This window comes from Acidilobus sp. 7A (assembly GCF_003431325.1).
In the GTDB taxonomy this organism is placed as follows: domain Archaea; phylum Thermoproteota; class Thermoprotei_A; order Sulfolobales; family Acidilobaceae; genus Acidilobus.
Map to the genome: position 1 here is coordinate 1,208,690 of NZ_CP010515.1, position 56,604 is coordinate 1,265,293.

Annotated in this window: 57 protein-coding genes, 3 tRNA genes and 2 pseudogenes (2 of these 62 only partly in view); 38 read left to right on the forward strand and 24 right to left on the reverse strand. The window is 56.0% G+C overall.

Translation table 11 applies throughout. The annotated features are described in order from the left end of the window. Positions 1–1,632, reverse strand: the 5' portion of a protein-coding gene (locus SE86_RS06065; protein WP_174221344.1) for a cytosine permease. Its footprint begins 9 nt before the window's first position; the window shows 1,632 of its 1,641 coding nt (coding positions 1–1,632); it begins with the start codon at positions 1,630–1,632; the stop codon falls past the left edge of the window. A 1,188-nt stretch (positions 1,633–2,820) separates the two neighbouring features. Here SE86_RS06065 and SE86_RS06070 point away from each other — a divergent pair. The 15 genes from SE86_RS06070 (at position 2,821) to rpsB (ending at position 13,192) form a co-directional block, all read left to right on the forward strand. After that, entirely contained in the window at positions 2,821–3,201 is a 381-nt protein-coding gene (locus SE86_RS06070) for a cupin domain-containing protein (protein WP_117354715.1), read from the forward strand. A gap of 153 nt (positions 3,202–3,354) precedes the next feature. Next, positions 3,355–4,950 (forward strand): glucose ABC transporter substrate-binding protein GlcS, encoded by a 1,596-nt coding sequence (glcS, locus tag SE86_RS06075; protein WP_148666792.1) that lies wholly within the window; start codon positions 3,355–3,357, stop codon positions 4,948–4,950. A 189-nt stretch (positions 4,951–5,139) separates the two neighbouring features. Next, a complete protein-coding gene (gene glcT, locus SE86_RS06080; RefSeq protein ID WP_117355162.1) occupies positions 5,140–5,991 on the forward strand; it encodes a glucose ABC transporter permease GlcT in 852 nt (283 codons plus the stop codon). A gap of 5 nt (positions 5,992–5,996) precedes the next feature. Continuing rightward, positions 5,997–6,848, forward strand: coding sequence for a glucose ABC transporter permease GlcU (gene glcU, locus SE86_RS06085; RefSeq protein WP_117354717.1), 852 nt, complete (start codon positions 5,997–5,999; stop codon positions 6,846–6,848). Positions 6,849–6,850: 2 nt separating this feature from the next. Continuing rightward, on the forward strand, positions 6,851–7,954 hold the full coding sequence (gene glcV / locus SE86_RS06090) for a glucose ABC transporter ATP-binding protein GlcV (RefSeq protein ID WP_117354718.1): 1,104 nt from the start codon (positions 6,851–6,853) through the stop codon (positions 7,952–7,954). A gap of 204 nt (positions 7,955–8,158) precedes the next feature. Then, the gene (gene rpl7ae / locus SE86_RS06095; protein WP_117354719.1) at positions 8,159–8,542 is read left to right on the forward strand and encodes a 50S ribosomal protein L7Ae; all 384 of its coding nucleotides are present in this window, start codon (positions 8,159–8,161) and stop codon (positions 8,540–8,542) included. A 12-nt stretch (positions 8,543–8,554) separates the two neighbouring features. Then, positions 8,555–9,076, forward strand: coding sequence for a 30S ribosomal protein S13 (locus SE86_RS06100; protein ID WP_117354720.1), 522 nt, complete (start codon positions 8,555–8,557; stop codon positions 9,074–9,076). Further along, complete coding sequence (locus SE86_RS08225) at positions 9,054–9,587, forward strand: 30S ribosomal protein S4 (RefSeq protein WP_117354721.1); 534 nt, start codon at positions 9,054–9,056, stop codon at positions 9,585–9,587. The genes SE86_RS06100 and SE86_RS08225 overlap by 23 nt, the downstream gene beginning before the upstream one ends. Next, positions 9,568–9,963 (forward strand): 30S ribosomal protein S11, encoded by a 396-nt coding sequence (locus SE86_RS06110; RefSeq protein WP_174221345.1) that lies wholly within the window; start codon positions 9,568–9,570, stop codon positions 9,961–9,963. The genes SE86_RS08225 and SE86_RS06110 overlap by 20 nt, the downstream gene beginning before the upstream one ends. Before the next feature lie 128 nt (positions 9,964–10,091). Beyond that, the gene (locus SE86_RS06115; RefSeq protein WP_117354723.1) at positions 10,092–10,952 is read left to right on the forward strand and encodes a DNA-directed RNA polymerase subunit D; all 861 of its coding nucleotides are present in this window, start codon (positions 10,092–10,094) and stop codon (positions 10,950–10,952) included. Then, positions 10,949–11,305 carry a 50S ribosomal protein L18e gene (locus SE86_RS06120; RefSeq protein ID WP_117354724.1) on the forward strand — a complete coding sequence of 119 codons (357 nt, stop codon included), beginning with the start codon at positions 10,949–10,951 and terminating at the stop codon, positions 11,303–11,305. Before SE86_RS06115 ends, SE86_RS06120 begins: the two co-directional genes overlap by 4 nt. A gap of 12 nt (positions 11,306–11,317) precedes the next feature. Continuing rightward, a complete protein-coding gene (rplM, locus tag SE86_RS06125) occupies positions 11,318–11,773 on the forward strand; it encodes a 50S ribosomal protein L13 (protein WP_117354725.1) in 456 nt (151 codons plus the stop codon). Between the two features lie 5 nt (positions 11,774–11,778). Beyond that, entirely contained in the window at positions 11,779–12,270 is a 492-nt protein-coding gene (locus tag SE86_RS06130; RefSeq protein ID WP_117355163.1) for a 30S ribosomal protein S9, read from the forward strand. Positions 12,271–12,275: 5 nt separating this feature from the next. Further along, positions 12,276–12,515, forward strand: a complete 240-nt coding sequence (locus SE86_RS06135) for a DNA-directed RNA polymerase subunit N (RefSeq protein WP_117354726.1) — start codon at positions 12,276–12,278, stop codon at positions 12,513–12,515. A 50-nt stretch (positions 12,516–12,565) separates the two neighbouring features. Then, complete coding sequence (gene rpsB / locus SE86_RS06140; RefSeq protein WP_117355164.1) at positions 12,566–13,192, forward strand: 30S ribosomal protein S2; 627 nt, start codon at positions 12,566–12,568, stop codon at positions 13,190–13,192. Positions 13,193–13,301: 109 nt separating this feature from the next. Here the strand turns inward: rpsB and SE86_RS06145 are convergent, their stop codons facing one another. Next, on the reverse strand, positions 13,302–13,493 hold the full coding sequence (locus SE86_RS06145; protein WP_117354727.1) for a hypothetical protein: 192 nt from the start codon (positions 13,491–13,493) through the stop codon (positions 13,302–13,304). A 405-nt stretch (positions 13,494–13,898) separates the two neighbouring features. On the opposite strand from SE86_RS06145, the gene speD (SE86_RS06150) reads away from it, so the two are divergent. Further along, complete coding sequence (speD, locus tag SE86_RS06150) at positions 13,899–14,285, forward strand: adenosylmethionine decarboxylase (protein WP_117355165.1); 387 nt, start codon at positions 13,899–13,901, stop codon at positions 14,283–14,285. Between the two features lie 310 nt (positions 14,286–14,595). Here the strand turns inward: speD (SE86_RS06150) and SE86_RS06155 are convergent, their stop codons facing one another. From SE86_RS06155 to SE86_RS06170, 3 genes are all read right to left on the reverse strand, one after another. Beyond that, positions 14,596–14,970, reverse strand: a complete 375-nt coding sequence (locus SE86_RS06155) for a NifB/NifX family molybdenum-iron cluster-binding protein (RefSeq protein WP_117354728.1) — start codon at positions 14,968–14,970, stop codon at positions 14,596–14,598. Positions 14,971–15,588: 618 nt separating this feature from the next. Next, positions 15,589–16,089, reverse strand: coding sequence for a single- stranded DNA-binding family protein (locus tag SE86_RS06165; RefSeq protein WP_211096532.1), 501 nt, complete (start codon positions 16,087–16,089; stop codon positions 15,589–15,591). 44 nt (positions 16,090–16,133) lie between these two features. Then, entirely contained in the window at positions 16,134–17,264 is a 1,131-nt protein-coding gene (locus SE86_RS06170; RefSeq protein WP_117354730.1) for a pyridoxal-phosphate dependent enzyme, read from the reverse strand. 127 nt (positions 17,265–17,391) lie between these two features. Between SE86_RS06170 and SE86_RS06175 the strand changes: the two genes are divergently transcribed. Further along, positions 17,392–19,374 carry an acetate--CoA ligase gene (locus SE86_RS06175; protein WP_117354731.1) on the forward strand — a complete coding sequence of 661 codons (1,983 nt, stop codon included), beginning with the start codon at positions 17,392–17,394 and terminating at the stop codon, positions 19,372–19,374. Positions 19,375–19,410: 36 nt separating this feature from the next. On the opposite strand, the gene SE86_RS06180 is transcribed toward SE86_RS06175, so the two are convergent. From SE86_RS06180 to SE86_RS06190, 3 genes are read right to left on the reverse strand one after another with little or no spacing between them, the layout of a single operon-like run. After that, the gene (locus tag SE86_RS06180; protein ID WP_117354732.1) at positions 19,411–20,502 is read right to left on the reverse strand and encodes a hypothetical protein; all 1,092 of its coding nucleotides are present in this window, start codon (positions 20,500–20,502) and stop codon (positions 19,411–19,413) included. Positions 20,503–20,516: 14 nt separating this feature from the next. Next, complete coding sequence (locus SE86_RS06185) at positions 20,517–21,236, reverse strand: MBL fold metallo-hydrolase (RefSeq protein WP_117354733.1); 720 nt, start codon at positions 21,234–21,236, stop codon at positions 20,517–20,519. 42 nt (positions 21,237–21,278) lie between these two features. Continuing rightward, entirely contained in the window at positions 21,279–21,770 is a 492-nt protein-coding gene (locus SE86_RS06190; protein ID WP_117354734.1) for a molybdenum cofactor biosynthesis protein B, read from the reverse strand. 77 nt (positions 21,771–21,847) lie between these two features. Between SE86_RS06190 and SE86_RS06195 the strand changes: the two genes are divergently transcribed. Genes SE86_RS06195 through pth2 form a run of 3 tightly spaced genes read left to right on the forward strand, consistent with a single transcriptional unit; the run spans position 21,848 to position 23,878 of the window. After that, the gene (locus tag SE86_RS06195; protein WP_117355166.1) at positions 21,848–22,669 is read left to right on the forward strand and encodes an S-methyl-5'-thioadenosine phosphorylase; all 822 of its coding nucleotides are present in this window, start codon (positions 21,848–21,850) and stop codon (positions 22,667–22,669) included. Then, positions 22,656–23,507, forward strand: coding sequence for a hypothetical protein (locus tag SE86_RS06200; RefSeq protein WP_117354735.1), 852 nt, complete (start codon positions 22,656–22,658; stop codon positions 23,505–23,507). The genes SE86_RS06195 and SE86_RS06200 overlap by 14 nt, the downstream gene beginning before the upstream one ends. Beyond that, positions 23,507–23,878: a peptidyl-tRNA hydrolase Pth2 gene (gene pth2, locus SE86_RS06205; protein ID WP_236747368.1), complete on the forward strand. Its 372-nt coding sequence runs from the start codon at positions 23,507–23,509 to the stop codon at positions 23,876–23,878. The genes SE86_RS06200 and pth2 overlap by 1 nt, the downstream gene beginning before the upstream one ends. Before the next feature lie 449 nt (positions 23,879–24,327). Here the strand turns inward: pth2 and speD (SE86_RS06210) are convergent, their stop codons facing one another. Beyond that, a complete protein-coding gene (speD, locus tag SE86_RS06210) occupies positions 24,328–24,801 on the reverse strand; it encodes an adenosylmethionine decarboxylase (protein WP_117354737.1) in 474 nt (157 codons plus the stop codon). 213 nt (positions 24,802–25,014) lie between these two features. On the opposite strand from speD (SE86_RS06210), the gene trxA reads away from it, so the two are divergent. After that, on the forward strand, positions 25,015–25,443 hold the full coding sequence (gene trxA / locus SE86_RS06215; protein WP_117355167.1) for a thioredoxin: 429 nt from the start codon (positions 25,015–25,017) through the stop codon (positions 25,441–25,443). Beyond that, positions 25,422–26,054 carry a hypothetical protein gene (locus tag SE86_RS06220; protein WP_148666793.1) on the forward strand — a complete coding sequence of 211 codons (633 nt, stop codon included), beginning with the start codon at positions 25,422–25,424 and terminating at the stop codon, positions 26,052–26,054. The genes trxA and SE86_RS06220 overlap by 22 nt, the downstream gene beginning before the upstream one ends. A 50-nt stretch (positions 26,055–26,104) precedes the next feature. Here the strand turns inward: SE86_RS06220 and SE86_RS06225 are convergent, their stop codons facing one another. Continuing rightward, on the reverse strand, positions 26,105–29,569 hold the full coding sequence (locus tag SE86_RS06225; protein ID WP_117354739.1) for a protease pro-enzyme activation domain-containing protein: 3,465 nt from the start codon (positions 29,567–29,569) through the stop codon (positions 26,105–26,107). Between the two features lie 230 nt (positions 29,570–29,799). Here SE86_RS06225 and SE86_RS06230 point away from each other — a divergent pair, with 230 nt between their 5' ends. Then, positions 29,800–30,225, forward strand: a complete 426-nt coding sequence (locus tag SE86_RS06230) for an ASCH domain-containing protein (RefSeq protein ID WP_117354740.1) — start codon at positions 29,800–29,802, stop codon at positions 30,223–30,225. A gap of 103 nt (positions 30,226–30,328) precedes the next feature. Next, entirely contained in the window at positions 30,329–31,162 is an 834-nt protein-coding gene (locus SE86_RS06235; protein ID WP_117355168.1) for a KaiC domain-containing protein, read from the forward strand. A 133-nt stretch (positions 31,163–31,295) separates the two neighbouring features. Here SE86_RS06235 and SE86_RS06240 read toward each other — a convergent pair whose 3' ends face one another. Then, positions 31,296–33,503, reverse strand: coding sequence for a sodium-translocating pyrophosphatase (locus SE86_RS06240; RefSeq protein ID WP_117355169.1), 2,208 nt, complete (start codon positions 33,501–33,503; stop codon positions 31,296–31,298). 393 nt (positions 33,504–33,896) lie between these two features. Between SE86_RS06240 and SE86_RS06245 the strand changes: the two genes are divergently transcribed. Further along, a complete protein-coding gene (locus tag SE86_RS06245) occupies positions 33,897–34,706 on the forward strand; it encodes a hypothetical protein (RefSeq protein WP_117354741.1) in 810 nt (269 codons plus the stop codon). Between the two features lie 101 nt (positions 34,707–34,807). Further along, a pseudogene (locus SE86_RS06250) lies at positions 34,808–35,647 on the forward strand (aldo/keto reductase); the annotation flags it as partial. Between the two features lie 139 nt (positions 35,648–35,786). On the opposite strand, the gene SE86_RS06255 reads toward SE86_RS06250, so the two are convergent. From SE86_RS06255 to SE86_RS06270, 4 genes are all read right to left on the reverse strand, one after another. Next, positions 35,787–35,862: transfer RNA gene (locus SE86_RS06255), tRNA-Ala, on the reverse strand. Positions 35,863–35,945: 83 nt separating this feature from the next. Beyond that, complete coding sequence (locus SE86_RS06260) at positions 35,946–36,410, reverse strand: hypothetical protein (RefSeq protein ID WP_148666794.1); 465 nt, start codon at positions 36,408–36,410, stop codon at positions 35,946–35,948. 4 nt (positions 36,411–36,414) lie between these two features. Continuing rightward, complete coding sequence (locus SE86_RS06265; RefSeq protein WP_117354743.1) at positions 36,415–36,828, reverse strand: hypothetical protein; 414 nt, start codon at positions 36,826–36,828, stop codon at positions 36,415–36,417. Beyond that, positions 36,829–37,143 (reverse strand): hypothetical protein, encoded by a 315-nt coding sequence (locus tag SE86_RS06270; RefSeq protein WP_117354744.1) that lies wholly within the window; start codon positions 37,141–37,143, stop codon positions 36,829–36,831. A gap of 158 nt (positions 37,144–37,301) precedes the next feature. Here SE86_RS06270 and cyoE point away from each other — a divergent pair, with 158 nt between their 5' ends. Beyond that, positions 37,302–38,204: a heme o synthase gene (gene cyoE / locus SE86_RS06275; protein ID WP_117354745.1), complete on the forward strand. Its 903-nt coding sequence runs from the start codon at positions 37,302–37,304 to the stop codon at positions 38,202–38,204. A 75-nt stretch (positions 38,205–38,279) separates the two neighbouring features. Here cyoE and moaA read toward each other — a convergent pair. Beyond that, positions 38,280–39,317: pseudogene (moaA, locus tag SE86_RS06280) on the reverse strand (GTP 3',8-cyclase MoaA); the annotation flags it as partial. Between the two features lie 155 nt (positions 39,318–39,472). On the opposite strand from moaA, the gene SE86_RS06285 reads away from it, so the two are divergent. From SE86_RS06285 to SE86_RS06305, 5 genes are read left to right on the forward strand one after another with little or no spacing between them, the layout of a single operon-like run. Continuing rightward, on the forward strand, positions 39,473–40,393 hold the full coding sequence (locus SE86_RS06285) for a hypothetical protein (RefSeq protein ID WP_117354747.1): 921 nt from the start codon (positions 39,473–39,475) through the stop codon (positions 40,391–40,393). Between the two features lie 6 nt (positions 40,394–40,399). After that, positions 40,400–41,740 carry a glycerate kinase gene (locus tag SE86_RS06290; RefSeq protein ID WP_117354748.1) on the forward strand — a complete coding sequence of 447 codons (1,341 nt, stop codon included), beginning with the start codon at positions 40,400–40,402 and terminating at the stop codon, positions 41,738–41,740. Next, positions 41,712–42,863 carry a PUA domain-containing protein gene (locus tag SE86_RS06295; RefSeq protein ID WP_117354749.1) on the forward strand — a complete coding sequence of 384 codons (1,152 nt, stop codon included), beginning with the start codon at positions 41,712–41,714 and terminating at the stop codon, positions 42,861–42,863. Before SE86_RS06290 ends, SE86_RS06295 begins: the two co-directional genes overlap by 29 nt. Further along, a complete protein-coding gene (locus SE86_RS06300) occupies positions 42,856–43,665 on the forward strand; it encodes a 50S ribosomal protein L11 methyltransferase (RefSeq protein WP_117354750.1) in 810 nt (269 codons plus the stop codon). The genes SE86_RS06295 and SE86_RS06300 overlap by 8 nt, the downstream gene beginning before the upstream one ends. Continuing rightward, positions 43,643–44,290: a hypothetical protein gene (locus tag SE86_RS06305; protein WP_117354751.1), complete on the forward strand. Its 648-nt coding sequence runs from the start codon at positions 43,643–43,645 to the stop codon at positions 44,288–44,290. The genes SE86_RS06300 and SE86_RS06305 overlap by 23 nt, the downstream gene beginning before the upstream one ends. Here the strand turns inward: SE86_RS06305 and SE86_RS06310 are convergent. Then, positions 44,178–45,212 (reverse strand): hypothetical protein, encoded by a 1,035-nt coding sequence (locus SE86_RS06310; RefSeq protein ID WP_211096535.1) that lies wholly within the window; start codon positions 45,210–45,212, stop codon positions 44,178–44,180. The two genes, SE86_RS06305 and SE86_RS06310, sit on opposite strands and share 113 nt — an antisense overlap. A 61-nt stretch (positions 45,213–45,273) precedes the next feature. On the opposite strand from SE86_RS06310, the gene SE86_RS06315 reads away from it, so the two are divergent. Beyond that, positions 45,274–46,671, forward strand: coding sequence for an MmgE/PrpD family protein (locus SE86_RS06315; RefSeq protein ID WP_236747324.1), 1,398 nt, complete (start codon positions 45,274–45,276; stop codon positions 46,669–46,671). A gap of 95 nt (positions 46,672–46,766) precedes the next feature. Here the strand turns inward: SE86_RS06315 and SE86_RS06320 are convergent, their stop codons facing one another. Continuing rightward, a complete protein-coding gene (locus SE86_RS06320; RefSeq protein ID WP_148666796.1) occupies positions 46,767–47,999 on the reverse strand; it encodes a hypothetical protein in 1,233 nt (410 codons plus the stop codon). A 101-nt stretch (positions 48,000–48,100) separates the two neighbouring features. Between SE86_RS06320 and SE86_RS06325 the strand changes: the two genes are divergently transcribed. Further along, a complete protein-coding gene (locus tag SE86_RS06325) occupies positions 48,101–48,499 on the forward strand; it encodes a DUF120 domain-containing protein (RefSeq protein WP_211096536.1) in 399 nt (132 codons plus the stop codon). A 14-nt stretch (positions 48,500–48,513) separates the two neighbouring features. On the opposite strand, the gene SE86_RS06330 is transcribed toward SE86_RS06325, so the two are convergent. Together SE86_RS06330 and SE86_RS06335 are read right to left on the reverse strand one after the other, a co-directional pair. Continuing rightward, a complete protein-coding gene (locus SE86_RS06330) occupies positions 48,514–49,890 on the reverse strand; it encodes an FAD-dependent oxidoreductase (RefSeq protein ID WP_117354756.1) in 1,377 nt (458 codons plus the stop codon). Positions 49,891–50,023: 133 nt separating this feature from the next. Then, positions 50,024–50,344, reverse strand: coding sequence for a hypothetical protein (locus tag SE86_RS06335; RefSeq protein ID WP_117354757.1), 321 nt, complete (start codon positions 50,342–50,344; stop codon positions 50,024–50,026). A 102-nt stretch (positions 50,345–50,446) separates the two neighbouring features. Here SE86_RS06335 and SE86_RS06340 point away from each other — a divergent pair, with 102 nt between their 5' ends. Then, positions 50,447–51,271, forward strand: coding sequence for a D-aminoacyl-tRNA deacylase (locus tag SE86_RS06340; RefSeq protein ID WP_117354758.1), 825 nt, complete (start codon positions 50,447–50,449; stop codon positions 51,269–51,271). Positions 51,272–51,274: 3 nt separating this feature from the next. Here the strand turns inward: SE86_RS06340 and SE86_RS06345 are convergent. Both SE86_RS06345 and SE86_RS06350 read right to left on the reverse strand, forming a co-directional pair. After that, positions 51,275–51,367 (reverse strand) — tRNA-Gln (locus tag SE86_RS06345). Between the two features lie 89 nt (positions 51,368–51,456). Continuing rightward, the gene (locus SE86_RS06350) at positions 51,457–53,475 is read right to left on the reverse strand and encodes a 3-hydroxyacyl-CoA dehydrogenase/enoyl-CoA hydratase family protein (protein ID WP_117354759.1); all 2,019 of its coding nucleotides are present in this window, start codon (positions 53,473–53,475) and stop codon (positions 51,457–51,459) included. A gap of 111 nt (positions 53,476–53,586) precedes the next feature. Here SE86_RS06350 and SE86_RS06355 point away from each other — a divergent pair, with 111 nt between their 5' ends. Further along, on the forward strand, positions 53,587–53,853 hold the full coding sequence (locus tag SE86_RS06355) for a hypothetical protein (protein ID WP_117355170.1): 267 nt from the start codon (positions 53,587–53,589) through the stop codon (positions 53,851–53,853). 40 nt (positions 53,854–53,893) lie between these two features. On the opposite strand, the gene SE86_RS06360 is transcribed toward SE86_RS06355, so the two are convergent. Both SE86_RS06360 and SE86_RS06365 read right to left on the reverse strand, forming a co-directional pair. Next, entirely contained in the window at positions 53,894–54,079 is a 186-nt protein-coding gene (locus tag SE86_RS06360; RefSeq protein ID WP_117354760.1) for a chromatin protein Cren7, read from the reverse strand. 220 nt (positions 54,080–54,299) lie between these two features. Next, positions 54,300–54,402, reverse strand: a tRNA-Lys gene (locus tag SE86_RS06365). A gap of 138 nt (positions 54,403–54,540) precedes the next feature. On the opposite strand from SE86_RS06365, the gene SE86_RS06370 reads away from it, so the two are divergent. Continuing rightward, the gene (locus SE86_RS06370) at positions 54,541–55,596 is read left to right on the forward strand and encodes a hydroxymethylglutaryl-CoA synthase (RefSeq protein WP_117355171.1); all 1,056 of its coding nucleotides are present in this window, start codon (positions 54,541–54,543) and stop codon (positions 55,594–55,596) included. A gap of 10 nt (positions 55,597–55,606) precedes the next feature. Then, on the forward strand, positions 55,607–56,604 hold the 5' portion of the coding sequence (locus SE86_RS06375; RefSeq protein WP_117354761.1) for a thiolase family protein. It continues 148 nt past the right edge of the window; 998 of the gene's 1,146 nt are visible here — the first part of the coding sequence; its start codon is at positions 55,607–55,609; its stop codon lies beyond the right edge, outside the window.

Here is a 56,604-nt window from a genome sequence, read left to right on the forward strand (position 1 = left end):
GCTGTTGGCTGAGCGAGAGAATATCACTGTAGTTGTTGGACTGAGGTAGCCTTTGAGGAGGCCTCCGCTGAGCTGCGGCTGATACTTTGGTATGACCCAGTACTTCATGAGTGGCAAGTATATCAGCCCTGAGACAGTAAATGAGAGCAGCCAGGAGCCGTCGAATAGCAGCGCGTGGTACGGTAGAGGCGCATAGATCAACAGCGCCACAACTACGAACGTTATTACGGCAGCAGGGTTTATGCCGTGCCAGTACCTGAACATGCCGTCGCTCCTGAACACGTCTGCCAGGTCGAACTTGAACCTCCTTATGATAGCATAGTCAAATATTATGACGCCCTCTATGCTGCCCAGCAGGCCCCCGTAGGTCAGGAGCCAGTTCTGGATGTAGCTGTAGGCGTTGCCGTAGTAGCTCCAGGCCCCTATACCTATGCCTATGGCTATAAGGGCCAGGGAGCCCTTGAACCAGCTCATGTACTTCGGGAAGGTGTTAGCTATGTCATACGCTGGGCCGACTGCGTTGGCGAAGGCGTTCACCAGGAAAGTAGCCAGTATTATAGATAGCAGCACGAAGTAGGCCAGCGGCCTGGCCATGTGGAGCGAGGCGAGCACCACGGGGTCCCATATGGCCTCGCCATAGAGCTTATATGCGGCTGAGGTGGTCATAACCGAGAGCGCTGCCACCACAAGCATGAGGAAGGGCATCGCCGCCTGCCCGTAGGCATGGGACCTCTGCGACCTCGCAAACCTGGTATAGTCAGGCATCGTTAAGGCCATTGTGGCCCAGAAGGCTATGTTGGCGTTGAGGAATACTAGGAGGCCGAGCCACGTGAAGTGGCCTGTGGAGGCCAGCGCCGAGAGGTTGACGGACCAGTTGGCGGCCGACATGAAGTAGACCCAGAGCGTAAAGAAGGCCGCCATCACTATGGGCCCCCCTACCCTTGCGAGCCACCTGAGCGCTGGCTGGGACTTCACTATGGGTGACAGGTAGAACGCTAAGATCTGTGCGCCTATCACCGCCGCAAAGGTGGCCCAGAATATCGAGGGGAAGTCCTTCGCGAGCACGAAGGGGTAGTCCGAGAAGTGGGCCACAGTGTAGGCTATTGACGAGGCCTTGCCTGTCGAGATGGCGTAGATGGCGGTTGCGGCCTCAGTAATGATGTAGCTCTCTATGCCCCACCAGCCGGCCCCTATGACGGCCCTGACCCAGCTCGGGAAGATCGCACCGTAGGTGCCCCACCTGGTCCTCGTCAGCTGGGGCTCAGCTATGCCGTACCTGGCTCCTCCGTGGGACTGTATTAGCATTGGAACTAGCACTATGGCGTTCCCTGCGAAGACCGTAAGTATAGACTGCAGCGGCGTCAGGCCATAGATGAGGCCTATGCTCGCAAGCGTCCACGAGGGCACTATGAAGGCCATGGAGACCCATATCAGGAAGTAAGTTATAGCGCCCCAGTTCCTGCCCGATATGGGCACGGGGTGTACGTCAGGGTTCCAGAGGGAGCCCTCGTGAGGGAACCCCCTGGTCAGCTCAACCTGACCCCTGCCCGGGTCGTACCTAGTTATTGAGATGGTGTCAAACTCAGGAGTGTCTGACCCTCCAGCTGACGGGCCACTCAGTTCCCTAGCCAAAATGCCTTCTCTCGCCTGTTACTTAGGTTATTTATAAGCGTTTCTGTAGTGAGGGCGGGGGTGCCTTAAGGCAATCTGTATCGTGGACGGGACTACCGCCTAAGCCATGATCGCACCTCTTGAACAAGTTACCTATGTCATGCAAAGCAGCGTCGCACACCCAAGGCCTACGCCAGCTCTCAGCAGGCTGTGACTCTAAGCCTACGATACCTTAAGGCGTTGAGGTTCTGATCCGTTACAAGGCACCCACGTAAATTTATAGAAAGTCTAAACCTCTAGATCAAGTTCGTCTATCTAATGCAGTGCACCTAACTTTGAATAGCCCTATGCAGAGCTCAATAGATCGACCAGTAAGCCCTACGGTCGAATGCATGGAACCTAGCAGCTCTATTAGTAATTTACTAAATATTTTGAATCTAAAAATAACACATAACCTGGGGGCCTCCGGCTAGAGCAGTCGCCAGGCGCCTCTAGGTGAGCTTCTTGGATGGTGTTACCTGCGCTCTCTCGAGGCCGGGCCCAGGGACTGCAGGTAACACGCTGAGGGCAGCGGGGGCCTGGGTCAGGGCCCTGACAGCTAGCTGGCGCGGGGCCCTGCTCACTTCCAGGCAGCAACAGCGTATTACCAGGTGGCCTGTAGCCCTCCGCGCCAGGCCAGGTACCTTAAGCCGCCGTGTGCTACTGCGGCCTCCATCAGGTTGCTTAACTTTTCACTAACATTTTTGATTTGGAGTTAACGCGCACTTAACTCGCCCCCAGCCTTGGGCTGCCTATCGTTTAACTGGAGTTAAGTTCAGGTCCTTGACCTCCAGGTTAACCCATGTGGCCCGGCCCGCCGGGGCCGGCGCAAGGTCAGCAGTCGGCTCACAGCCCCTGATGGGGATCCCATGGTAGCCCAGCCGGGCTGCGGCCGGAGCCCCCTGCAGGGCAGCCTGCTAAGGACGCTTGCCATCCTAACGGCATGTGCAGCCTCAAGTGTAGCCATCTATAGACCTGTAGGTTTACTGGCCGGTTAACTAACCTATTGACAAGCCCGCGTATCAAACAGAAGGCCGCAGAAGGCCCCGCGTGGGGCCTAAGCTCTTTAGCCTAAAGACCCTTACAGCCCGCAAGTGCCTAGGCAGCCGACAAGCCCTTACAGCTTAACCCTTTTCATCTTCCGCGCGAGCCGCTGCCTAGGGTGCAGGCGTGAAGTTTGGAAGCTCCTCCGAGGTCCCAGCGCAGGACGTCTCCCAGCTGCTCCCTGGCACGAGGGGGGTCTACGTCCAGTGGCTCGTGAGCAGGGCTGACGGCTCGGAGAAGATTGCCCTGAGGAGGTTCCTGGTCAAGCCGCATGCCATCATGCCTTATCACAAGCACAAGTACGTGGAGGCTGTCTTCATGCTCAGGGGCAGGCTCAAGGTTAACATAAACGGCATTGAGAGGGTGCTTGGCCCTGGGGACTTCTTCTACACGGGGCCCTATGAGCCCCACAGCATAGAGAACCCCTCTGACGAGGAGGCAGAGTTCATCTGTGCCATCAGCTATGAGGACGACATGTCCCTTCAGCCGGTGGAGCGGGGGCCTTAATGGCGCCACTTCTTTCAAAAAGTTAATAAGAAAACCTATTTTTAGTTTCATAAATAGGAGTTAACGAGTTATTTAAAAGCGTTAGCGGCGCTATGCCTTTAATTATAACCGTAAAAAGCCTAGCTTCTATAGAGAAGCCTGCGGTGTGGAGCGGTGCACACCTCTAGGCGTTCTGTAAGTGGTACAGTAATAGCTATAATCGTGATTGTAGTAGTTGTAGTGGCTGCGGTAGGAGGCTACGCCGCCTACCTGGCCACCAGGCATCACCCTGTGACAACTACGACGACTACAACTACGACGACGACTACTGTAACGACTCCCGTAACTACGACAACTACCACGCCGGTAACGTCAGTTACGTTCTACACCTGGTGGTCAACTGAGGGCAAGATAGCGCTGAACCACTTCATACCTGTGTTCGAGCAGTACAACCCGCCGTACACGGTCTCCCTTGAAATAATACCCGGTGCCGGCGGCACCAACGCGAAGTTCACAATAGTTGGCATGATGGAGGCTGGAAAGCCTCCGGCCGCCTTCCAGGTGCACTTCGGCCCTGAGATGGCGTCCTACGCGCTGATAACCTCACCTAAGGACTTCGTCAACTTCACCCCAATAGCAGTTAAGATGGGCCTGTGGACCGGGGCCGTCACCGAGGCCCTCCTCAGCGGCACATTCAATGGCAGCATGCTCTCAATGCCAGTGAACGTGCACAGAGGGGACCTGCTATACATCAACATAAAGCTGCTCAGGGAGTATAACCTGCCCCTGCCCACAAACCTCAGCACCCTGATATACGACACCGTGCAGCTGGCGCAGCACGGAGTGACGCCCTGGATGGTTCCAGGGGCTGATGGCGGCTGGGACCAGCTCAACCTGTGGGAGGACATATTCCTGTCCCTCGCAGTTCAGAAGTATGGCCTAGCCGGCGGCGCTAGGCTCTACAATGAGTTCGCCTATGGCACTATAGACCTTGCTAACACCTCAATACAGCAGCTCATCAACGAGACTGACGAACTCTTCGTCAACTTCACCTCATATGATTACCCAGGCTGGCAGAGCCTGACCTGGACCCAGGGGCTGAGCGACCTGATAGAGGGCAATGTGGCCTTCCAGGCGAACGGGGACTGGCTCACTAACTACGCCTACGACTTCTACAACGTAACAACGTACCCAGCAGTTGAGCCCTACATAAGCTGGCCCAACGTGACCGTCGTCGTTGAGCCGTTCCCAGGGACCAACGGCACCTATGCCCTAGTGATAGACTCCGTTGGCGTACCGCAGCCCTACCCGACCACCGAGGCAGGCATAAAGCTGGCTGAGTTCTGGGCCTCCTACCTTGGGCAGGAGACCTGGACTAAGTGGAAGGCCACAACCTACTGGAAGAACGCCACGGACTACTTCAACACCCCAGAGCAGTGGTGGAGTCACGAGCAGCTGGTGAGCACGCCTGCCGACCAGTTCGTGTACCAGCTCTCCGACGGAGGCCTCTTCGATGACGTCTTCGGCTCCTGGATAGCGCAGCTGCTGGCACTGCAGGAGACGGGCTCCGCCTACATACCTGCATACAACGCACAGCTCGCCTCACTAGTTCACAGCGAGTGCAATGACTGGGTTGCCGCCGGCAAGATAGGCCTCGGCTACCTGGGCATAGCAGGGCAGCCGTTCGCCGGCTACGTGCCGCCGTGGGTCATAGTGCCAGGGTACTACTTCAACTCAAGCTACGTCTGCCCGACCTACACTCTCCCATGATTTAAATAAATAAGTGACTTTTCTAATCTTTTTCTTGTTTTTTAAACCTTTCAGCTAGCCAAAGGTGTGTTTATAACCCCCTATAGCTCATCTCGCTTAAGTAGAGGCGAGAGGGCTTCTATGAAGAAGGGCCATGGCGAGGAAGCTAAAGCCAAAACTAAGGAGGGGAAGGGTATCGGCAAGAGTTACATTCAGCTGGGCCTTATGGTGTTGCCTACCCTCTTCTTCAGCGCGTTCCTTATCTACATAGTTGCTTGGAACCTGTGGCTCTCAACGCTTAACTGGTCGCTGCTTCACAGCAAGCCCTCCTTCGTTGGTTTTGGAACGTACGCAGCCGTCTTTAAGGGCCTCTTCTTTAAGGTCTCCATTTACCATTCAATGATATTCTCCATTGGCCTGGTGGCCATAGGCGACGCCGTCGGCCTCCTGCTGGCTGGCCTTCTGTACTACCTTCCTAACACCCAGCGCGCCGTCTACCTCTCAATCTTCCTCTACCCGATTGCCATTTCTATGGCGACCAACGGCCTCATATGGGACTGGCTCTTTAACCCAGAGCTCGGCTTCGGCTGGCTCACGTCGCACATAGGCCTACCCCGCCTGAACCCGCTGGCAACGGCCACCTCCACGACGCTTTCTATGTTCCTTGTGGAGTTTTGGGCCTACACAGGCCTCGCCGTGCTGTTCTACCTCGCCTCCTTCATGAGCGTTGACAAGTCCATAGTTGAGGCGGCAAGGATAGACGGCGCTGGTGGCTCTAAGATACTCTTCAGGATACTTGTGCCAAACTCCATGAACGGCTTCATCGTTGCGACCGCGCTACTCTTCCTCTTCTCCTTCAGGATGTTCAGCCTGCCATTTGTAATAGGTGGAGGACCTACGAACCTGGACCTCATGACGCTGGTTGAGTACGTCTATTACCAGTTCTACACGGAGTTCTTCAGCGAGTCAGCGGCCGCCTCGACAATTATCACTGCAATAGCGGCGGCCGTCATTATACCATATGCTGTTTATGGCATCAGGAAGTGGGTAATGAGGGGGTGATGTAAATGGCCTCATACAGGACTAGGCTCGCTAAGTATGTGATCCTCCAGCTGGTTGGCGCGATTGCGATAATATTCTGGCTCACACCCCTTTACGCCATGTTAATTGACGGCTTCAAGACAAACTTTGAGGCTACTGTAACGTCAGTGTTCCAGCCGCCTGTAAGGCCTACGCTATCTGCGTACATAGCTGTCTGGAACAGCATGAAGTTGCCTCTGATTAACAGCCTGATAGTAACGGTCCCGGTCACGCTGCTCTCGGGGGTACTTGGAACTATGGGGGCCTACTTCTTCTACGTGCTCGGGGAGAAGCACCCAATAGTAGGCAACACCGGCTTCTCAGTGATATCCCTGGCCACGTTCCTCCCCGTGGAGTCAGTGTTCCTGCCGCTCTACCGGTTCGAATACGCCTCGCACATGGTGAACACCTACTGGGGGCTGATGTTTGCTTACCTGCTCTTCTACATCCCCACCGCGGCGCTCCTCATGTCAATATTCATGCCAGTGGTGCCCAGGTACCTGATAGAGGCGGCAAGGATAGACGAGGCCGACCACTGGACCATTTTCTGGAAGGTCGTGTTCCCCCTTATAGTGCCTGGCTTCCTTTCAACGCTGATCTTCGTCTTCGTTATGTCGTGGAACAACTTCTTCCTGCCGCTCACCCTGACCACGACGCCATCTATGAGAATGGTGCCCGTGGAGGAGAGGTACTTCACTGGCGGCTATGGAACCCTTTACAACGAGACCTACGCCGCCGCCGTTCTAGCCTCAATAGTGCCCCTGGCAGTCTTCATAGTCCTCGGAAGGTACTTTATACGCGGGCTCGCCGCCCTGGGAGGCGGAGCTAAGGGGGTGTAACCATGGCGTCGGTGAGAACAGAGAACCTCAAGAAGATATTCAAAAAGAGCAAGTCAGAGGTCCACGCAGTTGACGGCATAACCCTCACAATACCGGACGGACAGGCCTTCGGGGTCCTCGGCCCCAGCGGCCACGGCAAGACAACATTCCTGAGGCTGGTGGCAGGCCTTGAGGTCCCAACTGACGGCAACATCTACTTTGACGATGACCTTGTGTCAGCCCCCGGGAGAATTGTAGTCGAGCCAGAGCACAGAGGCATAGCCATGGTGTTCCAGCTCTGGGCCCTCTACCCTAACATGACAGTTTACGACAACATAGCCTTCCCGCTCCGCAACGCCGGCGTGCCCAAGAGCGAGGTAGACAAGAGGGTCAGGGAGATAGCTGAGGAGCTCGGCCTCACCAGGGTGCTTGACCACTACCCTAGGGAGATAAGCGGGGGCCAGATGCAGAGGACAGCAATAGCGAGGGCCCTGGTAAAGAACCCAAGGGTGCTCCTGCTCGACGAGCCCTTCAGTAACCTGGACGCTGCCATGAGGGACGGGGCCAGGGCCCTGGTGAGGAGGATCCAGAGGGAGAGGAAGCTGACCACGATAATAGTGTCCCACGACCCGGCGGACATATTCTCAATAGCAGAGGTGGCAGGGGTCATAATTAACGGCAAGCTAGTGCAGGTGGCCCCGCCAACTGAGATATATGACAAGCCAGCCAATGAGACGGTGGCAAAGCTGGGAGGCGATATAAACGTTATAGATGTCAAGGTCTCTGATGGGATTATTTACATCTCAAACTCGGTCAAGCTGCCGTCGCCGATCCCCAAGCTGGAGGGTAAGTTCAGGCTCGGAATTAGGCCCGAGGACCTCATGTTGAGCGACTCGACAGACGCGCCTGGGATGACCCTAGTGGGCAGGTTTAAGGTGAAGGTTTCAAGCTACGTCGCTGGCATATTTAGGACCCTAGTCTCGCCAACCGACGATGACTCCATAGAGATACTTGTTAACACCAATGGTTACGTAGAGCCAGGGTCTGAGAAGAACCTGCTCGTGAGGCTCCCTAAGGTTAAGGTCTTCAGTGAGAAGGGCGAGAGCCTGACGTTGGCCAGATCCTGACCTCAATGTAAGCTTTAAGCCTCAAATGCCAGAAGCTTTTGTAGTGATGTAACGACGGTAAGCTGAGCGACAGGCGATGAAGAGCGTTCACCCTTACTGAAGCTTTGCACTATTGTGAGCCTTCTTTTATGTCATCGGTTTCCCTCGTTATCTTTTTAATCCCAAGTCCCCGCAGGTCCCCTGAACCCAGGAGGAGGATGAAGGGTGTCGAAGCCCGATTACGTGCTGTTTGAGGTCCCAGACGACCTAGCTGAGGACGTGTATAAGCTGGTTACGAAGGCCAGGGAATCTGGCAAGTTAAAGAAGGGCACAAATGAGACTACGAAGGCTGTGGAGCGCGGCGTTGCAAAGCTAGTTGTAATAGCCACTGACGTCGACCCGCCTGAGATAGTTGAGCACCTGCCGTTGCTCTGCGACAGCAAGAAGATACCGTTCGTCTACGTCCCAAGCAAGAAGAGGCTTGGGGAGGCCGCCAAGATAGACGTGGCGGCGGCCAGCATAGCAATTGTTGACCCAGGCGAGGGGGCGGAGGACCTCAAGAAGATAGTCGACAGGGTCAAGGACCTTAGGGCTAAGTCCGGCAAGTGAGGTAAGTAAGGCATGCCAAAGGGTGAGCCTGCAACCTTTACTCAGGTCGTAAGGATAGCCAACACCGACGTGCCCGGTGAGGACACGCTAATCTACGGCCTTTCAAGGATTAAGGGTATAGGCTACACCACGGCGCTTGCCATAGCAAGAAAGCTTGGCGTAGATCCTACCACGCACATAGGGTACCTGCCCCCCGACCTCCTGAAGAAGCTCGAGGATGCCATTAACGACCTGACGCGCCTTAGCCTGCCCCCGTGGCTTTATAACAGGAGAAAGGACTATGAGACGGGCCAGGACAAGCATCTAGTTGGCGCAGAGCTGATGTTTGCAGCGAGACACGACATAGACAGGGAGATAAGGATGAGCTCGTGGAAAGGCGTTAGGCACAAGCTGGGCTATAAGGTGAGGGGTCAGAAGACCCGCACAACCGGCAGGACTGGTATGACAGTAGGTGTCAAGAGAGCAGCTGCTCTCCCAGGCGCTGGAGGAGAGGGCGGCAAGGTGAGTGGCAGTGGGGGATCCCAGGAAAAGTAGGCGTAGGTGGATAAGCCCAGGACATCCATGGATTAAGGACAGGCTCCAGCATGAGCTGGAGCTGATAGGAAAGTACGGGCTGAGGAACAAGAAGGAGGTCTGGATAGCTGAGTCAGTAGTCAGGAACTTCAGGCTCAGGGCGAGATCGCTGCTGGCCTTGCCAGAGCAGGAGAGGTCCACAGCTGCTAAGAGCCTGCTCGACGCCCTCTACAGGCTTGGGCTCGTCGGCAAGGACGCCGTGCTAGACGACGTCCTGGGCCTCACGGCCGAGAACGTCCTCGAGAGGAGGCTCCAGACGCTGGTCTATAGGAAGGGTCTGGCGAAGACCCTGCACCAGGCAAGGCAGATGGTAGTGCACGGCCACATAGCCATTAATGGAAGGCGCGTCACCAGTCCAGGCTACCTGGTGCCTCGCGACGAGGAGGACAAGATAGAAATAGCCCCAGGGAGCCCGCTGAGGGCGGCCCAGGAGCAGCAGGTGGGTGGTCAGAGTGTCGCTCAGGGAGCTTAAGTGGGGCGTGGCCCACATCTACAGCAGCTTCAACAACACCATAATACACATAACAGATATGAGTGGCGCCGAGACGGCGGCAAGGGTATCAGGGGGCATGGTGGTTAAGGCTGACAGAGAAAAGCCCTCGCCCTACGCAGCTATGATAGGTGCTGCCAGGGCCGCCCAGACAGCGATGGACAGGGGAATATCTGCCATCCACATAAAGGTGAGGGCCCCTGGAGGCCATGGACCTAAGACGCCTGGGCCCGGCGCCCAGGCTGCAATAAGGGCCCTGGCCAGGGCCGGCTTCGTAGTAGGCAGAATAGAGGACGTGACCCCAGTACCCCACGACACCACAAGAAGGCCAGGCGGCAGGAGAGGAAGGAGGGTCTGAGGGGGCCTACCACCTTTGCTATTTTATTTTCTGCATTATTTAAAATACTTTAAGCTTTTCCTCTCGCGCTGAAGCCCTTTCGACACCCTTAATAACTGAGCGACCTTTCTAACTGCAGGGAGAATGCAATGGCTGAACAGAAGGTCGACATAGTGGAGCTCAGCGGCAGCAGAATTACTGTTACCATGGAGGGCTTCCCAGTGGCCTACGGCAACGCTCTAAGGCGCCTCGCGCTGTCGGATGTCCCCACAATGGCTGTCGACTTCGCGTACTTCTACGACAATGAGAGCAGCGTCTATGATGAAATCATAGCGCACAGGCTGGGCCTAGTGGTCCTCAAGTCTGATGAGGCCCTGAGGAAGTACGGCCAGCCCGAGGAGTGCGCTGGCGCCAGCGAGAGTGACTCCCACTGCTACGCCCAGGTCTACCTTGAGTACGAGGTACCTCCAAGCTCCTCCAGCGGCGTTTACGTTAAGGCCTCAGACCTTAAGATCTCAGACCCCGACGTGAAGCCAGTCTACCCAGACACCCCTATAGTTTACCTGGCCCCGGGCCAGAGGATACACTTAGCGGCCTACGCCAGGCTCGGGAGGGGCTACGAGCACGGCAAGTGGAGCCCAGCCGCAGTGTCGGTCCTCAGGTACTCAGTCTTCGTTGACTTCAACCCGTCAAAGATGACGAAGGAGTGCCTGGACTGCATCTCAGCCTACCCCGACCTCCTCAGGGCCGCTGAGGAGGGTAAGCCGGGAAGGCTTGAGCTCAGCTACAAGGAGAACACCAGCGCGCTGAGGTACTGCGAGTCCGAGGCCTGTAGGGGGGCGCTGAGCGTCACCTACGATCCCTCAAAGCTCTACCTGACCGTTGAGTCTACAGGCGCGCTGGAGCCAGCAAGAATTATATGGGAGGCCACCAGCTGCATAACCAGAAAGACAGATAAGCTGTTAAAGGAGCTCGATGAGGTGCAGGTTGCGGAGGCTGAGCAGAAGTGAGGAGGGTCGTAACAACAAACGAGGCGCTGCACGAGACTCTCAAGGCGCTCAGGTCGAAGGCCAGGGAGAGGCCGGTGTTGGACAGGGTCGCTGAGCTGCTCTCAAGGCCTGCTAGGAGGCGCCCCGAGGTCAACCTGAGCAAGATAAACAGGTACGCCTCTGACGGCGACATAGTGCTGGTGCCAGGCAAGGTGCTGGGGTCCGGGAGGCTGAACAAGAAGGTGACCGTTGCAGCTTTCACTTTCTCGGCCGGGGCAGCCGAGAAGATAGCTTCGGCCGGCGGAAGAATTTTAACCCTTAGAGACGCGGTCAGCGAGGTGCAGGACTACAGCAAAGTTAAGATAATAGTGTGAGGTGCGAGCGGCTTGCAGACTCAGGCTAACGTTGAGGAGCTGGTGATCGATGGCAGCGGCGCCATATTGGGCAGGCTGGCCTCCTACGTAGCTAAGCAGCTACTCAGCGGCAAGAGCGTTATAATTGTCAACGCTGACAAGGTCGCTGTAAGCGGTAACCCCACTAGGCTCGTGCAGTTCTACAGAAGCACGGTGCTCAGCGTCAAGTCACACCTGTCCGAGAAGTGGAGGCCCAAGAGGGCCAGGAACCCGCAGCTGCTGGTCAGGAAGGCCGTGAAGGGCATGCTGCCCAAGAACGACAAGGGGAGGGAGGCGCTCTCAAGGCTGAAGGTCTTCGTGGGCGTGCCAAAGTGGCTCTCAAATAAGGCTCCCCAGAAGCTGCCCGATATCATGACCGTGGAGAAACTAACAAAGTCTAAGTACGCCACACTCGCAGAGATAGCCAGGCAGCTAGGCTGGTCAGGGTGATATTCATGGCTGAGCAGGCTGGCCAGGGGAGCAAGACGGAGCAGGTAGGACAACAGGTGCTGATATCTATTGGCAAGAGGAAGACAGCCACAGCAAGGGCATATATAAGACCTGGGAAGGGGCGCGTGAGGGTTAACGGTATCCCCATAGAGATATGGCCTGTTGAAGTGGCCAGGCTCAAGATGAGCGAGCCTCTCATAATAGCCGGCGATGCGGTAAGAGGTCTTGTCGACATAGACGTCAGTGTGAAGGGAGGAGGCTTCATGGGTCAGGCCGAGGCCGTCAGGATGGCAGTTGCTAGGGGTCTTGTTGACTTCTTTGAGAAGTGCGTCGCAAGCAGGGACAGCTGCGACCAGAGCAAGGCGATTGCGCAGAAGTTGCGCAACCTCTACATGGAGTACGACAGAACTATGCTTGCTGGCGACCAGAGGCGCACGGAGCCCGAGAAGTACATGAGGTACAGCGCTAGGAGGAAGTGGCAGACCTCCTACAGGTGATAGTTTTGCTTCCACCTGTAAGGTGCATGACCTGTGGCGCCCCCCTTGGGCACCTCTGGGAGGAGTTCCGCAGGAGGGTAGAGGCTGGGGAGGACCCTGAGAAGGTCCTTGACAGCCTAGGAGTTTATAGGTACTGCTGCAGGAGGACCCTCTACACCAGCATCGTTTATATAGAGCAGGTCGCAAGCTACAGCACAGTAAGGCTGAACAGGCTCAGGGCTGAGGGTAGGGTGAGCGAGGAGTGAGTGAGGACAGGGAGGAGCCATCTGAGGAGAGGGTTGTCGAGGGCCAGCAGATAAGCGAGGCTGAGGAGCAGGGCCTGCTGGTCCCCTCGGAGCTCTACAAGAAGGCCGGCGTAGTATACGGCACGCAGATATGCACCAAGTACATGAGACAGTTCGTCTACAAGGTTCTCCCAGACGGCTTCTACCTACTTGACGTTAAGAAGATAGACGAGAGGATAAGGATAGCAGCGCGCTTCCTGGCCTCCTTTGACCCCGCTAAGATAGCTGTAGTTGTCACCAGGATCTACGGTCAGAAGCCTGTAACCACCATGTGCGAGAAGCTCGGCTGCAAGGCCGTCGTTGGGAGGATAGTGCCAGGGATCTTCACGAACCCAAAGCTTGACATATACGTAGAGCCAGAGGTCGTGGTTGTCACAGACACTAGGACCGACAGGCAGGCAGTCGTTGAGGCCTCGAAGATAGGGGTCCCCGTAGTGGCCCTCGCGGACACGGACAGCAGGATTGAGGACGTTGACCTAATAATACCTGCTAACAACAAGGGAAGGAGAAGCCTAGCACTTGTATATTACCTTCTGACAAGGGAGATCATGAGAAGCAGGGGGCTGCTACAGCCTGGTCAGGAGCCCCCGTTCACGTATGAGGACTTCATGGCCGGCAAGGTAATCGAGGGACAGTGATAAAAGCGTCGCTCGTCCTCTGTTCTATTTTATAGTTAAACTGTCCATGTCATTGTTGTATACCTTAAGGTCTAGCTTTAGCATAGGAGCTTGGGGCTCCTGCTCGCCTTTACAGCTCGCACTTGCTCCTGAGCACCGCCAGTATATCCCTTATGCTCTCTGTCTCCTGAACTATAGCTAGCAGCTTCCCTGCGCTGCGCTCCTCCTTGGCCATCTCGCTGGCCGTGCGCTCGACCAGGTCAAGTCTTATCATTACTAGGTCTATCAGCTCGCGCGGGGTCCTTGAGTGCAGGTCCTCCAAAGTGGGCACCCCCTTAAGACTGTTAGGTAAGGCTAACATAAAACGCTGCAATTGTTGAGCATTCCTCGTGTCACTAATTAATTTCGTGCTCAATGATATGCACTACTACAAAGCTTAGGAGCTTGCAATACACGAGACAAACAAAAGCTATTTAGATATTTTAAATAATGTTGTGAGGACGACGTTGTTTTTATCAATTTTATTTAACTTACTAACTTATTAATCACCAATTTAGCGATGCGCTTATTGAAGCCTTAAACAGAGGCGCTGTGTGTGAGGTGGAGGTCCCTAGGCGTGACCAGTGAACACCAACTAATGAGGGTAAGCGCCTAGGGGCGGACGGCAAAGCTTAAAAGGATAGGGGGTTTAACACTTTGCAGGGCCTTTAAATAGGGGGTGGGGGCTATGGAGAGCTTGACGCAGGAGAGGCTACCAGAGGACACACCAAGGGTCATTGGGCGCCACGTGTATGGAAACCTCAAGGGATGCCGCAACTACGATGCCCTGACAAACCCTGCCGTAATTGAGAGGGTGCTCCGCGAGGCCGGCAGGGTCGGCAGGATGACAATACTTGACGTCAAGAGCTGGAAGATAGGTGAAGGCGTAAGCGCCGTTGCGATAGTCCTTGAGAGTCACATAACAATACACACGTGGCCGGAGTACAGGTTTGCTACCGTAGACGTTTACGCCTGCGGGTCGCAGAGCAACCCTCTTAAGGCCTTCAACTACATAGCTAAGGTGCTGGAGCCTGAGGACGTCGTAATGGGCTCCGCCGACAGGAGCCTGGAATAGGTCCTTCTGCGGCCCGTTTCCCTTCCCTGAAGAGGTTTTTGAACTAAGATCGCCCGACAAGCCGTTTGCCCCTCGCCCTCACCTCAATCATCTGCTTATTCACTATCGAGCGCGGGACCCCCACCTCGCCCGCGCCTCATAGGCAATCAGTGTGGGTATCATGGGCAACCGTCAGGCCAGCGGCGGGGGCATCTACGGCCCTCATCCCCCTCGCCCTTGGGGCAGCGCCCCCATCAGGCGAGAGGTCATCCACTCAGCCTGTTGCGGACGTAATATTATATAGTGATTTCCTATTGATGTGAAAAAGGGTTCAGCCCGCCTCCTTTAGAAGGGCTGGGATCTCTGAGATCTTATCAACGAAGACTCCAACGAGCACCCTCTTTCCTAATGACTGTAAGCCTTCAACCATGATGGGCCCCATGCGGAACGCTATAACGACATCAACGTCTTTTAGCGCCTGCAACACGGCTAGGTGCCACCGCGCATGCTCAGGGTCAGTCTCATGCTCCTCATGTGCGCCGTGCCTTTTGTGCTCATGACGAGGGTGCTCAACGTTAACAGTGCGGCACTCCCTGTTGATTATGTTGCCGCTGCTATCGTCCACTTCTAGCACCAGGAAGAGCCCTGACCTAGGCCCATGAGGTGACATGCCTATGCAGTCATCAGTGGGTAAAGCCACCTTCATATTCTCACGTGTATCGAATAAGCGAATTAAATTTAAAAACCTTAGCTTATACTGAAGGGCGTCTGACCTCCTCCCCGCCCTGAAGAGCGAGGGCTCCCTTAGGGCGGCTCATAGGTTCGCGGTTTACCGCCTTCACCTTCATCACCTCAAGGCTGGCGGGCGCATATGCGCCCGCCCCGCTCGTCCAGCGGCAGGCCATGGGCTGGGCCTTCAGCCCTTTACCCCTACCCCTCGCCAGGGTTGCCCTCCTCCCCTCCCCCAGCTCCCAGGGGCTCGGGGATATGTGGGGCCCCTGTTGGGGCATCCCCTTGCGGGGACACTATTTGCTTCATGCAACTTTAAGTGCTCAGATGTTCTATGTTTTACCCCGCCCCTGGAAGGGGCGAGGCTTGCCTCCCACTTTTGTCAACGCTAAAGGCCTTGCAGGCCCCCATAGCAGAAGGGGGCTTTTTAGTGCGGTCTCACACGGGTTTGATGCTGAGCACTATTTTGATCACAACGCGACAGGGGACTAAGCGGGCACCCTGCGGTATAAAGGCTGTGTAAGCTCAACGGGACGCTGCCTAAGTTGTGCTAAGCCCTGGCCTTAGAAGCGCACACTACATAGCCGTGCTCTGCTTAGCCTTGTAGTATCTGCTTTATCTTATCAAGGCTCTCCTTCAGCTTGCCGTTCTCGGCCGTTAGCTGCTCCACCTGCCTCTTTAGGTCGTTTATTTGCCCCTCATACATTTCCTTGCACCTCTCCTCATTTATATATGGAGCTATATTCACACTGTCAAACACTAGCTTCTTCTCAGCCTCGTCGAAGTGAAGGGTAACAGTTATCCTAACAAGGTCAAGCTTGCTGAGCTTCCTCTTCTCAACTATCTCATGGTAGAGCTCCTTGTTGAGCTGGGCTATGTCCCTTATAATGACGTCCTTCGGAATGTACTTGCCCAGTGCTACGAGGGCCACCCTCCTAAGCTTGTCGGCGTACCTCGCGGCTATTATGACACCCGTCGATATCTGGTACTTGTTAGCGCCTAGCACGGAGCCCCCGGCTACTGTCACCTCGTACTCCTCGGCCCTCTCGAGGTCCCTGGACACGCTCTCGTCGTGAGAGGGCCCTTCGGCGCTCACATGACCCACCACTTTTTAAAATAAAGTTAAAGGCTCTTAAGCTTTTATGTGTTGAAGTTTTGCTCGCCAGCCTGACCGTCACAGAGCTCATATACCTTAACCTTTCTGCTGCCCTCCATTGTATAACGCGCGCAGACCGTGCCACTTAGCTCAAGGGACCTCAGGGCCGAGTAGACCCCCCTTAGGGTGTATTGCGACATCTCCTTCCATATGCTATAGGCTGTGAGACCTCCCCTCCTCGACAGCAGGCTTATTATCATGCTTCTGAGCATCGTTGTGCCCCCTACCTTTGTCTTCCTCTGTAGCGACCTCCTGAGGCTCCCAGTGATTAGTGCGATGCCGTTACCTTCGACGGCGGCATATGAGTACGCCGAGGCCGCCAGGAACTTCATGTAAATGCCCCTTTTGGCCAGCCTTACCTGCGACTTCACGACCTCCTCCGGCTCTATCTCAGCTAACCTGATAGACTTTGACAGGCCGAGCATTGATGGCGTGGGGCTCCCCTTCACTATTACAGCGACTACCTCAAGAGGGGGCGAGCCAACAAGCTCGTCTAGGCCTTCTGCGACTGAGATTGCTAAAAGCCCTGATGAGGAGGGCACGTAAACGGCCTCCGCCCTCGGCTGCGCCTCAGCGAGCTCAAAGGCTATAGTCTTAAGGCCCTCGACGCTAAGGGGGTTCTCGTAGTAGAGGTCTGGGGCGGCGTCAAACTCTATGGAGCCTCCTAAGGACGCTATTTCCACCACATCATATGGGTCGAGGCTCTGGGGGTCTGCCACAACCGAGATGGCAGAGCCCGCCAGTCTGGCGTAAAAGGCCATAGAGTAGGCGAAGTCGCTCTCGTACCTGACCCTGTAGATATCCCTGACTATGTTGCTCACGACAGCCGAGGAGGCCCTGTCAGCGTAGCTCCCAGTTGGGTTCCTGGTCTCCAGCTTGCTCATGACCTCGCCTATCTTCACAAGTGGGGTCAGGCCTTCGCCGTAGCTTACAACTCTCGCTGGCTTTACTGCCATCATATTGACGTAGCGCCACATGCTGGCGTAGCCGCTATTGACGTCGAGCCTAACTTCATGACACTTGAACATGAGCGGCGACCCGCACCGAGGGCAGCGCATCATGTTATGATCATCTGAAACAAATCCGCACCTGGGACAGCGGAGCTCGCACCTCATCAGGGCGCTACCTCCTGCTGCGACGTCGGCTAGCCCTTAATGCTTGTACATGCTGTAGACATTAATATATACATTCATGAATATAGTGTAGAAATTCTGGCCCACCATAAGTTTAATGTGTGAGATTATGTCAACTGACGGAATAGGGGGTAAGGCAATACTGATCCCCCCGCAGGTCTCCTACCTAATCGCCCAGGCCGAGAAGGACCCCACAGCCTTCTGGGAGTCTGTTGCAAAGGAGGAGACAAACCTAATCTACTGGAAGAGAACGTGGGACAAGGCGTTTGAGTGGGAGCCAGGGAAGCCCTACAGGTGGTTCGTAGGCGGCATAACGAACGCCCACTACAGCCACGTAGATTACCCCATCGAGAAGGGATTTGGCAACAAGGCCATTTACATCTACGAGAACGCGGAGCTCGGCGTAACCAGGACGTATACCTTCCTGCAGTTCGACGACATGGTCCGCCGCTACGCAGCTGCCATGAGGGCCCTCGGCGTGAGGAAGGGCGACAGGGTGCTCCTCTACATGCCCACCAGAGTTGAGGCCATAGCGGTGCTTCACGCCGCCGCCAGGATAGGGGCTATCGCTACATCCGTTTACGCTGGCTTCTCAGCAATGAGCCTCAGGGATCGCATAGAGCTCACCGGGGCCAAGGTCATCTTCACGCAGGACTTCAACGCAAGAAGAGGTAAGCTGATAGACCTCAAGGGGGTGGTTGATGAGGCCCTCAGGTCAATGGAAAGGACCACGGTTGAGAAGGTGGTGGTGCTTAAGTCTGAGTACACCGAGAAGGAGCCCCAGATGCAGGGCAACCGCGACATGCTCTTTGAGGAGTTCCTTGCAATGAGCAAGGAGGGATCGCCTGACGTTGAGTGGGTCGAGTCCAACGAGCCCCTGCTCATAACTCCCACCTCCGGCACTACCGCAAAGCCTAAGCCTGTTGTTCACAAGCACGGCCCCTTCCAGGTCCACGTGGTCACAATGGGCAGGTGGGTCTATGACCTCGGCCCTGAGGACACGTGGTTCATAACTAGCGACGTGGGCTGGCAGGCGGGCGTCAGCTACATGGTCTGGGGCGTTCCAGTATTTGGGGCTACAAGCATTGTTTACGACGGCACCCCTGACTACCCAAGGCCTGACATGTGGTGGGATGTCATAGAGCGCAACAGGGTCACGAAGCTATGGATATCGCCCACAGGCATAAGGCTGCTGAGCAAGTACGGCACGGAGTACGCAAGGAAGCACGATCTCTCGAGCCTGAAGGTGGTCTTCAGCGCAGGGGAGCCCCTGAACCCTGAGCCCCTGAGGTGGCTCATGAACGACGTCCTTGACGGGAGGGTGCCGGTGATAGACCACTACTGGCAGACCGAGACCGGAGGGCCAGTCGTTGGAAACCCCTACGGCATACAGATGATCCCAATAAAGCCAGGCAGCGCCGGCATACCTTTGCCTGGCATCCTAGGCATGGTAGTTAACGAGGAGACGGGACAGCCGGCGAAGCCGGGAGAGAAGGGGGTCTTCGTGGTAAGGAACCCATTCCCAGGGTACACCTCTGAGCTCTGGCAGGACTACCAGTGGTACCTCAGGTCCTACTGGGAGGCAAGGCCGCAGCTCAAGGGCATAATATACTCCGGCGACGCAGCCATGGTCGACGAGGACGGCTACATATGGTTCCTCGGGAGGGCTGACGACGTTATAAAGATATCAGCTCACAGGATAGGCACGTTTGAGCTTGAGAGCGCCCTGGTCTCACACCCGGCAGTCGCAGAGGCCGCAGTGATAGGCGTGCCAGACCCAGAGAGGGGGCAGGTGGCCGTTGGCTTTGTGGTGCTCAAGGAGGGCTACAGGCCCAGCGAGGAGCTGAAGAGGGAACTCATAGAGCACGTGAAGAAGACCTTCGGCCCCATAGCGGTCTTCAAGACAATAGAGATCGTTAAGGCCCTGCCCAAGACTAGGAGCGGGAAGATAATGAGAAGGGTCATCAGGGCGGTCTACCTTAATGAGCCGCTCGGAGACGTGTCAACACTTGAGGATGAGAGCGAGGTGGAGGAGATCAAGAGAGCCATAGAGCAGTTCAAGAACGCCATGAAGGAGAGCGGCAGCGCTTGACGCCTTTTTAGTTCACTAGGGTCGGCTTAAAGCCCCTCACTTTGCAAGGCTTAGCGGCAGCGGCTTTTTTGAGGGCTTAACTATCAGCGCGTCAAACACGAACGCAAGGCCTACGAAGAAGAACGAGACATGCGCGTTAAACGGCCATAGCAGCGCCGCAATGGCCTGAGACACGTAGGGGGTAAGGTTGTATCTTCTAGCCGAGGACCAGCCCATGATGACCGGCAGCATCATGGGTACATGTATTAAGACAAACATAGTTATAATGCCCAGCGTCACGGCGTGGATTATGACGAGAAGGCCCAACTTAATGGCTACGGACACCAGTAATGTGATCCCAACGGCTAGCAGCGCCGCGAATGCAAAGACGTGACCGTAAAGGAAGTAAAGCGTGCCGCCGCGAGCTGCGGGCGAGGGCGAGGCCTTGGCCTTAGCATAGTACCTCCTTAAGCTTCCGCCCCTGAAGGCGGGCACGGAGACTATCATCGAGGCCCCTAGGAGGGCCTCCACGAGCTTAGGCTCACCAAGTAGGGCCAGCGCTGCTGCAGCGCTTAGGAAAACAAAGGTAAGTCCTGTCAAGGCCTTTGATGATGTATCGCCAAAAGTTGAGGGGAACGTGTGGAGGGTCACCGCAAAGATTGCGCCAACAGCCTCTATAACTATGAAGATAAGCGCCATCTGAAACAGGTCACGCACTGACGCCCCTATAATTACCAGCCCGGCCAGCGCCTGCGTGTAGCCAAGCATGGCCACAGATAGCCTGACGTCCCACCTCCTCAGGGCGTAGACAGAGAGTGAGGCCAGGGAGGCGCCAAATATTATCAAGGAGGCCCCCAGAGGGGCTGTAGGACCCCCTAGCGACGCCGCGAGGCCAGCCGCCGCGACAGCGAAGGCCAGGGCTGAGGTCAGGTACTCCAGAGCCCTGGCAGTCCTAGAGCCCCCCTTTAACGACGAGGTAGCGTAAGCCACGGCCACGCCGGCTATGAAGGTCGGCAGGACGGCCTCGAACATTAGCTTCGCGTGGTAAAGAGCCAACCCGGCCGTAACCACATAGAGGGCCGCTATGAGCTCCGCTATTGAGAGGTAGGTCAGGGTCCTGGCGGTCAGCCTCGTGAACCTCGACGGCATAGCGCATCGCCCTATTAAAACTCCACCCAGTCGCCTGCCAGGACCTCCCTTGACTCGATGCCAAAGGAGCTAGACTCCCTCATCACAAGGCTGCCGCTGCAGTGTAGCGGCACCAGCACCTTAACTCCTAGCGACGCGAGGGCCTCAAGCTCTGATCTAACCCCCTCGGGCGGGCTCCACGCGAGGTGAAGGCCACCTATGACTGCAAAGGGTCTCACGCCAGTGTCGTTAAGCGCCTTTGCAACAATCTTCGAGGGCCCTGGGTGGGAGCAGCCGTGAACAGTCACTAGCCCCCTCCCTTTCAAGTTGATGGCAAGCGCCTGCTCATATGGAGGACCGTACTGCTGCGAGAGGAGGAACGCCCCTGGGAGCACCTCGCTCCCAGTTACGACCCTCTTGGCGCTAAGCCCCAGGTCCTCTATGGCCCTCTCGAGACGCCATGAGGCCCCGGCTGGTATAAGCACAGGGGCCCTGGTCCCAGACCTGGCCAGAGCTGCAAGGCCCCCTGTATGGTCAAAGTGCTCATGAGATATTATTGCGAGGTCAACCGTTGAGAGGTCAACTCCCATGGCTGATGCGTTAGACCCTAACGTGGTGTCAGAGGAGCCAGCGTCAAAGAGCAGGCGCCACCTCTCGCTTTCAATATAAAGTGAAAGGCCGTACTCGCCCCTTAAGCCTGCCCTAGGTTTCTCGTCAACCAGAACTCCGACCCTTAGCTTATTTATGGAGTCCATAACGTGTCCCGCTTTTATCTAATTGGTGCTGGCAACATATATCTATATCTGCTTATCACAATGGTGAGGTTCTCCATGTATCTGCTCCACAGCGTGCTTCACCACAGGCGTCAGTATATCAAGGGCTAGCCTCATGGCTGATGGGCTGCCTGGAACTACAACAACTAGGGACTGTCCAACGACAAAGGCCGAGACCCTGCTCAATATAGCCTCGTACCCCACCTCGTCAAGGCTCTTGAGCCTGAATATCTCGCCGAAGCCAGGCAATTCCTTTGAAGCGAGCTGCTTCACTACATCGTATGACAGGTCCTTGGGCGAGGGTCCAGTGCCTCCGCTAACTAAGACGACGTCGGCGCGTGACACAGCGTCAAGTACAGAGGACCTTATAGTGCTGGCATCGTTCGGAACTACGGTAGCGAACACGAGCTGGCGGCCCTCCTTCGCCAGCCTCTCCTTTACTAACGGCGTCACCTCGTCCCTCTTCTCCCCCCTGTAGACGTGATCGCTAGTCACAACGAGGCCGAAGCTGACCATTCGGATCCCCCTACGCCCCTCGCCTAGGTAAGCTTATAATAATTTAACCAACGCATTCTACGTGGGACAACGCCTTGATGGAGCTGGTGTCTCCCCCAGGAGTGAAGGCGCATGTAGGCGTTATAGGCGGCTCTGGGCTCTACGAGGCCGGCATCCTGAAGAACCCTGTTGAAGTAAAGGTGAACACCCCCTACGGCGAACCCAGCGACTACATAACAGTAGGGGAGGTAGAGGGCGTCAAGGTGGCCTTCCTGCCCAGGCACGGGAGGGGGCACAGGTACCCGCCCCACATGGTTAACTACAGGGCAAACATTTGGGCTCTCAAGGCCCTTGGTGTGAGGTGGGTCATAAGCGTCTCAGCAGTGGGCAGCCTGAGGGAAGAGATGAGACCTGGTGACATAGTTCTGCCTGAGCAGTTCATAGACATGACTAAGGGGAGGAGGTACACGTTCTTCGACGGCCCCGTAACGGTCCACGTGAGCATGGCGGACCCGTTCTGCAAGCACCTTGTTGACGAGCTCTATAGCAGCGCCGCCAGGCTTGGCTACAGGGCCCACAGGGGGGCCACATACGTCTGCATAGAGGGCCCCAGGTTCTCAACCAGGGCTGAGAGCAGGGTCTGGAGGGACATCTTCAAGGCCGACATAATAGGGATGACTCTGGTCCCTGAGGTTAACCTGGCGTGCGAGGCCGAGCTGTGCTACGCTACCCTGGCCACGGTCACTGACTATGACGTCTGGGCTGAGCACCCAGTGACGGCCGCCGAGGTCGCTAAGGTCATGGAGGAGAACACTGAGAAGGCCAGGAAAATACTTTACGACGTAATACCTCGCTTGGCGACTGAGCCAGAGGTGTCCCGCTGCAGCTGCTGTAGGGCGCTCCAGAATGCTATCCAGTGACGTTGAAAATCAGGTGAAGGAGGCTATAGAAGCCGCCGGCAGCGTGCAGAAGCCAAAGCTACTTGACGACATGCTCATAACCTACTCCTATGACTCGCTCCCAGCGGCCAGGGCCCTCTATATATCACTCGTATCGTCCGGCGTCAGGGTGGCGCTAGCCTCGCACACAGAGGCCTCGACGCTCATAATTCCCTACCGCGACGTTGGCGAGGTCGTAGTGATGTCTGTTAGCTCCAAGGACAGCAGGGCGATCAGGGTCGCTGAGGAGGCGGCTATGATGGGGACCCTGACGTACTTCGTTGCGCCACCCATGGACGAGACCCTGGAGGCCAGGCTCTCCAGGCACGATAACCTTGAGAGGCTCGTCGTAAGCCCGCGGGCGCCGCTCTTGACTATGATGGCTGCCGCAACCCTCTGGTCGAGCGACTTGAAGGGGCCCAGGGGAACCAGGCTAAGGGCTGAGGTGGCGGACATCAACAACTCTATTACATGGGTGCTGTCAAGGTATGGTAAGGAGATAGGGGAGGCCTCCAGGCTCAGCAACTTCACTGCCCTTTATGGGCCCTCCCTCGCGCCCGGCTCCCTCTACCTCTGCAGGGTCTGCGCGGATAGGTGCAGGGACACCATATCAATGGATGAGCCAGACAGGCTGTCCAAGGTAGGTGACGCACTGGTGCAGATGATAAGCACCGTCGAGGAGCACGACTACATGGACGTAGAGCTTGAAATTAGGCTCAGAAGGCTCAGTCGCGTGAAGCTCGAGTTCAACGTTGACCCTATCACAGCCAACCTTTACGCCGCGATAGCCGCCTCACTCATAGGGGGTAGGACCGCTTGATGCGCCATCAGATGAAGCAGGCCATAGTGCTCAGGAGGGACTTACAGATGGGCAGGGGGAAGGCGGCCGCCCAGGCGGCCCACGCGGCCTGCGACGCCGTCGTGCAAATAGTGAACGGCGACAACAGGCAGTGGTCAGAGTGGCTTCGCGAGTGGCTCTCACAGGGCCAGAAGAAGGTCGTGCTTAGGGTGGAGAGTGAGGATGAGTTGAACAAGGTTTACTCTGAGGCCGTGTCACTGGGCCTCCCAACTTCAATAATAGAGGACGCTGGACTCACCCAGCTGCCGCCAGGCACTAAGACAGCTGTAGCGGTGGGGCCTGCCCCCTCAGAGCTCGTGGACAAGGTCACTGGAAAGCTGAAGCTTTATTGATAAGATATAGTAAACGCTTAACTCAAAAGCGTGAAGGACCACATCAGAAGGCATCTGAAGCTCTTACTAAACGCAGGGCTATACATTTTGCAGAAGGCGCTTCATGCTCTTACCAAGATAAAGACCGCGAAAGGCTTTAATATATTTAATAATATAAATTTTAATTAAATATGACCGGGCTTCGTCCGGAGGGCGCAGCACCCGTTTGTCCCTCGCCCTCACCTCAATCATCTGCTTATTCACTATCGAGCGCGGGGACCCCCACCTCGCCCGCGCCTCATAGGCAATCAGCGTGGGCTCATGGCGGCTGTCAGGCCCAGCGGCGGGGCATCTAAGGCCCTCATCCCCCTCGCCCTTGGGGCAGCGCCCCCATCAGGCGAGGGGTCATCCACTCAGCCTGTTGCGGACGTAATACTATATAGTGATTTCTACTGCCGTGAAAAAGGAATTCAGCCTACAGGCGCTGCCTTGGCAGCCTCTGCCTTGGCCTCCCTCCTCTTCACAACGATGACAGGACTTGAGGCCGGGAACTGAGTTCTGTCAGCATAGTTGTACGTGTAGTACTCAGGCCTGAGCCTCTCCAGTATCACCTCAAAGGCCTTCTCAGGCCTCGTGTGCTCGCCGCAGGTGTACGCGTCAACTGTGGCGTAGCGGTACTCAGTCCAAGTGTGGACAACTATGTGGCTCTCATTGACCAACGCTATAACTGAGACTCCTCCCTTCTGGCCTCCTATCTTCCAGCTCATTATCTCTATCAGCGTGGCATTGGCGGCCTTGACGGCATCAAGCACTGCCTGACGCACTAGGTTCTCGTCCTCTGCTACCTCCCTGGGTATCCCGTACAGGCTTCCAAAAACATGCTTACCTATTATATAGTCCCTCACAGCCTCTCCTTCAGGGCTACTTGACACTTTCCAGATCATGCCCTCCTTAGGGCCTGTTACCTCGCTTAGCGTGGAGGCTTAATAAACTATTCTGGCCCTGCCTGAGGTAATCAAACATAGATTTAGACTAATAAAAATACCATTTTATTCATTGCAATTCAAAATCTTTCTAAAAATGAAAATAATATACGTAATGTACTGGGTAACCTTTTTTAAGTTCTAAGCAAACTAGCAAAAGCTTTGGGTCTGAACATGCCGGAGGAGGATGACGCGGAGCTAAGGAAGATACTTGAGAGGAAGAAGGCTGAATATGTCGCCCAAGCTCTCCCAGGCACAGGACTGCAAGGCTCAGGGGAGCAGCTTGTGGCCGAGCTTAACGACTCCACCTTTGACAGCTACATAAGCTCCCACAGGGCCGTTGTCGTTGACTTCTGGGCCCCGTGGTGCGCGCCGTGCTTCCTAATATCCCCAATAATAGACGACCTGGCGGCCCAGCATCGCAAGATAGCCTTTGCCAGGGTCAACGCTGACGAAAGCCCTGAGACGGCCTCGAAGTACTACGTTATGAGTCTGCCAACTGTCATGTTCTTCCTTGACGGCCAGGAGGTAGACAGGGTTGTAGGCGCTGTGCCCGAGGATGTGCTGGAGGAGAGGGTGCAATGGCTAGAGTCAAGGCTTTGATGCTAGGCATTGACTCCCTAACCTACAAGTACTTCATGAAGTGCAACTCCAGGAACCTGCTCACGCTGCTGGACACCACGTTCAGGGGGGTCACAGAGAACAGGACTCTGCAGAGCCCTGCGTCAGCGTGGCTAACAGTCCTGACAGGCGAGGAGACCCAGACCCAGGGCTTCCTGTTGAAGGCCCCCGAGCTCCCACTCGTGTCGGAGACCAGGGCCACACTGATTAATGTACCCCTCACGAACCCAACCCTGGGGAGCCCCAGCTTTGCCATGGACTCTAGTACCAGCGCTAAGGAGGAGGTGGATAGCGTTGTCAGCGCCGTCCTCGAAGCCCTGGACTCAGGGCCAGTTATAGCTGCTATAACTGCCCTTGAGAGGCTGCCTACACCGGACCCGTGCCCGATCTACAGCGTGATAGACTCTGCGGCGAGGAAGCTGGTCCTGGCTGCTGACGAGTTCATAGTGTTCTCCCCCTACGGCCCTAGGACCGCTAATGGCTACGACCCCTACGGGGTTTACCTGGCCAGCAAGCCCAGGCCCAACGAACATGAGACTGTGAAGCTCTGGGAGATAGGGCGCATATTCAGCATAATGGCTGGCAGGGACTAAAAGCTAATAACAAAAGATTTAAAATAATTAAAATTAAATCTAGAAAAAGGCTAGAGCCTTTTGCCGACCTGTGCGCCAGCAAGAGCGGACGCGAAGGCCACAGCAGCGAGCAGCGCCACGTATATTATTGAGGGTGGCGCGCTGGCCCTTGCCTGCGCGTTAGCTTGCTCCACGCTCCCCAGCTCGGCTGTGTACTCCTGCGCCTGCGGAAGCAGCGCCTGTGCGCCGGTTGGCGCCGTAAGGGCAGGCGACGCCAGTGCCTGTGAGCCTATTGGCACCGTCGTAAGGGCGGCAGGCGACGTGTGGGACCCTGAGAGAACGCCTGAGGCCTCAGAGGACAGGGCCGATATCTCGTAGGCCCCATGTATCGCGGCGTACCTCATTAGGGCCTGCCCAACCGGGTCAGGCACCGCCTGCGGGCTCACGTAGGTGGGGAACTGGACCGGGTACAGGTTGTTTGCGGCCGCGTCCTCTCCAGACACAAACACGTACCACGGGCCAGCCAGGCTGTAGAGGCCCTGCGGGCCGAAGGCCGTCATGGACGAAGTGTAGACCGAGGGTATGTAGAACTTGCCCACCCACTCGCCAAGCGAAGCGTTGTACTGCAGCGGCACGCCAACGGAGAAACCGTATGACATGAGGTAAGGTGCGTACTGAGCCGGAATTGCGGTAGCTATAAACGTGCCCTGGGTCACTGGGGTGCCGTTGGCGTAGGTTATGTTAGCGAACACGTTCAGCCACAGGCCCTCTATCGTGTAGTAGGCGCTCTGCACAGTGGCGCTGAGCTGCTGCGGCGCCACGTAGAACGACTGGTTGAGATAGCCGAACAGCGGCCCTGTGCTGCTGTTCTCCTCGCTCACGAAGACAGCGTCGTACCAGCCCGGCGGCATGGATGGAGGCACCACGAAGTACCCTATCTGGTAGCCCAGCCGTGGGGCAGGGGCTGGCTGCAGCGGCACCTGCTTCACCAGGGTTCCATTAAGGCTGTATATGTCCACGTAGACCTGGCTCGTGAACTGGCCAAAGCCGAAGGGGTCTATAACTTGTGCCAGGAACGTGAGGCTCTGGCCGGCCGTTACGCTCGGGGTTCCGTCGTTCAGCGGCGTTATCACGCGGCCAAGCAGTACCATCTCGCCGAAGTAGACGTACTCATAGGCCGCGCCGTCAACCTTGCCGTTAGGAGCTGTTGAGTAGACGTACATTATGTAGGCGCCCTGCGGGTCTGGGTACGGCAGCATTGCTGTGCCCTCGTAGAGGCCTGGCTCAGTAGTGTTAGGCAGCAGGGTTGCGTTGAAGTAATTAATGCCGTCGTGGTAGAAGGCTGCAGTGAGCGAGGGCACGGTCATCGGCGTGCCGTTGGGGTAGATCGCGTAGACCTCTACCTCGAACGGCTCATTCACGGGTATCGATGGGGCGTAGGGGTACGGTGTAGGCGCTATTATGGTTAGCCCTGTCCCTATGTAGACGTCCGTGGCGCCCGTGCCGCTGAGCCCTGCGGAGGTGCCGTTGACCACTATTGTCCACACGTTAGGCGGCAGCCCCTCCTCGACAGTCACGTTGCCAACCCAGTAGGTGCCGTTGAAGGTCAGGGGCACCTCCATCGCGAGGCCCTGCGTCGTGAAGACGTAGGCGTTGAACTTGCCCTGCGTCACCGGGGTCCCGTTGGGGTACCGTATGGCTGCGACGACCTGGAAAGTGCTGTTATACATGTACCAGGCGTACATGGCGCCGGGCTGATACGTGGTCACAGCTATACTCAGCGAGGGGAAGCGCGTCAGCTCGTACTTTATTGCGTAGGCCAGGAGGCCTGCGTTGGGGGAGCCCAGGCCTGTCACCAGGTTATACCCCGGCTTCGCAAGGTACTTGCCGTTGTAGCCGAAGGTTATCTGGTGGAACGCCATGTTGTACAGCGTCTGGTTCCTGTATATATCGTACAGCAGCGGGTTGAGGAGGCCGAGCTTCACGCCTAGGTAGCCGTCTATGTCAGCTGTTATGCCGGCCCACAGCGGCGACGCCAAGCTAGTGCCGCCTATGACTTGCATCTGCCCATCTACGATCTCAACGAAGCCAGTGTAGGGGTTGGCGTCAGCGGCCACGTCTGGCGTTGTCCTGAAGAAGCCCTTGACGACGCCGTACTGATACCACGGCTTCGGGAAGAGGCTCGAGTAGCCGCCCGTAGAGGCAACCTCGGAAGTTCCATCGAGTGGGCTAACGGACCAGGCGGTCTCGTAGCCGTAGGTGCCCGTCGAGTTGAGGAACTGTATTGAGCCCGAAGTAACGTTGACGAAGAGCGTCGTGCCTCCCACTGCTGTGACGAACGGCGATGACGACGGGAACAACACCGCGCCATAGGTGGTTGGGGTGGCGTCAAAGGCCCCCTCGTCGCCGGACGAGGCAAAGAAGCTTATCCCTTCGGCCGCGCCAAGGGCGAAGTAGTAGTCGGCAAACGGGTAGTTAAGGGTGAAGGCAGGGACTGTTGTGTAGACGCCCGACATACCTATGAGGTTCTCTGGCAGGCCCCAGCTCATTGAGACGACGTCCGCTAGGTCCGTGCTAACCACGTAGTCAACAGCCTCAAACAGCGCGTTATCAGGGTTCGCCGCTATTATCAGGTATATGTGGGCGTACGGCGCCATGCTCTGAGCAGCCTCAACATCAAGTGCCGTCTCTATGTCCCAGCCAGTGAGGTAGCCAAGCGACGGGTGATACGGCCCTATCGGTATTATCGTCAGATTTACGGGCGGCAGGTTGAACATTGCGTCAAACTCGGCTAGGTCCTGGTATATGAGTGGGTCACCGTAGGCGTCTATTATGGCTATTGAGGCCCCCTCGCTGTACTGCATAAGGTCTGTCACGTTATAGGCCCCCTCGAAGTCAGCCGGCGTGTAATATGTGTAAGCCGAGGCCACCTGCTGGGGCAGCGCTGGGAGGCCGCTGAAGTTGGCCGGCATGAACGTGTAGTGCTCTATCCTGCCTGCTACTATGAACTGCGGCTTGAAAGCCGTCCTGTTAGTCAGGCCAAGCACTAGGGTGCCCTGCAGGGCCCCTGGTATCCTCGGCATGCCGCTCGGGGCGTAGTAGACTGCGCCGTCAGGCGACCTGTAGAGGTCCAGCTGTACCCCAAACACCTTCTCAACCACGTAGGCGGGCGCCTGAGCCATGACTGACAGCCTGTCAGGGCTTAGGTAAGTAATCGTGAATCCGCTCTCCTTGAGGAAGTTCACTATGGCGTCGAACTCCTCCTGGGAGGGCGCGAAGAGGCTGAGCACCTGGCTTCTGCTGAGCGGGCTCAGCTGGTGCTCGGAGACCTCCTGGGCCACCAGCATAAGCTCGTTGAGGCTCCTCGGGGGCAACAGGATGGATATGCTGACGACTGCGTTAGGGCTGAGCTGGCCCAGCTCGGAGCCCTGCAGCGGGGGACCATAATAGCTCACGCCCTGGGCCCTCGCCACCCTTACGCCAGGAAGCGCAAGGCTCGTCGAGGCCAGCAGGAGGACCAGTAGAAGGAAGACCAAAAGGACTTTACCCGCACTAAGGCCACCCCTTACAGCTAGCTGTTTTTACTGTTACTCTAAAGCTATATTTAAGGTTTGCTACCAACAACTTACTGCAAGCAGAAAAAGCTTTACAAACACTGATGATTGTCACCAGAGGCTTCTATTAGCAACCTTTCCTGCGGCGCTAACGCTATTTACTCCGCCAGCTAGATTTCCACAGCAGCTTAAGGGGGCGCGAGGAGCTAAGGTTGACGAGAACGCTGAGCATGCTGACCTTTAAGAGGAAGTACCTGAACTTGATACTGAGTGGGAGGAAGAGGAGCACCATAAGGCTCGGCAGCTTCCAGGTCAGGGAGAAGTACCTCAAGGTAGTGAGCTCCGGCAGGCCTGTAGCCGTCGTGCAGGTTGACAGGGTTATTCATAAGAAGGTCAAGGAGCTCACCGACGAGGACGCAAGGCTTGACGGATTTAAGGGGCTTCCCGAGCTGTTTAGGGAGCTGAGGTCCATCTATGGTGACTTCCTGCTCGATGATGACGTGACCATTATCACGTTCACCCTAAGGAGGGTGCTGGAGGGGATACATGACGCAGGCGGCTCGGCCAGAGGCTATGGAGCTGACGAGGGCGCGAGAGGCGCAGCCGCAAGGGCGAGGAAGGGGAGGCCGCTGCGCTAGGGGGCCGCGTCAAGAGGGCGCGCCAGCGCGGCGCCTTTAAGCTTTGACGACGGAGGAATATTATTAAGCTTCAAAAGTCCATGTAAATGAGGTGCAGCTACTCATGGAAACTCCAAGGGTGAGGACCTACATACCTGGTCTTGACGAGATACTCTACGGTGGCATACCCGATAGGAACGTAGTCATGATATCAGGGGGGCCTGGCACAGGCAAGTCAATAATGGCCCAGCAGTTCATCTACAACGGCCTCGTCAGGGGTGAGCCAGGCGTTTATGTTGCCCTCGAGGAGCACCCGAGTTCCATAAGGAGGAGCTTCAGGCACTTTAACTGGAACATAGACGAGTACGAGAAGAACGGCACATTCGCCATAGTGGACGCTTTCACCACTGGCATAGGTGCCGCCGCCCAGAGGGAGAGGTACATCGTCAAGAGTCTAGATGACGTCTCCGAGCTAGCTGATGTCATAAGGCAGGCAATTAAGGACACGAAGGCTAAGAGGGTTGCCATAGACTCGGTGAGCACCCTTTACCTCTCGAAGCCTGCAACGGCCAGGGGCACCGTGATGGCCCTCAAGAGGATAGTGTCAGGGCTTGGCTGCACGGCGTTCTTCGTGAGCCAGGTCTCCGTGGGCGAGAGGGGCTTCGGGGGCCCAGGGGTTGAACATGCTGTGGACGGAATAATAAGGCTGGACCTTGACGAGATCGAGGGAAGGCTCTACCGCTCCATAATAGTCTGGAAGATGAGGGACTCAAAGATATCAATGATGAGGCACCCGATGGACATAACCGACAACGGGATAGTTGTCGCGTGGGACAAGTACCTTAGGGTAACCCCTAGCTCAATTTCTATAGAGGATCTGCCTAAGGAGGTAGTCAACGAGATGAGAAGATTCATAGGCAGGGAGACGGAATCCAGAGGTAACAAAGGGTTAGAGTAATGATACATATCTAAACTCAAGATGCATCGTTCAACCACAAGGGGCCCTCGCCTGAAGCCGAGCCCCATAGGTATCAAACAAAGTAATTCTGTAGATAAAACCGCTAGACCACGCAAGGCTCGTTAGAAGGGGCCTAAAGAGCCAGGAGCCCGTGCACTAACATCCAGACGCCGATACCTGCGTTGGCGGCGACTATCATAGGCGCGAAGACCACCGAGAGCGTGTTGAGAACCTTTATCAGGGGGTTCATCGAGGGGCCCGTGGTGTCCTTGAATGGGTCACCCACCGTATCGCCTACCACGGCCGCCTTGTGGGCCTCGCTCCCCTTACCACCCAGCCTCGGGTCAAGGTTAGCCTCTATGTACTTCTTGGCGTTGTCCCAGGCCCCGCCAGCGTTAGACATGAGAAGCGCCCTCGGAACGCCTACAAGTATGGCGCCCATTATGAGACCTGCTATGGCCTGCCAACCAAGCAGGAGGCCTACAGCGATAGGTGATATTATAGCCACCAGCACTGGCATCATGAACTCCTGCAGGGCCCTCCTGGTGGCAATGTCTACGACCCTAGCGTAGTCCGGCTTCTCCTTCCACTCCATTATGCCGGGCCTCTCCCTGAACTGCCTCCTTATCTCCTCAACTATCTCCATGGCGGTCCTGCCCACGGCGCCGAGGGTCCTGCTGGCTAGCACATAGACTACTACGGCACCCACTAGCGCGCCTATGAGGACGTTCGGGTTTATTATGATTATGCTATTTATTAAGTCTACAGGGCCAGACACGTACTTAGCTGCCACGCTTATGACCTCGAATACGAAGCCTATGAAGAGCACTAGCGCCGCCATGGCTGCACTGCTTATCGCGTAGCCCTTCGTCGTGGCCTTGGTAGTGTTGCCCACAGCGTCAAGCACGTCCAGCCTGTCCCTGACCTCCTCCGGAAGGCCTGCCATCTCGGCCACGCCAGCCGCGTTATCGCTGACAGGCCCGAAGGAGTCTGCAGTTATTATTATTCCTGCTACGGAGAGGAGCCCCACTGAGGCGAGGGCCGTTCCATAGATGCCCGCGAGGAAGCCCGAGTAGCTGCTCAGCAACGATGATGAGACCAGGTCCTTGAAGGCGAAGAACCCCATGGCATAGGTCACACCGAGCACTAGCGCTATAATGAGTATCACAGGTATGGCACTTATTAAGCCGTAGGAGTAGCCAGTCACTATCACGGTCGCGGGGCTTATCAGAGCCTGGTTCGCTATTTCCTTCACAGGCTTATAGGTGTAGTGGGTGTAGTACCCTGTTAGAGCCAATACTAGGGGGGCCAGTATGGCTCCGAGCGACGCTGCAAGCGGGGCCAGTAGAGCCACGGATAGCCCAAGGCCCCTCAGAAGGAAGTAGCTGACTATGAAGAACAGCACTATTGAGATTCCTATGGTCTCATATATGTCATAGGATATTGCTGTCAGCGGGTGCTGCGACCCCCTCAGCCTGAGCATTGCTATGCCAGCGAACGTGGCCAACAGCGCTATGGCGCCGTAAAGTATGGGCAGCACTACGAGCTGAGGGTAGCTGCTGGACCAACCCATAACCCAGGCCAGGAATATTGCGCCAGTCACTATAACTATGTAAGACTCGAAGACGTCAGCTGCCATTCCTGCGACGTCACCGACGTTGTCACCAACGTTGTCGGCTATGACACCTGGGTTCCTTGGGTCGTCCTCTGGTATGCCCTTCTCAATCTTGCCTACCAAGTCAGCGCCCAGGTCAGCTGCCTTAGTATATATGCCTCCGCCGACCCTCATGAAGAGCGTCACAAGGCTTGCCCCAAAGGCCATCGATATGAGGGCCAGCGCCCAGGAACTAGGCAGGGCATGAATGAAGCCGATATAGAGGACGCTTATAAGGAGCAGCGCTATGCCAGCTAGTGAGAGGCCCATCACTGCCCCAGCGCGCCAGGCGAGCCTGAGCGAGTGGAAGACGCTGTTCCTAGCTGCCATGGCGGCCCTTGTTGCCGACCTGGTAGTTACGTACATCCCTAAGTATCCAGCTAGCATAGAGCCCGCTGCCCCTACTATGAAGGCGGCGGCTGAGGAGCCTCCCAGGGCATAGCTGTGATCTGCATAGGAGATACCTACGGCTATTATTATTGCAAGCACCACTAACACTATAGACAGAGTCCTGAACTGGCGGAAGAGGTAGGCCCTGGCACCGCTGGCTATAGAATCCGATATGAACTTGACGTTCTCTGGGCCTGGGTCCTGCGAGAGCACCCACCTTGCAAGCCCGACAGCTATCGCTACGCTTATCACACCTACTATGGCGCCAATAGATGCTATCACGATATCAGATCCCATATAAAGGCCCACCACGCATATTAAGGAATTGAAAGAGGCATGTATTTAAATCTTCATTTTCGCAGCTTCTTAATTTTGTATCCCACGTTTTTCTGGTCTCCCTACGAGCTCAAAAGCGCCTGTACAAGCTCTTTTGTCTTCTACTGAGGCTAGTATACGTCCCTTGGAGGTCTTTGATGTCACCCAACTCAGGCGGCTAACGCGAGGCTATGCGTAAAGGTCCCCTGGTAGCCTTGTAAATGGAGTCTTAAAGGTTGGCTTTGCATAAGCCTCTCACAACTCGGTATAAACGCTAAGTCATGGAAAGTTATCTTGGCGATGATCTATAATAGTGAAAAGGGGGCGGGCTCCTGCTAAATCCGGTGAAGCGATCTGCTCGCAAGCATAAAGAGGTTGCTTACACTCACCCTCTCAGCGCCCATAAAGCCAGGGGCAGTCCATAGGCTTATAGTTGATGAGGACTTTGAGCGGAGGCTCTACGAGGCCATCGAGGTCATGCCTCTGGTTGATGAGGCCTTCAGGAGGGCGGGCCTCGTCGCAGAGGGCAGGCTATCTTCGCGCGAGCTCGGTCTGGGAAACATTATCGGGAAGGCCCTCAGGTCCGCCTTCGACGCAAGTGGTGAGCTCCCCCTGGTGGGCCTCTGGGCCGCCGGGCTCGTGACCGCAGCAATTGATGGGTACGCCGAGAACGCCAACGTTAGACTTCCCGAGGGGCTGAAGACCATTGCTATGCGCCTCCTCTATGGTAGCTCCCAGTCGGACGTGGAGGCGCTCGTGGAAGCCCTAAGTGACGTCGGCGACTCAGAAGTCCTTCAGAGCGTTGAGGCCGAGGGGCTGACCCTGAGCAGCATATCTATGAGAACGCAGTCCCTCGGCGAGCTCTTTGAGGTCATCCAGAGGGTCGACAGGGGCTTCATGATGAACGCCAAGGGCATTGACCAGGTAATAGCGCTCTCAAAGCTCTTCAGCGGCGCCAGAAGCCCTGTGGCGGGCGTCGTCAAGGTATACCTGAGGCTGGCCGCGGACCTCAAGGGGGGCGGGGAGCTGGACGTCCTGGCAAGGTCAAGCGAGCTCGACCCCGCCTCCCTGCTTAAGCTTGACAGGGCGCTCTCCCGCGAGAGGCCTACGCTCAACAGGCTTCTGGGAGGCGTCTTCCTGGCAGCCTACGTTGGCGCCTCCTCACGGGCTGCAACAGGGAGCTGAAAACCCAGGGCGCCTAACCACCTTTAACGGGCCGCTAGGTCACTGTGCGCGACTATACCTGACCGTTAAGCTTCCAAAGGGCGGCACCTTCAAGGAGCGTCATGAAGTACAGGAGACTGCCCAGCGGCCTGGAGGTCTCGGAGGTAGGCCTGGGCCTATGGTCCCTCGTCACAGACGAGTGGGGGGCCAACACGGATGTGGCTGAGGACGTTATAAGGGAGGCCCTGAGGCTCGGCATCAACTTCTTTGACACTGCCGACGTCTATGGCAGGGGCAAGGGCGAGGAGGTGCTTTCAAAGGCTCTTGGCCCTAAGATTGACGACGTTGTAGTCCTGACCAAGATAGGCCTTGACTTCTACAGGTGCGGCCGCATAAGGCCTAACTTCGACGTAGGCTACCTGGAGACGGCCCTCAGCAGGTCGCTTGAGAGGCTCAATGTGGGCTATGTAGACATTTTGATGCTTCATAATCCGACCATGGACGTCATAACCAGGAGGGAGGTGCTGGACTTCATGAGGGACGTCAAGAGGTCCGGGAGGGCCAAGATGATAGGCGTCTCCCTGGGCCCCACGGTAGGCTGGGGCGACGAGGGCAAGACGGCCGCAGCAGTGGGTTATGAGGCGCTGGAGTACATATTTAACATGGTAGAGCAACTGCCTGGGCTCGAGCTCCTCAGGCTTGACGGCGTGGCCCACATAATCAGGACGCCCCACGCGTCTGACGTTCTTGACGAGGTCAGGTGGCCCCTTAAGGGCTCCGAGAGGCTACACAGGGGGCTCAAGGACCCCTCATGGGTGGAGGCCGCGCTGAGGAAAGTCAACGGCCTCAGCGAGATAGCTAAGAGGGAGGGGCTGAGGCTCTACGAGCTAGCCATAGTCTACATTCTTGCTTTCAAGAACGTGCACTCTGTAGTGCCCAACATGACGTCGGTCAGCGACCTTCGCAGGTTTGTGGAGGCCGAGGAGAGGGGCTCCCTAAGGGAGGCCGTGGTTGATGAGGTGCTTAACTACTGGAAGGCAAACCTGACAGACCTTAACACAGCCAGCATAGAGGAGACCAACAGGCTTAAGGCGAAGAGGATGGTGGACCGGCCGGGACTTGAACCCGGGACCTCCGCCGTGCGAGGGCGGCGCTCTTCCAGCTGAGCTACCGGCCCGCCTCCGGTCCACCGGAAGGCACTGCCGCTTTGCGGTCTTAAAAACGTAACCGCGGCCAAGGCGCTGTGGCTATGCCTGTGCCTTAGCGCTCCTTCATGAAGAACTCTATGTATGGGACCACAGCCAAAGGGAGGTATACGGCCAAGACCATGATCATAATAAGCGGGTAGAAGCCTATTCGCACTGTCACAGCCTCTGCTGGCGATAGCCTCATGGAGGCCTCTGCATAGCCCCCTGGCATATAGACGTTAACTAGGTATAGCACAACAAAAGCCCCTAGCAATGACTCGAGGGACTCAAGGAACGGGCTGAGGGCATTCTCCTTGAGTATCCTGCTAGCCACGGAGAGGCCCTCAAAGAGGGCTATATAAATAATTGTGACCCGAGGCGCGTAGAGGCCCCCTAGGTTGCCTGCATACGAGCCGGCACCTAATGATGAGACCATGTAGCCTAAGAGCAGGGGCAGAAGGTAAAAGTATACCACTACGTAAAGTAGACCATCAAGAACACCCTTCAGGACCTCATTTATTATTGACCTGTAGTTCATGACCTTACCCCCCACTCAGATTAGCGCTAACGTCCAGCTCTATCGGGTATAGGTCGTCTATCTTGCCGCTGACGCTCAGGCCCAGATACGACGCGTTCTCAAAGTAAGCTGCCGGGATGCACATAAACAGGCTTTGGCCCCTTGAGAGCAGAGGCCTCTGCGCGGAGAGCGTCACAGCAGAGCCGTTCTTCAAGCCTACCTGGGCCCTGACTTCCACGGAGAAGAGGCTCACCGAGTCCTCATAGGTTAGCGTGAGCTTTACAGACGAGTTAGTGCAGGGAGGCGCTGAAGAGTTAAGGGTGACCCCAAGAATGCCGCTCTGAGAGCGCGATGAGTAGACGAAGCTCACAAGCGGGTAAACCGCCACTAGCACAAGGGTAAGCCCTGCTATGAGAACCAGAGCCCTTATGCTCACCATCTACTTGCATCCCCTCAGGAGTTCAACGCCTCTTCCAAGTATTATTGAGCCAGCCGCAAGCGCTATGCTAAGGAAGACCGCCATTATGAGTATAACTATTATCAGGCCCGCGTAACCTCCCAGGGCGCCAAGGGTGGAGTTAGTGAAGAAGCCCTCCTGCTGCAAGTAGCCCATGGCACCCCCAAACACCGACTTAAAGTGCGGCTCGCTCCCCAATGACATGTAAGCTGAGAGCGCGAAATAGAAAACAATGATAATTATCACGACACCTACCGTGACAAGGCCTATGCCAACGCTCCTGGCGTGGTCTGACAACTCAGTCAACCGCATTTATTTATCTGCGGAAGACTTAAAAATTATGAGCGTTGACACATAGCTTACGCCAAGTCGTAGCTTAACCCTTGCCACTGGCATTATACGTGCCTATACAAATACAAATTAACAATTACGCGTTAGCTAAGGCAGGAGCGCCCTTGAGCCTTGCCTCAAAGATTAAATACGCAGTAGAAATGACCAAGCCCTCTCAGCTGGGGCTCCTGGCCTTTACCTCTTTCTGTGCATACTTCGCCGCAGGGGGGCCTCTGAGCCTTGTAAGGCTTGTCCTGCTTGGCCTTGTTGCCTTCTTTGCCATCGGCGGCATAACGGCGCTCAACATGGTGCTGGAGGCAGACCTGGACGCTAAGATGAACAGAACAAAAAACAGGCCCATACCCTCCGGCAAGCTGAGCTATCGCGAGGGGCTCGCGATATCAATTATAATGACTATAATAGGAATGGCTGCCGCCCTTGCCATTAACGTGTACGTGCTCCTCTCTGTAGTGCTGGCGTTCATATTTGACATACCCGTGTACACGCTGCTGCTGAAGAGAAGGAGCCCGCTAAACATAATCTTTGGAGGGGTGGCTGGAGTCATGCAGGTGCTTGGCGGCTGGGCCGCCGGGGCTGGCAGCTACAGCATGGCGTCGCTGCTTCTTGCCATAGCGGTACTCATGTGGATCCCGATGCACATATGGTTCATAGTTTACTACTATTACGATGATTACCGCTCCGCCAACATCCCTATGTACCCAGTCGTGGCGCCGCCGAGAAAAGTCTCCACAGCGACTATAACCTTCCTAGCACTGATGTTGACCAGCGTGTGGCTCTACTGGGCCATAACGTCAAAGGACCTCATAGGTGGCATTCTCATGACGCCCTTGATCGCGCTGGCCAGCTATAAGATTTACCTCTTCCAGAGGTCGCCGACCAGGGAGGCAGCAAAGAGCATATTCATACTAGCTAACCCAACACTGATAGTTGCCTTCGTATTTGCACCCCTGGCAGTACCTCACATAGCTGCACCCCTTGTACAGCTCGCCTCGCTGCGACTTGGTTGAGAGGTCGCTTGAGTGTGCTCACAGCCGCTCGCGTTAGAAGAGGTGTGTCTGCTACATCAGACTGGGGACCCTGCGTTAAGAAGGCATGCCTTGTACTGCCTGGGCTGAAGGGCGCTTAGGCAAGGAGACCCTTAGAGCGCCCTGGGGCCTCCTTGACATGCCGTCCCCGCTGCCCAGCGGCCAGAGGTAAAACGGCCGTCTCAGCTGATTTACCTCAATTAGGGCGTGCTCAACAGCCTCTATCGCCTCTTCAAGGCCTCTGGCCTGCCTAAGGATCCTCACTACGCTGACCCCCGGCCCCTTGTAGTTTATACATGGCGTCAGGCGGCCGTCCGCTAGTAGCCTGACGCGCCTGCAGCCGGCGCAGAAGAACGGGTTATTGTAGGGCTTTACGACCTCTACCTGAACGCCAGAGCGAAGCACATAGATGGGCCTGTTATGAAGGTCCCTTATGATAACCTTGGCGCTCAGATCCTTGAGCTTGTGTTCAATGCCAACGAGATTCACATGCATATCTTTAAACACCCTGAGGCCCTCGTTCACGGGCTGAAGCTCTATCAGCTGAACTGAGAGGCCGTTCTCCGAGGCAAATTCTATTATGTCCCACACGTCGTCATAGTTAACCTTAGTGACAGTCATGTTAACCTTAACCTTAAGCCCAACCTCTACGGCCTTTTTGATCCCGCTAAGTACCATGTCAAGGCCGTCAACGCCAGTGATTACCTTGTAGTGTTGCCTGTTGAGGGAGTGGAGGGAAACGTTAACCCTCCTCAGGCCAGCCTTGTGAAGGCTGCCTGCGTACACCGGGAGCAGGTAGCCGTTAGTTGTCATTGAAATGTCAGCCGCCCCCCCAGCGGCTTCGTTTATGTTAAGCACTATGTCAACTACATCACCCCTTACCAGCGGCTCCCCGCCAGTTAGCTTGAAAGCCCTAATTCCGAGCCTGGTTGCAGCCGCAGCAATGATGTAGTAGTCACTTGGCTTCAGCACGGGCGGGCTCATGCCTATCCTAGCTGGGCCGCCCCTTGGGTCGCCCTCTATGTGGCAGAAGAAGCAGTTGTAGTTGCACTCCCTTGTCACGGCTATTCTGAGGTTATCCAGCGGTCTGCCGTACGCGTCTGTTAAGGGAGTCGTTGGCGCTCGCCCGCGAGCAAGGGGTCCTTACGCAGGTTAAATTTAGAGCCCCGTACGGGCTTGACGGTCAAAGGTCCTCGCGCTGAAGCTAAATATTAGCTCCTGGGCTAACACCGCCATTAAGGGTAAGCGGTATGCTGACAGGCGCTATAGCCTCGCTCGTATCCGCTGAGCCAAGCAAGGCCCAGGCACTAGCAGCCTCTGTGGCGAAGCTAAACGACAAGGAGCCACTGCTCATGTACTACAAGAAACTCTCCGAGGAGAAGCTACTGTCTATAATTGTACCCACCGAGTACCCAGCCAGCATAATAAACACGGTTATAGCCATGTCAATAGCTGACATAGGCGTGGTGGCCACAGACTATGAGCTGGACTGGCGGGATGGTGAGCTTATCAGCGCCGTTGACGCCTCCCCGGCCCAGATGGGGCTGGCCGTAGCTGCTAGCAAGGCAACAGAGGACGTCATCACTAAGAGCAAGCTTAGGCTGGCAGTCCTTGAAGAGAGCGAGTTTGCAAAGCTGCTACTTGACAAGGCGCTCAGCGTGACTTCGCGCGAGGAGGGCTACGTATATATAGACAGGGCCTTCAACGTGAAGGGCGTAGGGCCTGTCGTGCTTGGCTATACTAAGACCAAGGTTTACGCCCACGACAAGCTTTACGCCCTGCCGTCGCTCAAGCAAGTCGAAGTTAAGAGCATAGAGGTCCTCGACGAGGAGCAGGACTCTGTCGGCCCTGGGGTCAGAGTAGGGTTTGCTATTAAGGGCGCCGAGACTGAGGAGTTAAAGGAGTCTTACGCTTTAGTCGCTGAGCCGTCCCATACGGTCCAGAGGCTCAACATGAAGGCAATCGTTTACCCATGGTCAGACGTGTTACAGCCTGGGAGCATCCACATAGTGGGAGCTGGCGCCTCTGTGCCGGCGTCGTTCGCGCTTAAGGATGGGGCGGCTGAGGTCACCCTCTCAAGACCTTTGCCTACCCTTGATAGGTACATGTTAGTTAATGTTAACGCCAGGCAGCGGCGCTCAAGGGTGCTTGGGTACCTGGTCTCAGGCTGAGGTTAGATGGCTAGGAGGAACGTTGTTGAGGCTGTAATCGAGAGGGCCCTTAAGTCGTCCTCGCTCTATGAGAGGACGAGGTCTGCCGCTCAGGGCCTGGCCAACAGGATAAAGAAGGATTACCTGGCCATATCAGTAGGCAAAGCCTCCGTAGACATGCTAAGGGGCGTAATTGATGGCCTTGGGCGGGAGCCCTCGCTGTGCCTCCTAATAAAGCCCAGAAACGTTAGGCTTAACAGCGCTCCATGCAGTAATGCAGAGGTCATAGAGGGCAGCCACCCCGTCCCAGACGAGGGCAGCATTAAGGCTGGCGATGAGGCGCTCAGGGTCGCCGCCGAGGCGAGTCGCGCCGGGGTGCCGCTCGTAGTTGCAGTCTCCGGCGGCGGGTCAGCGATGATGGAAAGACCTATTGAAGGCATTAGCCTGGATGACCTGTCGGCGCTCAACAAGGTCCTCTTGAGCTCCGGGGCCTCCATATCGGAGATTAATGTGATCAGGAGGCATATATCAAAGGTGAAGGGAGGTAAGCTCCTCAGGGCTGCCAAGGGCGCGAGGACATATGGCCTTTACGCCAGTGACGTGCCAGGCGACTTTCTTGAAGACATTGCCTCAGGCCCCACAGCGCCAGACCCTACAACGTTCCGTGACGCCCTCGACATACTTAATAGATACAAGCTTGTTAACGATATTCCTCCAAGCGTGCTCAAAGTGCTCCGCGACGGCGAGAGAGGCCTTGTGGAGGAGACTGTAAAGCCCGGGTCCCCTGAGCTTGAGCTAGCTGAAAACCTAATAGTGGCCACAAACTATGACGTGGTAAGCGACGTGGCGGCCCTCCTTGAGGAAATGGGGTATAATACAATCGTACTGACATCGGCGGCCCAGGGAGAGTCAAGGGAGGTAGGGAAGTTCCTGGCGTCAATAGCGCTTGACGTCATGAGAAAGGGCGTCCCCGTGAGGCCTCCTGCGGCCATAGTTCTCGGCGGTGAGACGGCAGTAACCGTGAGGGGCAGGGGGCTCGGCGGGAGGAACCAGGAGCTGGCCCTCTCGTGGGCACTAGAGCTCAGGAGGCTCGGCATAAGGAGTGACAGGGCGACCCTTGTTGCCCTGGCCACTGACGGCGTTGACGGACCCACAGATGCGGCTGGGGCGGTTGTGACTCCGGCGCTCGTGGACCTAATGTATAACGCTGGCGTGAACCCTGCCGAAGAACTCATCAATAATGACAGCTACAGGGCTCTTGCCTCTGTGAATGCGCTCATAAAGACTGGCCCCACGGGGTCGAACCTAAACAACGTGATAGTCGTGCTGGTGGACGATCATGAGAGTAAGCGACAGCCTGATCTATGACGAGGGGCTGTTAGAGGACTTGGAGAGCGTCTCGAGGGGAGGGCTCAGAGACCTCCTTGAGCACCTAACTAGGCCTCCGAGCAGGTTTTACCTGAGGGTTAATGGCATCAAGACGTCCGCTGAGGAGGTCCTGCAAGCCCTGGCGGAGCGGGGCTTCCAGTTCCACAGGGACGAGCAGTTACCATATGCGATATGGACAGACGTCGAGGGGCCTTTCAGGGTGAGCCTCCTAGACAAGGTCGTTGTAGCTGACAAGAGGTCAGCAGAGTCCGTTTACCTTGGCAGCGACCTTTACGGCCCTGGCGTACTCAAGGCGGACAATGTCAGGGCGGGCGACGAGGTGACGGTGGTAACTCCTGAAGGGCTCCCCGTAGCTGAGGGCGTCGCAGTGGTCGATGGGAGCTTCATGATGCGGGTGAAGAGGGGGCTCGCCGTCAGGGTCACCACTTCTGTCTACAAGACCCCAAAGGTAAGGGAGCTCCCTGGCTTTGATGAAGGCCTCATCTACAGCCAGAGCCTTCCAAGCATGTGGGCTGTTGCCTTGGCTTCACCCTCACCTAAGGAGGTCATAGTAGATTTCAATGCTGCGCCAGGCGGTAAGACAAGCCTGGCCGCTCAGCTGGCTGGGAGGGACTCAACAATAATAGCTGTTGACAGGGACAGTAAGGTTGAGAAGCTTAAGGCTAACCTTCAAAGGCTCGGCGCGGACTGGGTTAAGGTCATCGGCGGCGACTCACGGATGGCTTCCAAGCTCCTCGGGCTTGAGGGCAAGGTTGACCTAGTGCTGATAGACCCCCCATGTACAAACCTTGGAGTTATACCAAAGCTGTATGACGCCAAGTCCCTCCTGGACGCCGTGACGCTCGCTAGATACCAGAGGCAGTTTATAGCGGAGGCCTGGAGGGTCCTGAGGCCCGGGGGTAGGCTGGTTTACTCCACGTGTACGCTCACCGACGTTGAGAACGAGTCTAACGTTATCTTTGCTACCGAGCTGGGCTTTGAAGTTCAGAGACCCAGCGCAATGCCCAGGGGAGCTAGCTTTAATGGGCTTGGCGTCAGGTTCTCACCTGAGGACGGCCACCCAGGGTTCTTCGCGTCAATAATGGTGAAGCCCGGTGGGTGAGCTTAAGTTTAAGGTTGAGGTGATAGGTGACATAGCCCTAGTCAAGCCTCCCCATGGGGCTGTCCCGGACCTGCATCAGGCTAAGGAGTTTGCCGTGGGCCTGCTGGGGAAGGGTGGCGTCCGCTCGGTTTGGCTTGCGTCAGGCCCAGTCACAGGGCCTTACAAGGCCAGGAGCGGCCTCATTTACCTGGCTGGCGAGGCGAGAGCCCACACCCTGTACAGGGAGTACGGCTGCACCTTTAAGGTGGACCTAGAGAAGGACTTCGTGACGCCGAGGCTAAGCTATGAGCACATGAGGGTAGCGAGGATGGTGAAGAGCAACGAGCGCGTCATTAACATGTTTGCCGGCGTCGGGATATTCTCTATAATAATAGCTAAGTATTCCAACGCCTCTATAGTTCACAGCATAGACATAAACCCAGATGCCTACGAAAAGATGGTGGAGAACATCAAACTTAACAGGGTTGAAGATAGGGTAGTTCCGTACTTAGGTGATGCCGCAGAAGTCATAGAAAGCAGACTTAAGGGGAGCGCTGACAGGGTCCTAATGCCCTTGCCAGACCTGGCCCTGCCGTACTTTAAGTACGCCATAGACGCGCTCCAGGACGCAGGCTATGTTCACATATACCTTCACGTGCATGCGGCAAAGGGGGAGGACCCCGAGCGAGTAGCCGCGTCAGAGTTAGTGAAGAACATAGGCAGATCTGATATCTCAGTTGTTATCGATAGATCCCGCGTCGTGAGGATGGTAGGCCCTAGGTTCTACCAGGTGGTATTAGATGTCGAGGTCAAGAAAAGCTGACGTGAGAGAGCTGCTGCTGGAGGAGAGGCTCGTAGGCTACCTCGATCCTCATGCTGAGAGGTACCTGCTTAAAATTAATGGCCCCTACTTAACCACAACAAGTAGCTGTACTGGAAGGATAACGCTTGTTGAGGGCAAGTGGCACTGGCTCAGGGACTCAGCTAGGGTGGTCTTCAAAACGCATGGCAAGATATCAATCTACCAGCTGGCAGAAGTCTTGGCTAGGCCTTATGAAGACCTGTGGCTTAAGGTTACAGGACCTATACTTCACGCAAGGGTCCGCGGGCTTGACAAAGCCCTAAAGTTGCTCTCAATAGCCAGGGACGCTGGGTTCAAGCACAGCGGCATAATGCATATAGAGTCTGACGAGACCTTAATGGTAGAGCTCATAAGTGCCGTCCAGGTATCAGAGCCGCTCAAGGCTAACGGCAAGTGGCTCGTGGAGCCCAGCTCCCTAAAGGACCTGGTGGACCTCTCAAACAGAGCCCTGGAGGAGGGCTGGAGGAGGCTGGCTAGGCTCTCCGAGCTAATTGAGAGCATTCAGCCCTCCCCAGGTTCCTCCTATAAGCTAGAAGCGGGTGCGACGCCCCGCAGTCAACAGGGCACAGGTCCCTGTCCTTCATGAACTTGCAGTTATAGGGCTTATAGACCGATCCTAAGCCGGCCTCAAGCAGGCCACTTGTAAGCTTTCTGGCTACTTCTTGGCTTACGCCAAGCAGTCTCGCCATCTCCTGAGCTATGATGCCCTCCTCAGCTCCTATCGCCGCCAGGAAAGATATGTAAGCGTAAAGTTCTTCATCCGTCTTCGCCGAGCTCCTAAGCCTGGCCATGCACGGCGGGAACGCCTCAAAATTAAGCGAGCCGCCAGCCACGGAAATCTTCGCGTCCTTAGCGCTAAGCGCTCTTAGGGCCTCCTGGGCAAGCAGCCTGGGCTTGTAGTCCTCAGCCTTAGCGGTCCCGACGATCTTGAGAACTGCCTTCTCAGCCGTTAGGACCAGGAAATCCCTGAGGGTGTCACGGTCCATATAAACGAGGCCGGCCTTGACCATAGAGTTCACCAGGGACCAGCGCGCTTCGGGCGCTGGGGCTACAACCTTTAGGTAATCTGTAACTGGGACAGCGAAGTCTAAGGCCTTGTAGGAGACCCTTCCATCTCTTAGCTGTATCCAAGGTATCTTCACTTGGGACCTCACAACTTTGATGCCCATGTTCTTAGCTAAAGCTAGAAGGGTCTCGACGTCCTCACTCTTAAGGAACTCCCCAGCCCTCTTCGCCTCGGCCCTCGAGAAAATCTCCTCAAGCCTTCTTGAGTCAGCGCTTGCAACGGCCGCAGCCGCAAGGTAAAAGGAGGCCACGCTCTCCTCCGCAGTTATGCCGTCAAAGGCCCTTACCTCGCCTTTCTCTATCGCATCATAAAGTCGCTGCTTCGCTATGTCTGAGACTCTCTTATCGTCTGCTAGATCCCTAAGCGTCACCTGGTAGCCATAGGCCTGGCTGAGGTACTTCTTGGCATCAACAATGAAGGGGTATCTCGCGTATGTCAGCATGCCGCTCTTCATACAGGTCTTGTCGACAGACATTAATAAGGGGTTGAGTAAGCGCTAGGCGGTGATAAGTTTGGAGGACCTCGCAAAAAGGATAGCCAAGTGGGCCGTTGACCTTAAGTTTAACCGTATTCCTTTAGAGGTGGTAGAGGAGGCCAAGAAGAGAATAGTTGATACTTTCGGCGTAGCCCTGGGAGCCTTCAACGAGAAGCCGCCCAGCATAGCAAGGTGGATAGCGCAGTCGTCCGCGAGCTCACGGATACCAGCCACCGTCTGGGGAACCAAGTACATGGGCCCCGCCGACCACGTGACCTTCGCGAACGGCTGCGCAGCGAGGTACTTTGACTTTAATGACACGTACCTCTCCCGCGAGGCGCTGCACCCCAGTGACAACATAGCTCCTGTCATAGCTGCGGCTGAGCTGGCGGAGGCCGACGGCTCCAGGGTAATAGAGGGCATAGTTGCAGCCTACGAGGTGACGGCAAGGCTAGCTGACGCCTACAGCGTGAGGAACAGGGGGTGGGACCACGTGGTTTATATAGCCATAGCCTCCGCCGTTGGCGCCGGCAAGGTGCTAGACCTTGACGAGGAGAGGATGACCCAGGCGATTAACCTGGCGGCAGTGAATGCAGCCGCGCTCAGGCAGACAAGGGCCGGGGAGCTAAGCATGTGGAAGGGCTGCGCCGCCGCCAATGCAGCAAGAAATGGACTCTTCGCGGCGCTTCTGGCGTGGCGCGGCATGACGGGCCCCGCCCCTATCTTCAGCGGTGAGTTCGGCTTCTTCAAGGTGGCCCTGGGCGGCGAGAGCTTTGACATACCAAGGATGGGCGGCGAGGAGGGCGAGAGGTACAAGCTTCTACAGACCAGCATAAAGTACTGGCCGGTCGAGTACCACGCTATGAGCGCCGTTGAGGCTGCACTGAAGATAAGGCAGGAGGCAGGGGCCCTGAGGCCCGACGACATAGAGTCCGTTAACGTTGAGACCTTCACCGTGGGCTACAACATAATTGTAAAGGACCCAGAGAAGTGGGACCCCAGGACAAGGGAGACGGCCGACCACAGCATGCCTTACATAATAGCGAGAGCCCTGCTTGATGGTAAGATATGGCTTGACAGCTTCAGGCCGGAGAAGTATCTGGCCGACGATGTCAGGAAGGTGCTTAATGTTATGAAGGTCACGATAAGCCCTGAGGGAGACAAGATCTACCCTGACGGAATAAGGAACTCCATAACTGTTAAACTTAAGGATGGCCGCACGTTCACTGAGACCTCTATATACCCGCCAGGTCACTTCAAAAACCCGCTGAGCAAGGATGGCGTAGAGTCCAAGTTTAAGAGCCTAGTTGGCGACTCCGTGCCTGAGCAGAACGTTAATGTCGCGCTCAGAACCCTGTGGAGCTTTGAGAAGTGCTCTAACGTTAGCCTCGCAGTTAGGCTGCTGGCGCGCGGCGACCAGCTTTAGCAGTAAGCAGGGCTTTGTTAGCTTTTTTTAGCATGACATAAACATAGTTTAATAAGTTGTTAGTAGGAAGCCCGTGTTAATAACTAACGATCTCTTTACTTCTTTCTGGCAGGCTGTCTCCTCTCAACCCCTCTGGGACTTAGGAGGTAAGCGCCTCCTAGGACGCCTATCACAACACCAACAATGAACATGCCGCCTGCCAGCAAACCTCCTCTAGTAGCAAGGTGCCTGTAGTACCCCTCTGCGTTGTTAGCGACCTCAAGCTGCCTCTCGTAGTAATAAAGCTTTGCGGAGAGGTTGTTGACCTCCTGCTCAACGCTGTTAAGGGAGGAGTTGAGCGAACTTATCTGCGAGTTCAAGTATGAGGTGACGCCGTCCACATTCATAGTCGCCGGCACCCTGCTGGTTATGTTAGGGTACAGCTGCTGGGCGACCTCTAAGGAGCCCGTGGAGGCTAGCTCGAACGGGTTGAAGCCTATGGCGAATGCCTCGAAACTTACCTTATAGCTCTCCCCAGGCTGCAACTCAGGTATACTGAAGAGGCCAACTATGAAAGCCTGGCTCTCGTTAAGTCCAAAGAGCTTGCCCTCAAGGAACTCAAAGGAAGCCTGAGGACTTACGTAGCTCAAGCCTATGGCAGCCAGAGGCGCACCGCTTTCATTAAAGTAAACAGCGGAGGCCGTGAGAGCCTGCCCTGAGGCGCTGGTCGCATTAGAAAGCCCTATAATAGAGTAAGAGCCGTTTGACCCATTCTCAAGCTCTACGGCAGCCCTCCAACTGCCCGTGAGGCCGGCTGAGCCTATGCCATAGGCTAGGACCCCGGACGCGGGTGCCGTGCCTTTGTTTGCCACAACTATAAGGACCTTCATGTAGGGCAACAAAGAGCTGACGGTAACGTACTCCACTAAGTTAAACGGGTACGTCTCGTTGCCAGCGGGCGTAAGCATTATGGTCTCTGAGGTGGGCGAGCTGCTGACCACTGACGCGACCCAGTTCGCTTGCTCCAGGTTACCTGGCAGCGTAACCTCTGTGGAGTTCGGCGACGAGATAGCGAGCAGCGGCGTGGGCGTGACGAGGCTACCTGTGGGGACCAGCGGGAGGAGGGCCGGCGTGGTCACATTAACAAGCCATGCCTCAGCGCGCGCCCCATCCTTCAGATCAAGCTTCAAGTAATAGTACAGGTTGCTTACTGTCACGCTGCCGGCAGTGTTGTTTATATTGACGCTCAGAGACATCGGCGTCTGAGCCGAGGCATTTAGTGGCATAAGCGCTACATAGGCTAATGCTACAAAGGCTACAAGGGCGGTAGCCATTAATGCCTTCGTCAAGGCTTTCCCCTTGCCGTTCAACTCCTAAAGCACCTTAGGTATGCGATGCCCTGTAGGTCTTTAAAATTTATTGAAACACTTCGAAAGTGAAGTGGGGCTATTTGAAAGTATCAATTAAAGCCAAGATCTTCAGTGGCTTAGGCGAGGGGGAGTTCTTCGTAAACCTTTACGCTAAAAACATAAGGAAGGCCCTTAACATAGTGCCCTATCCCGGCACGCTTAACCTCAGGGTAGAGGAGCCGTACGTGAACCCCCTAGCAGAGGCGCTCAGCAGGCTGACCCCGATAGTGATAGAGCCCCCCCAGCTCTCTAATGCAAGGCTCGGGAGAGTACTGGCCTACCCAGCTGTGTTGAACTTTGAAGTCAACGTGTTCATTGTCAGGCCTGAGATAACCATTTACAGAAAGGACGTAGTTGAGGTCATATCTGAGCAGAGGCTGAGGGACCTTCTGGGCCTGGAGGACGGTTCCGAGGTTACCCTCTCGCTCGAAGTCCCGTAGGCCTCTAAGACATGTCACCAGGGCTTCTCGCCAAAGGTCCTCATCAACAGCCTCGCCGCCACTACCAGCGGGTCCCAGACCGGGGAGAGAAGCGGCTGGTAGCCGTAGTCGGCTGCGAAGAGGTCCCAGACCGTGCCCTGTCTCGTGAGCAGGGAGGCCACAACGTTTATTCTCCAGAAGGCTGTCTCGTCGAAGCCAACCGACTGGGCTCCAAGGAGCCTGCCGGTCTTCTCGTCCGCCACTACCTTAAGTGTCAGCTTGCTCCCACCCGGTATGTAGTGCGCCTTGGTGCCGGCCTCCAGCGAGACCTCGACTGGCTTGAAACCTGCGCTCGCTGCCTCAGAGGCGCTCAGGCCAGTCCTAGCTGCTACTGTGTCAAAAACTTTGAAGGCTGAGGTGCCGACGCTTCCAGGGAACACGGACTCTACTCCTCCCAGGTTGCTTCCAGCTACGTGGCCCATCTTGTTGGCTATCTGCGCGAACGGCCTCCAGACAAGCTGGCCCGTCACCAGGTCCTTATGCTCGGTAACGTCACCAACAGCATAAACGTCAGGGTTACTTGTGAGGGTCCTCTCATCAACTACAACACCTCCGCTTCTCCCAAGCCCGAGCCTGAGCTGAAGCGCTAGGTCGTTGTTCGGCTCTATCCCAACGCCAACTACAAACATGTCGGCCTGGTACGTGCCCTTGCTAGTGATCACCTCGGTCGCTAGTCCATCCTTTATATTAAACTTCTCAACGGCTGCGCCCGTGACCACTTCTACGCCCTTCGACCTTATTGAGTTCTCTAAAATGCTCGCAAGTTCTGGGTCAAGAACTCTTGGGGCGACCTGGTTAAGGGCCTCTACTACGGTTACCTTAAGGCCAAGCTTCGTAAGGTTGTCAGCCATCTCTAGGCCCACGTAACCTGCACCCACGACCACTGCCCTCCTTCCTGGGCCCAGGGACGTCGCGTAGTCCCTTATCTGCTGGCCTGACTCCATGTGAACTATGTAAAAGACGTTCCTGGCCTCCTTTATCTCAGGCCAGAGCTTAGGCGCCTTCGACCTGGCCCCGGTTGCGAGGACCAGCTTGTCCCATTCAATAGTCTCACGGGAGCCTGTCTTATTATCTACGTAGGTCAGCCTCTTTAAGTCACGATCCACTTCAACTACTGTCTTGCCCAGCCGTAGGTCTATCCCCCTCTTGGTGAACTCTGAGGGCGGATAGTAAAGGAGGTCGTCAAGCTCCTTGACCTCACCTCCCACTAGGTAGGGCAGTCCACAGAACGCAAAGCTAACCCATCTGCTAGAATCTATGACTATAACCTCATTTGAAGGCTTGAGCCTCTTAGCCCTTGAGGCCGCCGCCATCCCAGCGGCCCCTGAACCTACTATAACTATCCTCGTCATCGACCTTGCCCGCTGGAGTCCAGCAGGTGGAGTTTTAAAAAGTGCAGCATAAACCCATTCGTCAGCAATAGCTGCTCACATTAAATTATCCGGGCCGTGGAACGCAAGGAGGGCAAGGCTCCTAGGTTGGCTGCTAGCCTTGGGAGAGCAAGACCCCTCCCCCAGTGGACTTTCCAATGCCAAGTATAAGCCCTGACACCGTGACGAGGTCGTTCGGCTCCCCCTCAGCTGTAACAACTATCATGTTGCGCGGCCTCACAAAGTTGGTCACGGTGTCCGAGAGGGACGCCATAACCTTAATGAAAGTGCTCTTGCAGGAGGCGACTATCCACGATGGTCCAACTGTCATGTTACACCCGGCCCTCTGAAGGCCCTCCCTGATTGCATCCAGCCCCTTGACCAGGAGGTCAGGCTCCTCGTAAACTATGTTAAATGTCACCGCTGAGGAGTCCAAGGCCCACCCACCTAAGGTCTCCACTGTTGGTAGACCAGAGCGGGAGAAAACCTTATTTCCAACCGCGTGAGCTGAAGGCTAAGTGCTCGCAAGGCGCCCGGGATGCTGTCCATAGTGTTCTCAGTAAAGGACCCCGTGGGTGTCAACGCCTCTAAAATACTAGTTAAGAACCTAGATGCCAAGCCCAGCAGCTGCCCAATTTCTGTTTTATGCTACAGGTCTGATGAGGTCGTCATAGCTGGCTTTGAGCCTGACCAGACGCTGTTTGAGTTCCTCGACGTCACCCCGGAGCCGAGGGCTGACGCAGTGATAGTCCTCTCAAGGCACGAGTCGCAGAGAGGCGTGAGGTCTCTAACCGTTCACTTCACGGGCAACCCGACTAGCGAGGCCCCGTTTGGCGGCAGACCAGGCGAGCTCGCCTTTGCCCCGGCGCCGCTGGCTAAGGCGCTGCTTCAAAGCTACCGCAGGCGCGCCGCTGAGCTAGGCCTGCTTGAGCGGTACTCCATTTCCCTCGAGGCTACGCACCATGGGCCCACGGGGAACATGAAGCCTCTGGTATTCATTGAAATAGGAAGCACCGAGAATGAGTGGGGCGACAGGGAGGCCCTTGAAGCTATGGCAGGTGCTGTCTTCGACGTCCTAACCTCAGGCGCCGTGCCCAGATGCTCGCCAACAATAGGGCTTGGGTCTACCCACTACCCAGAGAAGTTCACCGAGCTGGAGCTGGGTGAGGGCTGCATGGGTCACATGTTCTCCAAGCACGTACTTGGCAAGCTAGCTCCAGGCGCCCTTAGGCAGGCAGTTGAGAAGTCCCTGCCCAACGGGGCCTCTGAGGCACTTATAGAGAAGAAGGGCGCAAGCTCCTCCCTCAGGCACGCCCTAATAGATGAGCTTACCAGGATGGGCGTCAATGTAAGGTCAGTTTGAGTGTGGTAGCCGGGCGGGGATTCGAACCCCGGTCACGGGGGCTCCTCCGCTGAGGCGTCCAAGGCCCCGCATCCTGGGCCGCTAGACGACCCGGCTGCGTCACCCGGCCAGTAATAAAGTTAATATCGCCTCACCTTAAAAAAGGCGCTAGAGAGTGTTTCAAAGAGAATTGGGCTGGGTGGGCATCACTCGCCCTTGAATTTGGGCTTCCTCTTCTCCAGGAAGGCTGAGACCCCCTCTATTACGTCCTGAGTGCTGAACAGCAGGCCAAAGAGCTCTGACTCAAGGGCAAGGCCAGCCCATATGTTGGACTCGAGCCCCATCTCAACCGCCAGCTTCGCCGCAAGGAGCGCGAGAGGCGGCTTCTCGGCCAGCTTTAGAGCCAGGGCCCTGGCCTCCTGCTCCAGCCTCTCGGGCGGGACGACGCTGTCAACTAAGCCCATTTCCTTAGCGTCCTTAGCCGATACCATGTCACCTGTGAATATAATCAGCTTTGCCGCGCTCCTTCCAACTATCCTTGGAAGCCTCTGGGTGCCGCCAGCTCCAGGTATGAAGCCGAGGTTTATCTCTGGCTGGCCCAACATGGCCGTCTCTGACGCTATCCTTATGTCGCCACTCATGGCTAGTTCAAGGCCTCCTCCCAGGGTGTAGCCATTTAATGCCACGATTATCGGCTTAGTGTAGTACTGCATCTTCAGCGTGAGCTCCTGGAACTTCCTTGAGAATATCGCGGCCTTCATCGGCGTAATGCCGGTGAAGCTGGTCACGTCAGCTCCCGCGCTGAACGCCCTGCCAGAGCCGGTCAGTATAACAACCCTTATGTCGGGGTTCTCCTCTATTTCGTCAAGTGTTTGGGAGAGCTCGTTTATCATGTCTACGTTTATAGTGTTCAGCTTGCTGGGCCTGTTAAGTATGATCCACGCTATGGGCTTCTCATACCTTATAACTATGGTGCTCTTGGCAACCTCCTCATAGCGGCCGTACTCGTAGAAGCCCTTGCCCGACTTAACGCCCAACGCGCCCTGAGATATCATCTGAGTGAGCAGGGGCACAGGCTCGTACTCAGGCCCTATGTCCTGCTTGAGCTGGTTCAGCGCGGCTACTATTGCGTCTATGCCGTACTGGTCTGCGAGCTCAAAGACGCCCTTAGGCCACCCTAGTCCAAGCTTCACGGCCTTATCTATGTCATCCCTTGAGGCTATGTTATTGCCAAGCAGCCACGCCGCCTCGTTAACCGCTCCTGCGATGAGTAGCACGGGATCTACCTTGCCAGCCAGGTCCTTCGGTATCTGGGGCCTCACGTAAGCCCCAGGCTTCGGGTACTCGTAGAAGCCCTTGCCAGTCTTCATGCCCAGGCTGTTGGCCTTGTACATCTGCTCAAAGAGTGGACATGGGGTCTGCTTGAAGCCCCTCTGGGCCATCGCGACGGCTATCAGGTAGAACACGTCTATGCCGCTGTAGTCGGCGAGCTCAAAGGCTCCCATTGGGAAGTTCAGCGAGTACCTAACTGTGGAGTCGACCTCTAGGACTGAGAACCTGCCCTTAGCCACAAGCCAGCAGGCGGTGTTAAGGAATCTCGCCAGGACCCTGTTAACTATGAAGCCTGGCACGTCCTTATTTACCACGACTGGCTGCTTGCCCAACCTCTTGGATATCTCAACTACGCTCTGAACCACGTCGTCTGAGGTCTTCTCCCCTCTTATGACCTCCACTAGCGGCATTAGTGGCGGCGGGTTGAAGAAGTGCATGCCTATAACGAGCTCCGGCGCTGACGTGGCCGAGGCTATCTCAGTTATTGGAAGGCTACTTGTGTTCGTGGCCATTATTATTCTGCCCTTGCGGTGCTGATCAATGAACTTGAACAGGGCCTGCTTCACATCGATTCTCTCCGTGGCCGCCTCCACCATCATGTCTACCTGTGAGGCCGCTGCTGCCAGCTCGTTGCTGAAAGTGCCGTCAGGGTTAATGCTCACTATGGGAGTTATCCTAGACATTATGGCGTCGACGCTTTCCTTCAGCTGCCCCTTCTCGGCCAGCTTTGAGAGGCTCCACTTTATCTTCTCCATAGCCGAATCCAGTATCTGCTTGTTGATGTCTGCAATGAACGCCTTGTAGCCAGCTACTGCAAACAGCTCTGCGATGCCGTGTCCCATAGTACCGGCTCCTACGACTAGTACCTGTTTTACGTCGTCTGCTGAGACCATATTTAGCCCCTGCCGTAGGCTGTCCTGCCACTTATTAATGGGTTGAATTTACCAGCACATATAACAAAAAGGTTATAAGTTTGCTTAAATCCGAGACCCCGGGTGGGCTACATGAGCGAGTACGTGTCCCAGGTCAAAGAGCTGCTCTTGAAGGACGCCAGCAAGTACAACATAAAGATAGAGAATAAGGGCAAGAACACCATCTCAATATCTCGTGGCGGCTCGGAGCTCATGAGCATACGTGACGCTGACGACAACGTAGAGCTTACCTTCAAAGGTCAGAAGTACACATATGACAAGTGGTACACAAAGCCGCAGCACCTGGTTCAGGTGATAATAAACGTCCTCAACGTCAACCAGCAACAGGAAAACAAATAAAATAAATAAAAATAGTTAATATTTGATCCCTTGTTTATGTTTACTTGGCCGGGTAGTCGTCAGGAACCTTGGCCCTGAAGAACTTGCCTGTCTCAGGGCTCTTGAAGAGGCCTATCTTGACGCCCTTCCTTGTCTTAGGCGCCAGAGTCCAGACCTTTATGGGTGCCAGCTCTACGTCCTTCCCAGTGGTTGGGTCCTTTACCCTCACAGCCGGGAGCTTGGACATACCATTTCCACCTCTCTATGTCTCGAGTTGTTATTTTCAAGCTAAGTTATTAAGCATTATTGGAGTAACTTAGAATAAATGAAGGAGCTATGCTAAAGATCTTTAAAAGTATTATTAAAGGTTTCCTTTAATATAGGTGGGACTACTTGCTCAGGGTTCCTGCCTCAGTATAGAGGGTCGGCGTGGCAGGTGAAGCAGAGGAAGGAGCCCTTCGTGGCTGTGGCGGGCCCGCCGGGATTCGAACCCGGGACATCCGCCCGCGGCTAGGCGTCGCGGTCTACGGGTTAAGAGCCCGCCGCTCTACCTGGCTGAGCTACGGGCCCACAGCCAGGAGGCTTAGTTCAAGGAGGCTAGCTTAAGAATCTTTATGGAAATGCTCTGTTAGACAGTTGTCTATACAGGCCCTGTCAAGTGTCTATATGTTTTTAAATTCGCCAGAGGCGAGCACCACGGTGCGCTTGATGCCAGGACCTAGGGCGGGCATACATGGCTGGGGCGCCTACATCCCAGCGTACAGGCTACCCTTAAGTGAGATAGCGAAGGTCTGGGGCTGGCACCCCGAGCAGTATAAGGGCCTGGCCGTTGAAGAGAAGTCCGTTGCAGGACCCGATGAGGACTCCACCACTATGGGCTACGAGGCCGCCAGGAACGCTATAGCGAGAGCTCAGGTAAAGCCCTCAGAAATACAGTCGGTGTTCTTTGGCACTGAGTCCAAGCCTTACGCCGTGAAGCCCAGCGCCACTGTAATAGCGCAGGCGCTCGGCATAACGCCTTACACCATGGCAAGCGACCTGGAGTTTGCCTGCAGGGCCGCGAGCGAGGGCATGAGGGCCCTGAGCGGCATGGCTGCGTCAGGACTCATAAAGTATGGTCTGGTTATAGGCAGTGACACTGCTCAGGCAAACCCGGGTGACGTGCTCGAGTTCACTGCTTCCAGCGGCGCTGCCGCCTTCGTGATAGGACCTGAGAAGGGCGCTGCCGCCATAATAGAGGACTCGGTGACCTTTGTGACCGACACGCCTGACTTCTGGAGGAGGGCTCAGGAGCCGTACCCACTTCACGGGGAAGGCTTCACTGGCGAACCAGCGTACTTCTACCACATAGAGGGCGCCGTTAAGGCGCTGTTCGAGCGCACAGGGCTTAAGCCGAGCGACTTCAAGTACGCCGTGTTCCACCAGCCGAACGGCAAGTTCCCCGTCAAGGTAGGTCAGGACCTGGGGTTCACGATGGACCAGGTAAAGGACGGGCTGGTGACGCCCATGATAGGCAACACGTACAACGCCAGCGCACTAATGGGGCTGGCCAGGGTCCTCGAAAGGGCCAGACCTGGTGACAGGATACTTGTGGCTCCATTTGGCAGCGGCGCTGGCAGCGATGCATACTCAATAGTAGTCACGGACGCTATAGAGTCTAAGAAGACCCTAGCCCCAACGGTTGACCAGTACCTTGCGCGCAAGGTTGTTGTGGATTACAGCTTCTACTCCAAGAGTAGGGGAATTATTTTGACGATTAAGTGAGGTGAGTGCTATGACATCATTCATAGAGGGCGTTGGAATGGTTAAGGTTGAGAGGCACTACGAGAAGGGGCTTTTTGACCTGGCCGCAGAGGCCGCATTCAGCGCCATTGACCAGGCTGGGGGCGCCTCAGGCATAGACTATATAATAGCATCAAACGCGCTTGGCGAGGTCCAGGACGAGCAACTTGACCTGGGCGGCTACCTGGCCTCTGAACTTGGGCTTAGGGGGGTCAGGTCGCTCAGGGTTGAGGCTGGCGAGGCCTCAGGCCTAGCGGCCCTAGCCATAGCTAACTCCCTCATAGAGTCCAATATGGCCGACAGAGTGCTGGTGGTCGGCGTTGAAAAGGTAACGGAGTTCCAGAGCGCTAAGGTCTACAGGCATCTTCAGATGCTTTTTAACTCAAACAGCAGGTCGTTCTACAACGCTGGCTTCGCCGCTGACGCGGGCCTCCTGACAAGGGTTTACCTTGACACATATGACGTTGATCGCGAGTTGCTGTCCTACTGGCCTGCCCTCATGCACAGCAACGCTAAGGAGAACCCCTATGCCATGCTTAACTTTGCCCTGAAGCCTGACAAGGTGTCAAAGTCGCAGGTGATGGCTGACCCCGTGACCCTCCTTGACACGTTCCCGCTGGGTGACGGCGCGGCAGCGCTTGTCCTGTCAAGCAAGGACTCCGTCAACAACCCCCTAGCCAAGGTGAGTGCCATAGAATCGGCAACTGGCCTTGGATCGATGGAGCTCAGCGATGACCCACTTACAATTGATAGTCTAACTGAGGCCTACAGAAGGCTGCAGAACGTGACCTCATTTGAAAGCGTTGACGTTATAGAACTTCACGACTCGTTCACCATAATGGGCATTCTGACGCTTGAGACCCTGGGGCTGGCTCCCAAGGGCAAGGCACCGGAGCTGATAGCTAATGGAGCCTTCTCAATAAATGGTAGGGGACCCGTGGTCAACCCCAGCGGAGGCCTCAAAGCAAGGGGACACCCCATAGGCGCCAC

Coding starts and splice junctions, on each gene's coding strand:
- glcU (WP_117354717.1), top strand. CDS start 5,997: ATGGCCTCATACAGGACTAGGCTCGCTAAGTATGTGATCCTCCAGCTG.
- glcV (WP_117354718.1), top strand. CDS start 6,851: ATGGCGTCGGTGAGAACAGAGAACCTCAAGAAGATATTCAAAAAGAGC.
- SE86_RS06100 (WP_117354720.1), top strand. CDS start 8,555: ATGCCAAAGGGTGAGCCTGCAACCTTTACTCAGGTCGTAAGGATAGCC.
- SE86_RS06115 (WP_117354723.1), top strand. CDS start 10,092: ATGGCTGAACAGAAGGTCGACATAGTGGAGCTCAGCGGCAGCAGAATT.
- SE86_RS06130 (WP_117355163.1), top strand. CDS start 11,779: ATGGCTGAGCAGGCTGGCCAGGGGAGCAAGACGGAGCAGGTAGGACAA.
- speD (WP_117355165.1), top strand. CDS start 13,899: ATGGAGAGCTTGACGCAGGAGAGGCTACCAGAGGACACACCAAGGGTC.
- SE86_RS06155 (WP_117354728.1), bottom strand. CDS start 14,970: ATGAAGGTGGCTTTACCCACTGATGACTGCATAGGCATGTCACCTCAT.
- SE86_RS06170 (WP_117354730.1), bottom strand. CDS start 17,264: ATGAGGTGCGAGCTCCGCTGTCCCAGGTGCGGATTTGTTTCAGATGAT.
- SE86_RS06175 (WP_117354731.1), top strand. CDS start 17,392: ATGTCAACTGACGGAATAGGGGGTAAGGCAATACTGATCCCCCCGCAG.
- SE86_RS06180 (WP_117354732.1), bottom strand. CDS start 20,502: ATGCCGTCGAGGTTCACGAGGCTGACCGCCAGGACCCTGACCTACCTC.
- SE86_RS06185 (WP_117354733.1), bottom strand. CDS start 21,236: ATGGACTCCATAAATAAGCTAAGGGTCGGAGTTCTGGTTGACGAGAAA.
- SE86_RS06190 (WP_117354734.1), bottom strand. CDS start 21,770: ATGGTCAGCTTCGGCCTCGTTGTGACTAGCGATCACGTCTACAGGGGG.
- SE86_RS06195 (WP_117355166.1), top strand. CDS start 21,848: ATGGAGCTGGTGTCTCCCCCAGGAGTGAAGGCGCATGTAGGCGTTATA.
- SE86_RS06200 (WP_117354735.1), top strand. CDS start 22,656: ATGCTATCCAGTGACGTTGAAAATCAGGTGAAGGAGGCTATAGAAGCC.
- pth2 (WP_236747368.1), top strand. CDS start 23,507: ATGCGCCATCAGATGAAGCAGGCCATAGTGCTCAGGAGGGACTTACAG.
- speD (WP_117354737.1), bottom strand. CDS start 24,801: ATGATCTGGAAAGTGTCAAGTAGCCCTGAAGGAGAGGCTGTGAGGGAC.
- trxA (WP_117355167.1), top strand. CDS start 25,015: ATGCCGGAGGAGGATGACGCGGAGCTAAGGAAGATACTTGAGAGGAAG.
- SE86_RS06220 (WP_148666793.1), top strand. CDS start 25,422: ATGGCTAGAGTCAAGGCTTTGATGCTAGGCATTGACTCCCTAACCTAC.
- SE86_RS06235 (WP_117355168.1), top strand. CDS start 30,329: ATGGAAACTCCAAGGGTGAGGACCTACATACCTGGTCTTGACGAGATA.
- SE86_RS06240 (WP_117355169.1), bottom strand. CDS start 33,503: ATGGGATCTGATATCGTGATAGCATCTATTGGCGCCATAGTAGGTGTG.
- SE86_RS06260 (WP_148666794.1), bottom strand. CDS start 36,410: ATGAACTACAGGTCAATAATAAATGAGGTCCTGAAGGGTGTTCTTGAT.
- SE86_RS06265 (WP_117354743.1), bottom strand. CDS start 36,828: ATGGTGAGCATAAGGGCTCTGGTTCTCATAGCAGGGCTTACCCTTGTG.
- SE86_RS06285 (WP_117354747.1), top strand. CDS start 39,473: ATGCTGACAGGCGCTATAGCCTCGCTCGTATCCGCTGAGCCAAGCAAG.
- SE86_RS06290 (WP_117354748.1), top strand. CDS start 40,400: ATGGCTAGGAGGAACGTTGTTGAGGCTGTAATCGAGAGGGCCCTTAAG.
- SE86_RS06295 (WP_117354749.1), top strand. CDS start 41,712: ATGAGAGTAAGCGACAGCCTGATCTATGACGAGGGGCTGTTAGAGGAC.
- SE86_RS06305 (WP_117354751.1), top strand. CDS start 43,643: ATGTCGAGGTCAAGAAAAGCTGACGTGAGAGAGCTGCTGCTGGAGGAG.
- SE86_RS06310 (WP_211096535.1), bottom strand. CDS start 45,212: ATGCTGACATACGCGAGATACCCCTTCATTGTTGATGCCAAGAAGTAC.
- SE86_RS06330 (WP_117354756.1), bottom strand. CDS start 49,890: ATGACGAGGATAGTTATAGTAGGTTCAGGGGCCGCTGGGATGGCGGCG.
- SE86_RS06340 (WP_117354758.1), top strand. CDS start 50,447: ATGCTGTCCATAGTGTTCTCAGTAAAGGACCCCGTGGGTGTCAACGCC.
- SE86_RS06350 (WP_117354759.1), bottom strand. CDS start 53,475: ATGGTCTCAGCAGACGACGTAAAACAGGTACTAGTCGTAGGAGCCGGT.
- SE86_RS06355 (WP_117355170.1), top strand. CDS start 53,587: ATGAGCGAGTACGTGTCCCAGGTCAAAGAGCTGCTCTTGAAGGACGCC.
- SE86_RS06360 (WP_117354760.1), bottom strand. CDS start 54,079: ATGTCCAAGCTCCCGGCTGTGAGGGTAAAGGACCCAACCACTGGGAAG.
- SE86_RS06370 (WP_117355171.1), top strand. CDS start 54,541: ATGCCAGGACCTAGGGCGGGCATACATGGCTGGGGCGCCTACATCCCA.